The 56,423-nt window shown below is 71.5% G+C and carries 48 protein-coding genes (1 of these 48 cut by a window edge); 24 read left to right on the forward strand and 24 right to left on the reverse strand.

Going from position 1 to position 56,423, the window contains the following annotated elements; all coding sequences use genetic code 11:
- Window positions 1-25 precede the first annotated feature (25 nt).
- Window positions 26-991, forward strand: a complete 966-nt coding sequence (locus LZ198_RS24235) for a hypothetical protein (protein WP_253974400.1) — start codon at window positions 26-28, stop codon at window positions 989-991.
- Between the two features lie 268 nt (window positions 992-1,259).
- On the opposite strand, the gene LZ198_RS24240 is transcribed toward LZ198_RS24235, so the two are convergent.
- From LZ198_RS24240 to LZ198_RS24250, 3 genes are all read right to left on the reverse strand, one after another.
- On the reverse strand, window positions 1,260-2,585 hold the full coding sequence (locus LZ198_RS24240) for a choice-of-anchor X domain-containing protein (protein ID WP_253974401.1): 1,326 nt from the start codon (window positions 2,583-2,585) through the stop codon (window positions 1,260-1,262).
- Window positions 2,586-2,609: 24 nt separating this feature from the next.
- Window positions 2,610-3,494 (reverse strand): hypothetical protein, encoded by an 885-nt coding sequence (locus LZ198_RS24245; protein ID WP_253974402.1) that lies wholly within the window; start codon window positions 3,492-3,494, stop codon window positions 2,610-2,612.
- Between the two features lie 182 nt (window positions 3,495-3,676).
- On the reverse strand, window positions 3,677-4,807 hold the full coding sequence (locus LZ198_RS24250; RefSeq protein WP_253974403.1) for an aminotransferase class I/II-fold pyridoxal phosphate-dependent enzyme: 1,131 nt from the start codon (window positions 4,805-4,807) through the stop codon (window positions 3,677-3,679).
- A 164-nt stretch (window positions 4,808-4,971) separates the two neighbouring features.
- Between LZ198_RS24250 and LZ198_RS24255 the strand changes: the two genes are divergently transcribed.
- Complete coding sequence (locus LZ198_RS24255; RefSeq protein ID WP_253974404.1) at window positions 4,972-5,448, forward strand: TlpA disulfide reductase family protein; 477 nt, start codon at window positions 4,972-4,974, stop codon at window positions 5,446-5,448.
- A 32-nt stretch (window positions 5,449-5,480) separates the two neighbouring features.
- Entirely contained in the window at window positions 5,481-6,527 is a 1,047-nt protein-coding gene (locus LZ198_RS24260; RefSeq protein ID WP_253974405.1) for an SDR family NAD(P)-dependent oxidoreductase, read from the forward strand.
- A gap of 19 nt (window positions 6,528-6,546) precedes the next feature.
- On the opposite strand, the gene LZ198_RS24265 is transcribed toward LZ198_RS24260, so the two are convergent.
- Window positions 6,547-7,644 (reverse strand): MJ1255/VC2487 family glycosyltransferase, encoded by a 1,098-nt coding sequence (locus tag LZ198_RS24265; RefSeq protein WP_253974406.1) that lies wholly within the window; start codon window positions 7,642-7,644, stop codon window positions 6,547-6,549.
- 73 nt (window positions 7,645-7,717) lie between these two features.
- Between LZ198_RS24265 and LZ198_RS24270 the strand changes: the two genes are divergently transcribed.
- Window positions 7,718-8,014, forward strand: a complete 297-nt coding sequence (locus LZ198_RS24270; protein ID WP_253974407.1) for a hypothetical protein — start codon at window positions 7,718-7,720, stop codon at window positions 8,012-8,014.
- A 157-nt stretch (window positions 8,015-8,171) separates the two neighbouring features.
- Window positions 8,172-9,077 carry a LysR family transcriptional regulator gene (locus LZ198_RS24275; protein ID WP_253974408.1) on the forward strand — a complete coding sequence of 302 codons (906 nt, stop codon included), beginning with the start codon at window positions 8,172-8,174 and terminating at the stop codon, window positions 9,075-9,077.
- A gap of 31 nt (window positions 9,078-9,108) precedes the next feature.
- On the opposite strand, the gene rsmB is transcribed toward LZ198_RS24275, so the two are convergent.
- The 4 genes from rsmB to LZ198_RS24295 are packed head-to-tail and all read right to left on the reverse strand — an operon-like array spanning window position 9,109 to window position 12,937.
- Complete coding sequence (gene rsmB / locus LZ198_RS24280) at window positions 9,109-10,425, reverse strand: 16S rRNA (cytosine(967)-C(5))-methyltransferase RsmB (protein ID WP_253974409.1); 1,317 nt, start codon at window positions 10,423-10,425, stop codon at window positions 9,109-9,111.
- Window positions 10,422-11,354: a type II 3-dehydroquinate dehydratase gene (locus LZ198_RS24285; RefSeq protein WP_253974410.1), complete on the reverse strand. Its 933-nt coding sequence runs from the start codon at window positions 11,352-11,354 to the stop codon at window positions 10,422-10,424. The genes rsmB and LZ198_RS24285 overlap by 4 nt, the downstream gene beginning before the upstream one ends.
- A 36-nt stretch (window positions 11,355-11,390) precedes the next feature.
- Window positions 11,391-12,326: a methionyl-tRNA formyltransferase gene (gene fmt / locus LZ198_RS24290; RefSeq protein WP_253974411.1), complete on the reverse strand. Its 936-nt coding sequence runs from the start codon at window positions 12,324-12,326 to the stop codon at window positions 11,391-11,393.
- Window positions 12,327-12,355: 29 nt separating this feature from the next.
- Entirely contained in the window at window positions 12,356-12,937 is a 582-nt protein-coding gene (locus tag LZ198_RS24295) for a signal protein (protein ID WP_253974412.1), read from the reverse strand.
- 140 nt (window positions 12,938-13,077) lie between these two features.
- Between LZ198_RS24295 and LZ198_RS24300 the strand changes: the two genes are divergently transcribed.
- Window positions 13,078-14,637 carry a HEAT repeat domain-containing protein gene (locus LZ198_RS24300; RefSeq protein WP_323382854.1) on the forward strand — a complete coding sequence of 520 codons (1,560 nt, stop codon included), beginning with the start codon at window positions 13,078-13,080 and terminating at the stop codon, window positions 14,635-14,637.
- A 64-nt stretch (window positions 14,638-14,701) separates the two neighbouring features.
- Here LZ198_RS24300 and LZ198_RS24305 read toward each other — a convergent pair whose 3' ends face one another.
- The 4 genes from LZ198_RS24305 to LZ198_RS24320 all read right to left on the reverse strand — a co-directional run bounded on the left by LZ198_RS24305 (window position 14,702) and on the right by LZ198_RS24320 (window position 20,885).
- The gene (locus LZ198_RS24305) at window positions 14,702-16,819 is read right to left on the reverse strand and encodes an FUSC family protein (protein ID WP_253974414.1); all 2,118 of its coding nucleotides are present in this window, start codon (window positions 16,817-16,819) and stop codon (window positions 14,702-14,704) included.
- A gap of 21 nt (window positions 16,820-16,840) precedes the next feature.
- The gene (locus tag LZ198_RS24310; protein ID WP_253974415.1) at window positions 16,841-17,548 is read right to left on the reverse strand and encodes a dienelactone hydrolase family protein; all 708 of its coding nucleotides are present in this window, start codon (window positions 17,546-17,548) and stop codon (window positions 16,841-16,843) included.
- Between the two features lie 919 nt (window positions 17,549-18,467).
- Window positions 18,468-19,928: an LETM1 domain-containing protein gene (locus LZ198_RS24315; RefSeq protein WP_253974416.1), complete on the reverse strand. Its 1,461-nt coding sequence runs from the start codon at window positions 19,926-19,928 to the stop codon at window positions 18,468-18,470.
- A gap of 117 nt (window positions 19,929-20,045) precedes the next feature.
- On the reverse strand, window positions 20,046-20,885 hold the full coding sequence (locus LZ198_RS24320; protein ID WP_253974417.1) for a metal-dependent hydrolase: 840 nt from the start codon (window positions 20,883-20,885) through the stop codon (window positions 20,046-20,048).
- A 233-nt stretch (window positions 20,886-21,118) separates the two neighbouring features.
- Here LZ198_RS24320 and LZ198_RS24325 point away from each other — a divergent pair, with 233 nt between their 5' ends.
- Entirely contained in the window at window positions 21,119-22,987 is a 1,869-nt protein-coding gene (locus tag LZ198_RS24325) for an HSP90 family protein (RefSeq protein WP_253974418.1), read from the forward strand.
- A complete protein-coding gene (locus tag LZ198_RS24330) occupies window positions 22,987-24,105 on the forward strand; it encodes a hypothetical protein (protein ID WP_253974419.1) in 1,119 nt (372 codons plus the stop codon). Before LZ198_RS24325 ends, LZ198_RS24330 begins: the two co-directional genes overlap by 1 nt.
- 67 nt (window positions 24,106-24,172) lie before the next feature.
- Here the strand turns inward: LZ198_RS24330 and LZ198_RS24335 are convergent, their stop codons facing one another.
- From LZ198_RS24335 to LZ198_RS24355, 5 genes are all read right to left on the reverse strand, one after another.
- Window positions 24,173-26,587, reverse strand: a complete 2,415-nt coding sequence (locus LZ198_RS24335; protein ID WP_253974420.1) for a Tex family protein — start codon at window positions 26,585-26,587, stop codon at window positions 24,173-24,175.
- Window positions 26,588-26,633: 46 nt separating this feature from the next.
- Entirely contained in the window at window positions 26,634-27,167 is a 534-nt protein-coding gene (locus LZ198_RS24340; protein WP_253974421.1) for a GNAT family N-acetyltransferase, read from the reverse strand.
- A 129-nt stretch (window positions 27,168-27,296) separates the two neighbouring features.
- Window positions 27,297-29,453, reverse strand: coding sequence for an alkaline phosphatase D family protein (locus tag LZ198_RS24345; RefSeq protein ID WP_253974422.1), 2,157 nt, complete (start codon window positions 29,451-29,453; stop codon window positions 27,297-27,299).
- Between the two features lie 219 nt (window positions 29,454-29,672).
- Window positions 29,673-30,761, reverse strand: coding sequence for a recombinase RecA (gene recA, locus LZ198_RS24350; RefSeq protein WP_253974423.1), 1,089 nt, complete (start codon window positions 30,759-30,761; stop codon window positions 29,673-29,675).
- Between the two features lie 112 nt (window positions 30,762-30,873).
- Window positions 30,874-31,581, reverse strand: a complete 708-nt coding sequence (locus tag LZ198_RS24355) for a hypothetical protein (protein ID WP_253974424.1) — start codon at window positions 31,579-31,581, stop codon at window positions 30,874-30,876.
- Window positions 31,582-31,733: 152 nt separating this feature from the next.
- Between LZ198_RS24355 and LZ198_RS24360 the strand changes: the two genes are divergently transcribed.
- Genes LZ198_RS24360 through LZ198_RS24375 form a run of 4 tightly spaced genes read left to right on the forward strand, consistent with a single transcriptional unit; the run spans window position 31,734 to window position 33,731 of the window.
- The gene (locus tag LZ198_RS24360) at window positions 31,734-32,336 is read left to right on the forward strand and encodes an RNA polymerase sigma factor (RefSeq protein ID WP_253974425.1); all 603 of its coding nucleotides are present in this window, start codon (window positions 31,734-31,736) and stop codon (window positions 32,334-32,336) included.
- On the forward strand, window positions 32,333-32,812 hold the full coding sequence (locus LZ198_RS24365; protein ID WP_253974426.1) for an anti-sigma factor family protein: 480 nt from the start codon (window positions 32,333-32,335) through the stop codon (window positions 32,810-32,812). Before LZ198_RS24360 ends, LZ198_RS24365 begins: the two co-directional genes overlap by 4 nt.
- Window positions 32,809-33,303 (forward strand): DUF3106 domain-containing protein, encoded by a 495-nt coding sequence (locus tag LZ198_RS24370; RefSeq protein WP_253974427.1) that lies wholly within the window; start codon window positions 32,809-32,811, stop codon window positions 33,301-33,303. The genes LZ198_RS24365 and LZ198_RS24370 overlap by 4 nt, the downstream gene beginning before the upstream one ends.
- Entirely contained in the window at window positions 33,300-33,731 is a 432-nt protein-coding gene (locus LZ198_RS24375; RefSeq protein ID WP_253974428.1) for a hypothetical protein, read from the forward strand. The genes LZ198_RS24370 and LZ198_RS24375 overlap by 4 nt, the downstream gene beginning before the upstream one ends.
- An 88-nt stretch (window positions 33,732-33,819) precedes the next feature.
- Here the strand turns inward: LZ198_RS24375 and glmS are convergent, their stop codons facing one another.
- The 3 genes from glmS to LZ198_RS24390 form a co-directional block, all read right to left on the reverse strand.
- Complete coding sequence (gene glmS / locus LZ198_RS24380; protein WP_253974429.1) at window positions 33,820-35,655, reverse strand: glutamine--fructose-6-phosphate transaminase (isomerizing); 1,836 nt, start codon at window positions 35,653-35,655, stop codon at window positions 33,820-33,822.
- A 108-nt stretch (window positions 35,656-35,763) separates the two neighbouring features.
- Window positions 35,764-37,173, reverse strand: a complete 1,410-nt coding sequence (gene glmU, locus LZ198_RS24385) for a bifunctional UDP-N-acetylglucosamine diphosphorylase/glucosamine-1-phosphate N-acetyltransferase GlmU (protein ID WP_253974452.1) — start codon at window positions 37,171-37,173, stop codon at window positions 35,764-35,766.
- The gene (locus LZ198_RS24390) at window positions 37,173-37,379 is read right to left on the reverse strand and encodes a hypothetical protein (RefSeq protein WP_253974430.1); all 207 of its coding nucleotides are present in this window, start codon (window positions 37,377-37,379) and stop codon (window positions 37,173-37,175) included. Before LZ198_RS24390 ends, glmU begins: the two co-directional genes overlap by 1 nt.
- Before the next feature lie 338 nt (window positions 37,380-37,717).
- On the opposite strand from LZ198_RS24390, the gene ggt reads away from it, so the two are divergent.
- The 3 genes from ggt (at window position 37,718) to LZ198_RS24405 (ending at window position 42,445) form a co-directional block, all read left to right on the forward strand.
- Window positions 37,718-39,427: a gamma-glutamyltransferase gene (gene ggt / locus LZ198_RS24395; RefSeq protein WP_253974453.1), complete on the forward strand. Its 1,710-nt coding sequence runs from the start codon at window positions 37,718-37,720 to the stop codon at window positions 39,425-39,427.
- Window positions 39,428-39,432: 5 nt separating this feature from the next.
- Window positions 39,433-40,215 (forward strand): TatD family hydrolase, encoded by a 783-nt coding sequence (locus LZ198_RS24400; protein WP_253974431.1) that lies wholly within the window; start codon window positions 39,433-39,435, stop codon window positions 40,213-40,215.
- Window positions 40,216-40,405: 190 nt separating this feature from the next.
- Window positions 40,406-42,445 carry a M3 family metallopeptidase gene (locus tag LZ198_RS24405; protein WP_407667460.1) on the forward strand — a complete coding sequence of 680 codons (2,040 nt, stop codon included), beginning with the start codon at window positions 40,406-40,408 and terminating at the stop codon, window positions 42,443-42,445.
- 110 nt (window positions 42,446-42,555) lie between these two features.
- Here the strand turns inward: LZ198_RS24405 and LZ198_RS24410 are convergent, their stop codons facing one another.
- Complete coding sequence (locus LZ198_RS24410; RefSeq protein ID WP_253974432.1) at window positions 42,556-42,834, reverse strand: hypothetical protein; 279 nt, start codon at window positions 42,832-42,834, stop codon at window positions 42,556-42,558.
- Window positions 42,835-43,145: 311 nt separating this feature from the next.
- Between LZ198_RS24410 and LZ198_RS24415 the strand changes: the two genes are divergently transcribed.
- From LZ198_RS24415 to LZ198_RS24430, 4 genes are all read left to right on the forward strand, one after another.
- Entirely contained in the window at window positions 43,146-43,379 is a 234-nt protein-coding gene (locus tag LZ198_RS24415) for a hypothetical protein (RefSeq protein WP_253974433.1), read from the forward strand.
- Between the two features lie 167 nt (window positions 43,380-43,546).
- Complete coding sequence (locus tag LZ198_RS24420) at window positions 43,547-43,924, forward strand: response regulator (RefSeq protein WP_253974434.1); 378 nt, start codon at window positions 43,547-43,549, stop codon at window positions 43,922-43,924.
- Window positions 43,925-43,991: 67 nt separating this feature from the next.
- Window positions 43,992-44,810 carry an ABC transporter ATP-binding protein gene (locus LZ198_RS24425; RefSeq protein WP_253974435.1) on the forward strand — a complete coding sequence of 273 codons (819 nt, stop codon included), beginning with the start codon at window positions 43,992-43,994 and terminating at the stop codon, window positions 44,808-44,810.
- Window positions 44,807-46,462, forward strand: coding sequence for a hypothetical protein (locus tag LZ198_RS24430; protein WP_253974436.1), 1,656 nt, complete (start codon window positions 44,807-44,809; stop codon window positions 46,460-46,462). The genes LZ198_RS24425 and LZ198_RS24430 overlap by 4 nt, the downstream gene beginning before the upstream one ends.
- Before the next feature lie 63 nt (window positions 46,463-46,525).
- Here the strand turns inward: LZ198_RS24430 and LZ198_RS24435 are convergent, their stop codons facing one another.
- The gene (locus LZ198_RS24435) at window positions 46,526-47,755 is read right to left on the reverse strand and encodes a vWA domain-containing protein (RefSeq protein WP_253974437.1); all 1,230 of its coding nucleotides are present in this window, start codon (window positions 47,753-47,755) and stop codon (window positions 46,526-46,528) included.
- A 276-nt stretch (window positions 47,756-48,031) separates the two neighbouring features.
- On the opposite strand from LZ198_RS24435, the gene LZ198_RS24440 reads away from it, so the two are divergent.
- Window positions 48,032-48,736 carry a COG1470 family protein gene (locus LZ198_RS24440; RefSeq protein WP_253974438.1) on the forward strand — a complete coding sequence of 235 codons (705 nt, stop codon included), beginning with the start codon at window positions 48,032-48,034 and terminating at the stop codon, window positions 48,734-48,736.
- A 93-nt stretch (window positions 48,737-48,829) separates the two neighbouring features.
- Here LZ198_RS24440 and LZ198_RS24445 read toward each other — a convergent pair whose 3' ends face one another.
- Both LZ198_RS24445 and LZ198_RS24450 read right to left on the reverse strand, forming a co-directional pair.
- Window positions 48,830-49,525, reverse strand: coding sequence for a pirin family protein (locus LZ198_RS24445; RefSeq protein WP_253974439.1), 696 nt, complete (start codon window positions 49,523-49,525; stop codon window positions 48,830-48,832).
- A gap of 161 nt (window positions 49,526-49,686) precedes the next feature.
- Window positions 49,687-50,235, reverse strand: coding sequence for a YceI family protein (locus LZ198_RS24450; protein WP_253974440.1), 549 nt, complete (start codon window positions 50,233-50,235; stop codon window positions 49,687-49,689).
- Window positions 50,236-50,491: 256 nt separating this feature from the next.
- On the opposite strand from LZ198_RS24450, the gene LZ198_RS24455 reads away from it, so the two are divergent.
- From LZ198_RS24455 to LZ198_RS24470, 4 genes are all read left to right on the forward strand, one after another.
- Window positions 50,492-50,869 (forward strand): peptide chain release factor-like protein, encoded by a 378-nt coding sequence (locus LZ198_RS24455; protein WP_253974441.1) that lies wholly within the window; start codon window positions 50,492-50,494, stop codon window positions 50,867-50,869.
- Between the two features lie 211 nt (window positions 50,870-51,080).
- On the forward strand, window positions 51,081-55,313 hold the full coding sequence (locus LZ198_RS24460) for a pilus assembly protein (protein WP_253974442.1): 4,233 nt from the start codon (window positions 51,081-51,083) through the stop codon (window positions 55,311-55,313).
- Window positions 55,310-55,897: a type IV pilus modification PilV family protein gene (locus tag LZ198_RS24465; protein WP_253974443.1), complete on the forward strand. Its 588-nt coding sequence runs from the start codon at window positions 55,310-55,312 to the stop codon at window positions 55,895-55,897. Before LZ198_RS24460 ends, LZ198_RS24465 begins: the two co-directional genes overlap by 4 nt.
- On the forward strand, window positions 55,894-56,423 hold the 5' portion of the coding sequence (locus LZ198_RS24470) for a PilW family protein (RefSeq protein WP_253974444.1). 544 nt of this gene lie beyond the right edge of the window; 530 of the gene's 1,074 nt are visible here — the first part of the coding sequence; the start codon lies at window positions 55,894-55,896; its stop codon lies off the right edge, out of view. Before LZ198_RS24465 ends, LZ198_RS24470 begins: the two co-directional genes overlap by 4 nt.

The raw sequence follows: 56,423 nt of genomic DNA on the forward strand, positions 1-56,423 counted from the left end.
TGTGTCCGCCGCCCCGAGGTGACGCATGACGTCCATCCGCCGCCTGTCCTCGAGCATCCTGTCGTCGCTGCGCCGCACGTCGCTCGACGTGGACACGTCCGTGTCGCCCCTGACGAAGCAGGAGGCGCTCCAGCCGGTGACGAAGGTGCGGCGCGGCTTCGCGGACGAGAGCGACTTCCAGGCGGAAGGCACGGACGGAGCGGACGCGCTGCTCGCCTCGCTGGACACGGACGGGCTCGACGAGGCGAGCCCCCGGCGCGACCTGGAGCACGCGTCCCTGCGCGTGTTCTCCGGAGAGAGTTCCTTCGAGTCCGCCGCGCCCCGCTACGCGCAGCGGCTGGGCGCGCAGCTCCCCTCCTCGTCGAGCGCGCCCCGGGAGTCGGCGGGAGCCCTGACGGGCGCGGCCTCGCGGCGCGGCGCCAACGTGCCGGACGCGGGTGACATCCTCTCCGCGGACGACGCCGCCTGGGAGCTGCAGCGCCTGGACACATCTAACAGCGCCGCCGTCGACCCGGAGGATCTGCTGTCGATGCTGGGGGCGCCGAGCCCCTCGGGCCGGGCGGAGTCGGGGCTGGACCTGGACCGGGACTTCTTCGAGGACGGCGTGGAGTCGCTCTCCGCCCAGGGAGCGGACTGGCTCCCACCCGAGGTGCGCCCCGCGGGCCCCGAGGAGTTCCTGGCGGACACGAGCGACCTGGGCGACATGGTCCCGGAGGAGCCGGGACCGGCGGACGCGGCGTTCGCGGGCGTGCTCGGCTCGCTGGCGGCCAACCCCGTCGCGGCCAGCGTCCCCGCGGTCAGCGCGCTGTCGGCGCAAGGCGTGGACGTGGTGGCGCAGACGCGGCAGCCCCAGGACACATGGGCGCCCCAGGCGGATCCCCGCCGGCTCGCGGCGGCGCGGATGCTGGGCGGCCCCATCCTCGACGACGTCTCCCCGGCGTCCTCGGACGCACTTGCGTCCGAGCAGGACGCACGGGTGTTCGAGCGCTGAGCCTCGGCGGGGTCCTTCCGCACGGGAAGGTCACCCGGCACGAGGTGTCCACCTTGGGGCGAAACCGCCCGCGCGCCCGGAGAGGGGCGGCGCCTCCCGACACGTCAGGGAGGAGGCTTGCCGCCTCCCTCGCCCTGCCTCCCCGCGAGGAGCAGGTCGAGCGGAGGCCCGGCACCTCCGGACATGTCAGGGAGGAGGCTTACCGCCTCCCTCGCCCGGCCTCCCCGCGAGGAGCAGGTCGAGCAGAGGCCCGGCGCCTCCGGACACGTCAGGGAGGAGGCTTGCCGCCTCCCTCGCCCTGCCTCCCCGCGAGGAGCAGGTCGAGCTGCTGCTGGGCGTCGATGACGTCGCCGGTGTACTCGCCGATGTAGCGGCGGCGCACCTCGCTCTGCCACTCGTCGGGGGAGAACGACGACGCCGGGTACTCGTGCGTGGTGTGGACGTCGCCGCGCAGCGTGGCCATCAGCTCGCGGTCCGGGTCCCCCGACTCCTTGAGCAGGAAGCCCTCCACGTCGCGCAGCTTCAGCGGGAAGGCGGGCCCCTCGTCGTGGATGAGCTTGCCGAAGACGGTGAGCTTCACCTCCTGCGAGCCCTCCTTCAGCTCCTCGTTGAAGGAGATGTGCGCGAACGGCTCGCCGCCTTCCGCGTCCACGCGACCCGCCACCACGTACCGCCCCGCCTTGCGCACGTTGATGCCCAGGTAGAGCATCAGCGAACCGTCCGTGACCTCCTCGCGCACCTTGCCGGTGAAGGTCGCCGGCGGTGAGGGCGTATAGAGGATATCCATGAAGGCCGTGCCCTCCGCCCGGTCCGAGCGCACCACCACATCCACGCGCAGCGTGCCGGAGAACAGCGGGAAGCCCTGCTTCGCCGGCTGGAACCGCCCGGTGAACACGCCATCCCCGGCGAGCGCGTCACCGCCGATGCCGTCGTCCGTGAAGGTCACCGGCACCGCGGGCACCGCGCCCGCGCCATGGATGTACTCCGACTCGTGCGCGGAGGCGGACAGCACCTGGCAGGGCCGGGACTGCCGCTGGGCGTCCTCGCAGGACACGAAGAAGTGCACCACCTCCTCGCCCACCACGAACACCCGGTCCTGCTTGAGGCGCAGTTGCACGTCCGCGTGCTCGCGGCTGAGCGGACGCAGGCGCTCCGGCTCGGCCAGCGTCGTCTGGTCCGGGTGCTCCCGGATGGGCCGGGACTGCGGCGGATAGCGCGTGGCGGCGACGTAGGACTCCAACGTCCGCTTCGCGCGCTCCAACCGCTGGCGCCACAGGTCGATCTGCGCCTGCCGTTCCCGCTCCTTCTCCGAGGGCACCGGAGCGCCATCCGCCCCGGCCGGGTGTGGTGCCCCCATGGCGGAGGCACCCGCGGAGCCACTCCCACCCGCCGCCCTGGGCGAGACATCCACCGTCGTCGCGACCGGGACACCCGGGGCCGCGGAGGCGGGCTCCACCTCGGCGCCCTCCCGGGCGTCCCCGCCCCGTAGCCCCCACCATCCCACGGCCCCCAACACCACGAAGAGGGACAGGAGGACCCACCCGGCGCGACGCGCACGGGAGGCTGCGGAGGAGACGGGGCCAGTGGATGTCATGGTGCTTCAGCGCGAGCGACGGGCTCAGTAGGCGTACTTCACCACGTCCTCGCGGACCTTGGCGACGATGCCACCCCAGTTGCCGTTGGCGTAGTGGTTGAAGGCCTCGCCGTCGTCGCGCAGCGACACGGAGTGGAAGCTCCACTTCGCGCGACCGTCGCTCGTCTTCGACGTGCCGGTGGTGAGCGTCCCGCCGCAGAACCAGTCGCCCGGGTTGCACTGCGAGCTGCCGGAGCTGCCGGAGACACCGCCCGTCGAGTGGTAGGCCACCGCCTCGTCGTCCTGGCCCGGGAGGACCCCCGAGTAGAGCGTGCCCTTGGCGCCGGCGAACATGTAGAACCAGACGTTGCGGGTCGCGTTGTGGTCGTACATCGCGCGGGCCGTGGTGGTGACGAGGTCGCTCACCAGCGGCTCGTTCATCGCCCACTCACCGATGTCCGCCAGCTCGCTGCCGCCGCCCGCGCCCGACGCGACGTTCACCCACTTGATGTTCCAGCCCGTCTGGGTGGTGCCGTCGCTGTTGCCACAGACGCCGCTGGCGTTGGGCGTCGCGTTCTTCTTGTACCGCGCGCTCGTTCCGTACAGCGCCAGCGCGTAGCCGATCTGCAGGTCACCAGCGCTGTGCGCGGCGACGTAGCACCAGTTGTTGCCGGTGCAGAAGCAATCCAGCGCGTTGCGGATGCGCTCGTTCTGCCCGCCGACGCGCTCCTTGCCGTTCCAGTTCACCGCCTTCTTGTTCACACCCGCCGCGGTGCTGGCCGGACCCCAATAGCTGAAGTCGTCATAGTTGCCCGCCTTCGTGGTTCCACCGTTCCGCCCGTGGATCCACAGCGTGTAGTTGGTGGCGGCGGCCTCGGTGCCAACCATCAACGTCGCGGCGGCAATCGCCGTGCCGATCAGCTTCTTCATCTTTGAGCGCCTCCAGCTCGAGGTGGGGAGAGCCCCGCAGGGTAGGGGGACCAGACGGGGGAGCGCTCACTCTAGGGCGGCAGGGTGTAAAAGGTCGAGGACACGGAAACCGTGCGGCCAGGATGGACCTGACGCATCGCGTCGCCCTCTGTCGTGTGACGTCGCGGCAACGACGGCTCCCGTCACCCTCCCGAGCCGCGGGTGTCGGATACGAAACGTTCCAGTCGCACCAGGGCGTCCGGCAGGTTGGAGCGGCCCAGGCCCAGCCGGAAGTGATTGCCCGGGAAGTCGTAGACGTCACCGGGTAGCAACAGTACCCCCTCGCGTTCGACGAGCGCCTGGGCGAAGCGGGCCACGGGCTCGTCGCGCAGCAGGCGTGGGAAGGCGACGCTGCCGGCGCGGGGGCGCACCCACTGGAAGGTGTCCGCGTGGCGCGCGAAGAACGAATCCAACAGCGCGAGGTTCGCGGCGAGCAGCGCGCGGCTCCGCTCGAGCACGCGCGCCTTCGCGCGCAGGGCGATGAGGGCGAGCACCTCCGCGGGCGCGGCGTTGCAGATGGTCGTGTAGTCCTTGTAGGCCATGCACCGGCGCAGCACGTCCGCGTCGCGGCTGGCGAGCCAGCCCACGCGCAGGCCCGCGAGGCCGAAGGCCTTGGACATGACGCCCAGGCTGAAGGCGCGTGGCGACACCGACGCGGCGGGCGGCAGCGTGTCGCGCGCGTCGTGCTCCAGCAGGCGGTACACCTCGTCGGACAGCAGGTGGATGCCGCGCTCGTCGCACAGCGCGCACAGCGCCTCGAACGTGGCCCGGTCCGGCAGCGCGCCGGTGGGGTTGTGCGGGAAGTTCACCACCACCACGCGCGTGCGCGGCGTGAGCGCGCGGCGCAGGGCGTCCAGGTCCAGCGCCCAGCCGTCCTCCTCGCGCAGCGGCAGGAGCGTGACGTCCGCGCCCGTGGCGCGCGCCACCTCGTACAGGGACTGGTAGCCCGGCCAGGTGACGACCGCGTGGTCGCCCGCGCCCAGCAGCACGTTCATCAGCACGAAGACGGCCTCCTGCGCGCCGGCGAAGGTGAGCACGTCGTCGGGCGAGAGGCCGGGGTAGAGGGCGGCAATCTCCTCGCGCAGCGCGGGCAGGCCGGTGGACTCCGTGTAGCCGAGCGTCAGCGCGTCCCAGCGCGCCTGGCCATCCGGGTCGGCGAGCGCCAGCAGGTCCTTCATCCGCCAGCCCTCGATGTCCGAGGAGCACAGCAGGTAGGGCGCGGAGAACTCCCAGCGCGCGAAGTACCGCTCCAGCTTGAAGTCGGGGATGCGCATGGGGTGACTGTCTGCCCTCTCGCCGCCCGGGCGTCCAGCGCCCCGGCGACTCCCCCACGTCCCACCGGGCGGGCGGCCGGGACGCCCCCGGACGTCCGGAGCGCGGCGGGGGATGCATAGCTTCTGAGGCGACCTCTGAAGCCGACCCACGCGAGGAAGCCCGCATGCCCACGCACGACCTCCCCCTCACGCTGCTCGACCCGGATGGCGGGTGGATCAACGCCCCCGTCCATGTCTCGGAGTTGGACGAGCTGCCCGTGCTGCTCCACTTCTTCTCCATGGCCACGGACGCCAAGGCCAGCGACTTCGACGCGCTCGAGCGCTACCGCCAGGAGTTCGGCCCGCGCGGGCTGCGCGTCATCGGCGTGGACGTCACCCACTCCGCCCGGGAGCTGCGCGACACCAACGCGGTGGAGGCCTTCGCGCGCAAGCACGGCCTGGACTACCCCATCGCCGTGGACGACGGCTCCATGGCGCAGGCGTACGGCGTGAAGGAGACGCCCGCCTGGCTCCTCTTCGACGCGGACGGCCGGCTGCGCCACCACTTCCAGGGCCAGGACGCCGCGCGGCGGGTGCGGCCCGCGCTGGAGCGCTTCACCCAGTACGACACCTCCGCGGCGGCCCCGGCCCCCGCGCACTGACCGCCCGCCTCCGGCGGGACGAAGGAGCCCCCATGGCCGACAGGCGCAAGGACAGACAGGCGCGGCGCTTCTCCCCGGGCACGCTGGTGGCGGCCGGCATCGGCGCGGCGCTGGGACTGGGCCGCGCGCTGCGCTCCCGCTACTCGTTCCGGGACCGCACCGTGCTCATCACCGGCGGCTCCCGCGGCCTGGGGCTGGTGCTCGCGCGCCAGCTCTCGAGGCAGGGCGCGCGGGTGGCCCTGTGCGGCCGCGAGGAGGCGTCGCTCGAGCGCGCCCGCGAGGAGCTGGAGCGCGAGGGCGGCGAGGTGCTCGCCCTGCCCTGCGACGTGCGCGACGAGGTGCAGGTGGAGGCCGTGGTGTCCGCCCTCCACGAGCGCTGGGGCGGCGTGGACGTGCTCGTCAACAACGCGGGCGTCATCCAGGTGGGGCCGCTGGAGTCGATGACGCTGGAGGACTTCCGCGACGCGGTGGACACGCACCTGTGGGGCGCGCTGTACACCACGCTCGCGGTGCTGCCGGAGATGAAGCGGCGGGGCGAGGGCCGCATCGTCAACATCGCCTCCGTGGGCGGGCGCGTGAGCGTGCCGCACCTGGTGCCCTACTCCGCGAGCAAGTTCGCGCTGGTGGGCCTGTCGGACGGCTTGCGCGCGGAGCTGCGCCAGGACGGCATCCGGGTGACGACGGTGTGCCCGGGGCTGATGCGCACCGGCAGCCCGCTCAACGCGCGCTTCAAGGGGAGCCACGAGGGCGAGTACGCGTGGTTCTCCGTGAGCGACTCGCTGCCGGGCCTGTCCGTGAGCGCCGAGCGCGCCGCGCGCCTCGTCCTGGCCGCCGTGCGGCGGGGTGACGCGGAGGTGCTGGTGGGGTTGCCCACGCGGCTGGCGGTGTGGGGCCGGGCGCTGGCGCCGGAGCTCACCGCGGCGGTGCTGGCGTGGGCGAACCGGCGCCTGCCCCAGGGCAGCGGCCAGGACCGCTTCGCGGGCGCCGACAGCCAGACGCCCCTCACCCGCTCCTGGCTCACGGAGCTGTCCCGGCGCGCCGCCGAGCGCAACAACGAGACGGACGTGCCGCTGCACTGACGCCGCGGCGCGCGCGAACTCAGTCCTGGGCCATCTCCATGGCCCAGTGGCCGCGGTGCTCGTACGCCAGGGCCAGCTGCTCGCGCAGCGCGGAGAGCATGCGCGTGTTGCCGTCCTGCTCGTAGCCCTTCAGCGCCTCCTGGCAGCGGGGCACGCGCGTCAGGAACTCCTTCAGCGCGTCCACCGTGAGCGTCTTCACGAACATGCCGTAGCCCAGCTTCTCCAGGTACAGCGCGTTGACGACCTGCTCGAACTGGCCCTCCAGGGGGATGCTGAGCATGGGCTTGCGCAGGTACACCGCCTCGCTCATCAGCGTGTAGCCACCGCTGGCCACCACGCCGCGCGCGGTGCGCAGGTCGTCGATGAAGCCCTTCTCGCTGAAGGGCCGGTACGTCAGGTTGCCGTCGACGAGGTCCTCGGTGAGGTCGCGGCGCAGCCCGTACACCCGGCAGGGGATGCCCGCGGCCTTGAGGATGTCCGGCAGCGCCGTGTTGGTGGTGGACGTCTGGTACACCAGCAGGTGCTCGCCCGGCTCGGACTTCGCCTCCAGGATTTCGGGCCGGAGGATGGACGGCGCCAGCGTGGTGCGGCGCTTGCGCAAGGGCGGGTAGAAGAACGAGGTGACCAGGTAGTGGAAGGCCCCGGGCAGCTTCGCCTTCACGATGGCGCGCGAGGTCTCGAAGCTGTCCTCGTACCCGGCCAGCAGCGCCGGGTCGTGCTGGCAGCGGTTGATGACCTGCATGTTGTCCACGCTGATGACCGGCAACCGGTGGGCGCGGGCGAACAGGTAGCTGAACGTCTCGAAGTCGCTCACCACCACGTCCGGCTTGAACTCGTCGACCAGGTCGAAGTAGCGCCGCACGTTCTGCGGCCAGCCCGTCACCGCGCCGGTGAGGTTCTGCAGCACCGTCTGCCACTTCTTCACCGAGTTGCCCTCGTACGCGAGGGTCAACCCCCAGATGCCGTGCACGTTCTGGAACCGCTTCGCCAGGTAGTCCTGGGCGCGGCCGGAGACGACGATGTGGACCTCGTGCTCCTGCGTCAGCGCCTCGAGCAGCACGCGCGAGCGCGTCGCATGGCCCATGCCTTCGCCGACGACCCCGTAGAGGATTCGCATGTCCCCGAGCATACGCGCCCGCCCGCCGCCCGTTGAGCCCGCCCGCCTCCCGCGGCTATAGCGTCTGCTGCCCATGTCCACGCCGCCCGAGCCACCACGCAAGCCTTCCCTGCCCCGCGCGGCGGCCGTCGGCCTCTGCGCCGGACTGGTGCTGGGGGGCCTGTACCTGCTCGGCACCGGGCTGCACGGCCTGTTCGGCGCCCCGGACTGCGCGGACCTCACCGGCCCCCAGTGCGACCTGCTCCGGCAGACCCACCGGGAGCTGGGCCGCGTCCAGACGGGCTTCGGCGCCGGGCTCGTCTCGCTCGGCGCCGCGCTGTTCGTCCTCCTACGCCGCCATGCGTCATCCCCGCCCGCGGGCGGCCCCTGACTGCTCACCCGTCCACGCTCGGCGCGGCGCTCGGGGCCCCCTCCCCCCCGACGCCCTTCGACCAGTCAACCCGCCGGGTTAGAAGCATTGGCGGCGCGGCGTAGCCCGGCTAATTAGTTGTGGCCTGAGCATTAGGTTTAGGAGTAGGGAGCGGCCCATGCAGCTCGAGTCCCTGAAGATGTTCTGCGACGTGGTGGAGACCGGCTCGTTCTCGCGCGCGGCCCAGCTCAACCACGTGACGCAATCCGCGGTCAGCCAGCAGATTCGCGCGCTGGAGAACCGCTATGAGCAGAAGCTCCTGTCGCGCAGCGCCCGGCAGGTGACGCCGACGCCGGCGGGCGAGCGGCTGTTCCGGGGGTGCAAGGAGATCCTCGCCCGCTTCTCCGAGGTGGAGCAGGAGATTCGCGAGCAGGCGACGGAGGTCGCCGGCACCACGACGGTGTCCACCATCTACTCGGTGGGGCTGCACGAGCTGAACGCGGTGCAGAAGCAGCTGCTCAAGTCGCACCCCAAGGTGAACATGCGCCTGAACTACCGGCGCAACGACCAGGTGTACGACGACGTCATCCTGGGCGCGGCGGAGATTGGCATCGTCGCCTACCCGCAGCCGCGCGCGGGCGTGGACATCCTCCCGTTCCGCGACGACAAGCTCGCGGTGGTCTGCGCGCCCGGCCACGCCTTCGCCACCAAGCAGAAGGTGACCCTCACCGCGCTGACCGGCGTGCCCTTCATCGCGTTCGACCGGGAGGCCCCCACGCGCAAGGCGCTGGACCGGCTGTTCCGCGAGAAGAACATCGACATCACCCCGGTGATGGAGATGGACAACGTGGAGACCATCAAGCGGGCGGTGGAGATGGGCCTGGGCGTGGCCATCCTCCCCATGGCCACCGCGCTGGGCGAGGTGAAGGGCGGCTCGCTGGTGGCCAAGCCCATCGCCGAGGGGCCCGTGTCGCGGCCCATCGGCCTGCTCATCCGCAAGGGCAAGTACCTGGACCGCGCCTCCGCCGCCGTGCTGGAGGCCTTCAAGGCCGCGGCCAACCTGCCTCCCACCGACGACGCCTGAGTCCGCGTCGTCGGCGGTGACGTGGCCCGCCTCAGTAGAGCTTGCGCAGGCGGGCCGCGAAGAAGCCGTCGTACCCCTCCGGCCCGGGCAGCGTGCGCAGGTACGCCTGCGTCAACGGCAGCTTGAGGCCGGGCAGCACGGGCGGCTCCGCCGTCCACTCGGGATGGCTGCGCAGGAACATCTCCACCTGGTCCTGCCCCTCCTGCGGCTCCGCCGTGCACACCGCGTACACCAGCAGCCCGCCGGGGGGCACCGCCTCCTGGCAGTTCTCCAGGATGCGCCGCTGGAGCGCCGCCAGCCGGGAGATGTCCTCCTCCTTGCGGCGGTAGCGCAGCTCCGGGTGCCGGCGCAGCGTGCCCAGCCCCGAGCACGGCGCGTCCACCATGAACGCGTGGAACTCGCCCCACGCCTCCGGGAACGGCTCCGCCGCGTCGTGCGCGAAGGACTTCAGCCGCGGGGTGAGGCCCAGGCGCTTCGCCTCGCCTTCGATCTTCCGGAGCTTGTGCGCGTGCAGGTCCACCGCCACCACGTCGTGGGACTGGGCCAGGTGACACGCCTTCCCGCCGGGCGCAGCGCACGCGTCGAGCACGCGCGCCGACTCCGGGATGGCGCCGTAGACGCCCACCAGCTGGGCGGCCTCGTCCTGCACCTGCCACAGGCCCTCCGCGTAGCCATAGACGTCCTCCACGCGGCCCACCGGCGGCAGGACGATGCCCAGCGGGGAGAGCGTCGCCGCCTTCGCGTCCACCCCCACCTCTTGCAACTGGGCGAGCAGCGCGTCGCGCGTCACCTTCGCGGTGTTGGCGCGGATGACCACCGGCGGGGACTGGTTGTCCGCCACCAGCATGGCCTCCGCGCGCTCGCGGCCGAACTGGCGCAGCCAGCGCTCCACCAGCCACTGGGGATGGCTCTCGCGCACGGACAGGTGGTGGGCCACCTCCGACGCGGGCGGCAGCGGCGGGCCGGGCAGGCCCGCCAGCTTGCGCAGGATGGCGTTGACGAAGCCGGTCGCGCGGGTGAGGCCCACCTCCTTCAGCGCCTGCACCGTCTCCGCGACGGCGGCGCGCGCGGGCACGCGGGTGTGGAACAACTGGTACGCGCCGATGCGCAGGGCCGCGAGCACGCGGTCCTCCATGGCGTCCAGCTTGCGGTCCGCGAAGCGGGTGATGGCGTAGTCCAGCGCGAGCTGCCGGCGCGTGGAGCCGTACGCCAGCTCCGTGACGAGCCCCGCGTCGCGAGGGTCCTTCAGCGGTGACTCGGACAGCATCGTGTCCAGCACCACGTTGAGGTAGGCGTCCGTCGCGCGGACGCGCGCCAGCACGAGGATGGCGAGTGCGCGGGGATTCATCCTTCGTCGAGCCGGGTCATCAGGTCCACGAGCTGCTCATCCGACAGCCGCGTCGCGGGAAGGTGGGACAGGGTGAGGCGCAACAGGCTTTCCTCCAGGAGTTCGCGCTGGCCCTGCTCCGCCGGGGCTCCGCGCTGGACGGCCTCGTAGCGCGTGCGCGCCCAGGCCGCCAGGGCCTCGTCGCCGAGCGTGCCCGACAGCCGCTCGGACACCTTCTGCCGCACCAGCGCGCGGGTGAGCAGGTCGGACGTCGTCGCGGCGCCGCCCCTCGCGCCCCGCCCCAGCGTCTTCGTCGGCCGAGGCTCCGCGTCCGCCTTCTCCGGCGGGGGCGCCACGCGGCCCAGCGTCTTCACGGACGCGCCCGGCCCCTTGGCCGGCGCCTTCGACGGCACCAGCGCGAGCGGGGCCTTCTCCGTGGACTTCGCCGGGGCCCTGCCCAGGGACTTGCCGGCCCCCTTCGCCGGGGCGGGCGCCACGACGGGCGCCTTCTTGCGCCCCAACGTCTTCGACGGCCCGGGCGTGAAGAGGCCGCTGGCGAACGTCTCCAGGGCCTGGAGGTAGGGGTCGAAGCCGCCCGTGGCGCCGTGGACCTGGAGGACGCAGGCCTCCGCCACCACGGACTCGCGGGCGGGCGGGCGCAGCATCACCTCGATGGCGGGCAGCCCCACCGCCTCCAGCGCCTCCTTGAGCGCGTACGAGCCGAAGAGGCCCGCGGGGTTGACGATGACGCCGTCCACCGCCTCGCGCTGCTCGGCCAGCGTGTCCAGCAGGACGCCCTCGTGGTTGGACTGGAGCACCTCCAGCTCCACGCCCAGCTCCCGCGCCCGCGCCCTCAGCGCGGCATCCAGGTCCGACAACGTCCCTCCGGGCACGCCGTCGCGCACGCCCAGCAGTGGGAGGTTCGGCCCATGCAACACCAGCAGTCTCATGCCCATCCGCCTGTACTCGAAGAACCCATCCCGTCGCTAGACACCGAACGGCTGGCTGCCGGACGCGACCCTGTTGCCCGAGAGGAACTCCACCGCCTTCATGACCCGCTTGCCCTCCGGCTGGATCTCCAGGAGCACGAGCGAGCCCTCCGCGCACGCCACCTCGATGCCCTCCGGGCCCGCCGACAGCACCGTGCCCGGCGCGCCCTGGCCCTCGGCCACCCGCACACGGTGCACCTTGAGCAGCTTGCCGCCCAGGGTGGTGAAGGCGCCGGGCCACGGCGTGAAGGCGCGCAGGCGCCGCTCCAGCGCCACGGCGGAGCGGGTGAAGTCCAGCCGCCCCTCGTCCTTCTCGATGATGGGCGCCAGCACCATGCCCTCCGACGGCTGCGCCACGGGCTCCAGCTCGCCCCGCAGGTACGCGGGCAGGGACTCGCGCAGGAGGTCTCCGCCCAGCGCGGCCAGCTTCGGGTAGAGCGACGCGCTCGTCTCGTCCGGGGCGATGGGCAGCCGCTTCATCGCCAGCACCGGCCCGGTGTCGAGCCCCTCGTCCATCACCATCAGCGACACGCCCGTCTCCGCGTCGCCATGCGCGATGGACCACTGGATGGGCGCGGCGCCCCGGAAGCGCGGCAGGAGCGAGCCGTGAACGTTGACGCAGCCCTTCGCGGGCAGGTCCAGGATGTCCTTGGGGAGGATGCGCCCGTAGGCCGTCACCACGCAGATGTCGGGCGCGAACGGGCGCAGCGCCTCGACGAAGGGCGGCGTGCGCAGCTTCGCGGGCTGGAGGACGGGCACGCCGCGCGACAGCGCCAGCTCCTTCACCGGCGGCGCCGTCACGGTGTTGCCCCGGCCCTTGGGCTTGTCCGGCTGCGTGACGACGGCCACCACGTCGCCGATGTCGAAGCACGCCTCGAGCGAGGACACGGCGAAGTCGGGGGTGCCCATGAAGATGATGCGGGGTCTGCTCATGTTCCTGCGGTTCTCCTGTGGCGCTCGACTCAGGCCACGGACTTGAAGGTGCTACCTGTCGGATTGTCCACTGCCTGACGCTTGCGGGCGTGCAGCGCCGACAGCGTTTCCAATGCCTCGCGCGCCTCCGGCGTCGTGGCCACCGGCTTCAGCGCGGCCAGGGCGGACTCCAGGGCGTGCGCCTCGTCCGCCTCGCGCTGGCGGATGCGATCCACCGCCTCGCTGAAGCGGTCGAAGAAGCGCTTCAGCTCGTCCTTGCGCCGCAGCGGGCGCAGCCGGGGATAGCGCCCCGCGGCGAGCGCCGCGACATAAAGACTCATGACGTGGACGGGCCCCGCCACCCGGTGCGTGAAGAGCAGCCCGAAGAGGCCCAGCAACACCGCGAGCCCCAGCGCCCCCACCCCCGTCAGCCACAGCAGGGATGCCCCTCCCTCCACGCCCGCACGCACCGCGGACAGGTGGAGCTGGTACGCCAGCCCGCCGAACACGCCCACGCTGACCGCGCCGATACCGGCCAGCAGAAGGATGTACTTGAGCTGGAATTCGCGGTCGAGGAGGTACGTCCGGCGGGTGTACCCCGGACGCGACGGCCTTTGAATGTCGTCGGACATGTCGTTGACCAGCGTACCCCAGGTGACCCGGGTGGTTTGATTCCTTCGTGACAGGAGGTTTACGACGCCAGACAGGACAACCCCGCAGACGCATTGGAGACTGCATGAGCCGCTCTCTCGCAGCGTGGTGTGCAGCTGTCGTGTTCATCTGTCTGGCAGGCTGCAAAGGCGACTCCGCCACCCCCGACTACTGGGAAGCGAACCTCCAACAAGCCCGGCGCGCGGAGGACCGCGTCCGCCTCATCGAGGCGATGCGGAAGTCCGGGAAGGTGAACGAGACCTTCCTGCCCATGCTGCACGAGCAGCTTGCGAGCGAGCGCAAGCCGGAGGTGAAGGCGGCGCTGGCGCGGACGCTGGAGGACCTGCACCACGTCTCCTCGGTGGAGCCCTTGAAGGCGGCGCTGGACCCGGCCGCGGCGGACATGTCCTCGCAACTGGCGAACAAGGCGATGGTGACGGCGCTGGGCACCATCGGTGACGCGCGCGCGGTCCCGGCGCTGGTGCCGCTCCTGCGCTCGAAGGACAACTACACGCGCATCGAGGCCATCCGCGTACTCGGGACGATGCGGGCGAAGGAGGCGGTGGACTCGCTCATCGCCCTCGCCGCCGACGACAGCGTGGAGCCCTTCCTCAACAAGAAGGCCATCGAGGCGCTGGGGCACATCGGCGACGCGAAGGCCGCGCCCACGCTCATCCGCATGCTGACGAAGGAGCGCAAGGGCAAGTCCTTCTATGTGGAGAGCAGCTTCGCGCTGTTCCAACTGGGCCAGCCCGCGGCGGACGCGCTGCTGCCCGCGCTGGAGGGGCGCGACCCGGAGCTGCTCGACTGGGCGAAGAAGAACGGCGTCAACCCGGCCAGCTATCCGATGAAGGCCGCGACGGTGCTGGGCGACCTGCGCGAGAAGCGCGCCGTGGAGCCGCTGCTCAAGCTGCTGGCGTTCCAGCACCCGGAGGCGCAGATCCAGGCGCTGGTGCGGATGCAGGCGGCGGACGCGCTGGGGCGGATGCGGGTGACGGAGGCCATCAAGCCGCTCAGCGCGCTGGTGGCGGAGACGGACACCACGGTGCGCGACGCGTATGTCCGCGCGCTGGTGCGCCTGGGCGGCCGCGACGCGCTGCCCGCGCTGGAGAAGGCGGCGGCGACGGGTGACTGGTATTCGCGCGAGGTGGCGGTGAAGGGCCTGGTCATGCTGGGTGACGCGCGCGAGCAGCCGCTGCTCCAGAAGCTGGCCGCCTCCGAACCCGCGCGCACCGCGGCCGACTGCAAGGCGACGGGCGAGGAGGGCTGCGACGACGTGGCCGCGTTGGGCAAGAAGCGCGCGGAGACCATCACCCAGCACGCCGCGCTGCTGGAGGCCGGACAGAGCTGCGCGGGCAACGCGAGCTGCTGGGCCCAACGGATGGACAAGGCGAGCAAGCCCCTGCTGGAGCGGGCCGCGCTCGAAATCGGTCGCACGGGCAGCGCCGAGCACATGCCCGCGCTGACCTCGCGCCTGGGCGAGCGGGACACGGACGTGCGGCTGGCCTTCATCCTCGGCACGGGCTGGCTCCTGGACGGCTCGCAGGACGCGGTGAAGAAGCTGAAGGAGACGGCGCTGCCGTCGCTGCGCAAGCAGCTCCTGGACGAGCAGGGCGTCACCCAGCTCGTCACCGTCAACGAGGACCTGCGGCGGCTGCTGGCCCGGCTCGAGAGCACCTGAGCCACGCGGCGCCCTTCCACGGCTTCGTCGCGCGCGCCGAGGACCCCACGGCGCGCGCCGTGCCTCAGGATGCCAGGTGGGGCGCCACGCGCTCCGTGGCGTTGTGGAGCACGGTGAGCTGGCGGAGCAACCGGTCCATCTGGGCGTGGGAGAGCGGATCCCCCACGCTCGGCGTCTTCGTGGGCGGCAGCGGCGTGGGCTTGCGCCGGTGCTCCACCGCCAGCGCCAGGTCCTCCAGCGCGCTCCCCGCGTAGCTGACCACGCCCGACAGGTCCTGCGTCTCGTGCCACCGGCGGCTGGCGGCCAGCGCCGTCACCGCGGCGCCGAAGCGGCGCGCGTAGGCGAGCAGCGCCATCACCGGCTCCAGTTGCCGCGACGGGCCACGCCACTCGGTGAGCAGGCGCTGGAAGGACGCCTCCGCCGACAGCAGCTCCAACCCCAGCTTCCGCCGCGCCTCGCGCACCTCCGGCTCCGAGTCCGAGCGGGCCCTCGCCACGCTCAGCAGGTACTCGCGGTCGGCCCGCAGCGCGCTGGCCACCTGCTCGGGGAAGCGCAGGTGTTCGGGGCTGGGCCACAGGAGCCGCGCCCCCACGAGCGCCAGCACCCCACCCAGCAGCGTGTTCGCGATGCGCACCCCCGCCAGCTCCCAGTCGCCCGACTGGATTTCGGCCAGCAGCACCACCGCGGGCGCGAGCAGCACCTGGAACGCGGAGAGGCTCAACGGCTTCACGCTGATGGCGACGGCGAAGAACAGCATGATGGCGCCCAGGATGACGGCCGGGTCGCGCACCAGCACCACCAGCCCCGCCGCCAGCGCGCCGCCCAACAACGTGCCCGCCGCGCGCTGCAGGCCCCGCTCGAAGGTCATCCCCGAATAGGGCTGGAGCACCACGACGACGGTGATGATGACCCAGTAGCCATGGTCCAGCTTCAGCCCGCCCACGAGCGCCGTCGCGAGCGCCGCGATGAAGCCCAGCCGCATCGCGTGGCGGAAGATGACGGAGCTGGGGCTCAGGTTGTCGCGCAGCGGCTCCAGCAACGGGCGCCCCTGGAGCGACGCGGGGTGGGGCCCCACGGGGAGGTCGGACTCCACGGGCCGCCCGTCCTCCAGTCGCTCCGCGACGTCGAGCAACGCGCGCGAGTACTCCCGCATGCGCCCCACCAGCACCTCCGCGTGGGAGTACGCGGCGCGCGCCGCGTCCGACATGCCGCCTTCCGCCACCTGCGCCTCCAGCGCCCTGCGAACGCGTTCGGCGCTCCACTTGGAGGGCTCCGCTTCGCTGGTGTCGCGCTCCAGGGCGCGGGCGATGGCGCGGATGTCCGCCGCCAGCGAGGCCAGCGCGCGCTGCACCTCGGCGCGCAGCGCGTGGTAGCGCGCCTCGCGGGGCGCGACCTCCAGCGTCTCCGGCAGGGCCACCAGCAACGCCAGCAGCGCGTCCACGCCCTCGATGAGGACCAGCAGGTGCTCGCCCCGCCCACTCTCGCCCGCCCTGCCGCGACGCGTGGAGGCCAGCACCGACCGCGCGTCCTCCAGGCACTGCCGCGCGCGCGACTCCCAGTCCACGGTGTCCACCAGCAGCGTGGCGGGCAGCGGTCCCTCGAGGGGCCAGCTCGACACCTCCTCCGCCCGGTCCGACAGCGAGCGGTAGCACCGGGCGATGGCGAAGCGCGCCGGGCGATAGGGCCGCAGCGGCCAGAGCAGGAGCGACAGGAGCATGGACCACGCCCCGCCCAGGATGAACAGGCCGGAGCGGGTCAGCGCGGCGGAGAGGTCCGCGGCGGGCAACGCGAGCGACACCACGGTGTAGTTCGCGAGCACCACGCCCATGAGCCCGGGCGTGTCCCCGTAGGAGCGCGCGAAGCCACACGCCGTCACCCAGACGAGCGTGAGGAGGACGACACCCCAGGTCGGCAGGTGCAGCGCGGAGACGAGCCCCATCGCCGCGCCCAGCACCGTCATCGCCCCCATGGAGAGCGCCCGGTCGCGGTAGGGCCCGCCCCGGTCCACCAGCGTGACGAACAGCGCCGCCAGGCCCACCCACGTCGCGGCGGGCAGGTGTCGCGTGGCGGCGATGACCATGGGGACTCCCACGGCGAGCGCGGCGCGCAGTCCCGCGCCCAGGGCGGGACGGCCGGGCTCCACGCGGAAGAAGGACTCGAAGTGACGCTTGAGGTCGTTCATGGAGCCCGCGGGCCCATCCTTTCAGCCAAGGCCGCCGGGCTCCCCGGTCCACTCCAGCACCCCGGGGCCCGCCGCGGCGCGGAAGCAGTCGCGGAACCACGCCACCGCGAGCCTCGCGGCGGTGGCCCACGCCTCGGGCTCCGGGAAGTTGCGCGTGGCCCCGTCGACGAGCTGGAGCGCCGCCCGGGTGCCAGGGGATAGCGCGTCCCTCACGCGCCGGACGAGCGCCACGCGGTCCTCGTCGTCACCGGCGCCCAGCAGCAGCGTGGGCACGCGGACGTCGGAGACGAGCGCCCCCGCGAGGTCCGGACGCCCCCCGAGCGCGACGACGGCCTGCACGCCCTGGGGCTGATGCGCCGCGGCCACCAGTACGGCGGCCGAGCCCAGGCCCGTGCCGAGGTACCCGACTGGCAGCAGGCTCGAGGACACGTCGCGCTGGAGCCAGTCGCGCGCGACCTCCAGCCGGTGGGCCACGAGTTCGACCTGGGAGCCCGGACGCAGCGTCCAGTCCTCGGCCAGGGACTCGTCCGCGGTGCGCAGCTCCAACCAGAGCGACCCGAGCCCCGCGGCGTGGAGGGCCTCACGGATGAAGCGAGTCCGCCCATCCCTCGTGGACAGGTCGCCTCCCGTCAGCAGCACCAGGCCCGCCACCCGCTCGGGCACCGCGAGCCGCCCAGCAAGCAGCCGCCCGCCCACGCCGACCTCCACGTCCCGCTCGCGCACACGCATCACCACACCTCCAGGAGAGGGCACACCCCACCTGGCAAAGCTGGTGTCCGTGCGCGCCGCCGTCCGCGCCCTCTCGCCTGGATGCAGAGGGGGCCACCGACCAGCCGCCTCGCAAGCACGGGCCACACGCCGCCCATCCACCTCCACGCCCGGATACACCCGCGCCTCCTCGACCCGTACGCCACGCGGTCGCCACGCATGACGTCCGGGAGGTATCCCGCACACGCGCGACTCGCGACGAAATCGCAATCACCTCGTGCGCCGCTGCTTCTGGGCGGAATGAGCCCCACACAGCCGCATCACTTCTGTTCGTGGATGGAGCACACGGGAGGTGCGCCATGAACCGACTCGCCACCGTCCTCGCCCGCTGGGTGCGTGCGCCGGGGCGACGGACCCACCGGTGCACCAGGGACCGAGTCGTCACCGTCGCCGCGCTCTGGATGTGTCGCGCCGGGGCGACGGACCCACCGGTGCACCAGAGACCGAGTCGTCACCGTCGCCGCGCTCTGGATGTGTCGCGCCGGGGCGATGGACCCACCGGTGCACCAGGGACCGAGTCGTCACCGTCGCCGCGCTCTGGATGTGTCGCGCCGGGGCGACGGACTCACCGGTGCACCAGGGACCGAGTCGTCACCGTCGCCGCGCTCTGGATGTGTCGCGCCGGGGCGACAGGCTCACCGGCGCGCCACGTAACGAGTCGTCACTGGCATCGCGCTGTTGCCGGGAGTGCAGAGGCTTCGCCGCGCTCCTCGACGCCGCGTCCCCGAAATGGACGTCCCTGCCAGCGCGACCTCCGCCCCCGAGCGCGAACACGGAGGGCCGCTGCATGAACGTGCCGTGCGTCCGCGTCCGCCGCGACGTCGACCGCGCTCCTGGGCTACCACCGGAGTCCACCTGCGCGGCTCCGAGCCGTGGGCCCCTACCCGACCTCGCGCTCGGGGATGTAGTCCTCGTCCGTGCTCTCGATGTCGTCCTGCTCGGGCGTGGGCGCTTCGTCCTGGAACGAGCTGGGCAGCAGGCTGAAGGGCAGCACCTTGGCGAGCGCCGCGAGCAGCAGGATGCCGCCCGGCGCGGCGAAGATGGCGAGCGCGGGAATCGCCTTCGCCACGTCGATGAGCTGCGCGCGCATGCGCTTGCGCTCATCCGAGGTGAGCGTCTGCCCCCGCGCGGCCTTCGTCAGCAGCACCGCCAGGTCCCCCGTCTCCCGGACCTCCTGCATGAGCCGGTGGAAGTTCTTCTCCAGCGTCTCCTGCATGGTGGCGACCATGTCGTCGCCCATGGCGCTGGCCGCGTCGGACACCGTGAAGACGTCCACCACGGAGCGGTGCCGCGTGTAGAACTCCGCCATCTCCAGCTCGAGCCGGTGCAGCTCCTGCTTCGACACGCTCAGCGCGTCCGCCAGCTCGTCGATGAAGGCCCGCTCGCGCCGCGTGCGCCGCCCGTCCACCAGCGCCGCCAGCAGCGTCTGCTCCAGCAGGAAGTGCCGCATGTCCTGGCCACGCACCCGCCGCACCACGTCCCGCACGCTGCGTCGCCGCTCGAAGGACTGCTTCACCGCCGCCTTCAAGCCGGACGCCATCGCCGCAGGCAGCCGCAGGTCCTCCACCTGCTTGAGGATGGCCCGGCGCGCCAGCGTCCCCGGCTGCCGGTCCACGCACGCCAGCCCCGTCAGCACATCCACCAGCAGCGCCTTCTGCCGCGCCGCGAACTCCAACCGCCGTCGCGCGTGCGCCTCGACGAAGCGCCCGGTGACGAAGAGGTCGATGGCCTGCCGACAGAACAACTGCGCGTCCGCGTACTGCGCGCCGTTGTGCAGCACCAGGCCATACACCGGGTCCCCCGCCAGCGTCGGCTCGCGCTTGCGCAGCGCCGCCTCCACCTTCCCCACCTGCCGCTTCGTCACGGCCTTGCCGTCCGCCAGTCGCTTCGCCAGCGACCCGGCCAGCTCCAGCTCCCCACCCAGCACGGCGAAGAGGACGAGCAGCTGCTCGACGCGCGCGCCCTCGGGCAGGCCCACCTGCCGCGCCAGCTCCAGCGCCAGCGACGCCAACGTGCGCACCACCGCGTGGAACAGCTCGTCCTCCAGCGCCCGGGCCTGCACCGCCGTCGTGGGCGCGGACTCCAATGACGAGGGAGGGTCCGCGGGCGTCCCGTACAGGAGCCCGCTGGCGCGCAGCGTGCGACGCAGGTACGCGCGCGCCCGGGCCCGGCCGGAGCGCAGGGGGGTGACCAACGCCTCCGGAGCGACGGCGCCCACATGGGCCGCCACCGCGTCGTTCAACAGCGGGGTCAGCCACCCCGCCTTGGAGAAGTCCACCACCGAGATACCCCCGGACCCGCCGCCGGCACCTCCGTGGCAGTCCGGTCGGATGTAACCCACCGGCCCCCGGGTTTCCACCCGGCCTACGGGCAGGTGTCGGTCCGGAGTCAGCGACGGCAGAAACGCGGCTTCTACCCGACGTCCATGCTGTCGCCGCCGACCCCGGGGGAGCCGCGACTACAGCGCCGTGGCCTTGCCCGGCTCCAGGTCCACGACCTTCGTGGCGTTCTTGAGCTTCTTCAGCTCGCCGCGCAGCGCGTCGGGCGTGCCCTGGAGCAGCGGGAAGGTGCCGTAGTGGATGGGGACGATGCTCTTGACCTTCAGCAGCCGCGCCGCCTGGGCCGCCTCCGCCGGGCCCATGGTGAAGTGACCGCCAATGGGCAGCATGGCGATGGAGGGCTTGAACTGCGTCGCGATGAGGGCCATGGACTCGAAGGCGCCGGTGTCCCCCGCGTGGTACACGGTGGGCCCCTTCTCGATTTCAATCACGTAGCCCAGCGGCGCGCCGGCGTACTGGGCCGCGACCTTGGGGTCCGCCTGGTAGCTGCTGGAGTGCACCGCCTCCACCAGGTGGATGGTGGCGTCCTTCACCTGGAAGGTGCCGCCCGGGTTGGCGCCCACCGCCTGCGCCTCCGGCAGCCCGAGCAGGTTCACCAGCTCGAAGGAGCCGAACACCTTCGCCCCCGTCTTCTGCGCCAGCGCCTTCGCCTCACCGACGTGGTCGAAGTGACCGTGGGTGATGAGGATGGCGTCCAGCGCCTCCGGCTGCGGGATGTCCTTGGGGGCCTTGGGGTTGGTCAGCCACGGGTCGATGGCGATGACCGCGCCACCCGGGGTGCGCAGCACGATGGCCGCGTGCCCCCACCACGTCGCCTCCGCCTTGCCGGCCGCCGCCTTGGCACCGGCCGCCTTGGCGCCCGCCTCCGGCTTCGGCGGGGTGGCCGCGTCCTGGGCCATCGCCGTGCCGCCCAACGTCATCACCGCACCCACAGCGACTGCCACGAGCTTGTTCCGCATGGTCGTCCTCCCTCGGGTCGAGAATCTCCGCACGCGCCAGAGGGCCCCGTCCGGACCCTCCGACTGAACCGCCCTTCACCTCCCGGGCGGCCTGCCAGGGGCATGCGTCCCCCGCCTGCCCCGGGGCCGACAGATGCACCGCCGGGCGCCCGGCCGCAATCCCCAATCGAAGTGAGGAACACCAAGGTTCCTTCCCCGCCCGGGGGGCTCCCTGGGCTAACGTCGGGGGAGCCGTGGACCACCGATTCCAAGTCAGCCTTCGCGGGGTCATCGACCTCCTGTCCCACCACCTGTACAGCTCGCCTGGGGTCTACATCCGGGAGCTGCTCCAGAACGCCACCGACGCCATCCGCGCCCGCCAACACCTGGAGCCGGAGCACCTGGGCACCGTGCGGCTGGAGCTGGTGGAGAAGCAGGACGAGGGGCGCGCCACGCTCGTCTTCAGCGACGACGGAGTCGGCCTGACGGAGGAGGAGATCCACCGCTTCCTGGCGACCATCGGCGAGTCCTCCAAGCGCGAGGCCCTGGAGGCGCGGCGCAAGGACTTCATCGGCCAGTTCGGCATCGGCCTCCTGTCGTGCTTCATGGTGTGCGACGAGCTCCTGCTGGTGACGCGCTCGGCGCGCGGCGACGGGCGCACGCTGGAGTGGCGCGGGCGGCATGACGGCACCTACGCCGTGCGGGCCTCCGAGCACCCGCTGCCCCGCCCGGGCACCCAGGTGTTCCTCGTGGCGCGCGCGGACATGGCGGAGTGGTTCACCCCGGAGCGGGTGCGGCAGCTCGCGCGACACTACGGGGGCCTACTCCCGTTCCCCATCCACCTGACGGTGGGCGGCGAGCAGGAGCGGCTCGACTCGGATGGTCCGCCCTGGCGCCGCCAGTACGGCAGCGCGACGGAGCGCCGCAAGGCGATGCTGGACTACGGGCGCGAGGTGTTCGACACGGACTTCATCGACTGCATCCCGCTGCGCTCGCAGGCCGGTGACGTGGACGGCGTGGCCTTCGTGCTGCCGGCCTCGCCCCACTTCAACTCGAAGCAGAAGCACCGCGTGTACCTGAAGCACATGCTCCTGTCGGAGAGCGCGGAGAACCTGCTGCCGGAGTGGGCGTTCTTCGTGAAGTGCGTGGTCAACGCCAACGCGCTGCGCCCCACCGCCAGCCGCGAGGCGTTCTACGAGGACGGCGCGCTGGGCCAGGCCCGCGACGCGCTGGGCGCCGGGCTGCGCAAGTACCTCATGGACCTGGCGCACGACGACCCGCGCTCGCTCCAGCGGTTGATCGGCCTGCACGGGCTGAGCATCAAGGCGCTGGCCCTGGACGACGACGACTTCTACAAGCTGGTCATCGGCTGGCTGCCCTTCGAGACGTCCCTGGGGGTCTCCACGCTGGCGGACTACCGGCGCGCGTACCCGGTGGTGCGCTACACCGCGACGCTGGAGGGCTTCCGCCAGATTTCGCGCGTGGCCGCGGCGCAGGGGCTGTGCATCATCAACGCGGCGTACACGCACGACGCGGCGCTCCTGGAGAAGCTGCCGCACGTGTTCCCGGAGGCGCAGGTGGAGCCGTTCTCCGCGGCGGACCTGCCGCAGAACTTCGAGGAGCTGACGATGGACGAGCGCGACGCCGTCTTCCCGCTCCTGCGCACGGCGGAGCAGGTGCTCGCGCCGTTCCACTGCGGCGCGACGGTGAAGAAGTTCTTCCCGGCGGAGGTGCCCACGCTCTACAGCTCCGACGAGGACGGCTCCTTCCGCCGCGACGCGGAGCGGGCACGCGACGAGTCCGACGACCTGTACGCCAGCGTGCTGGAGAACGTGATGGAGGCGGCGGGCTCCGACCAGGCGCAGTTGTGCTTCAACCTGCACAACCCCGTGGTGCGGCGGCTGGCGGCCGTGTCGGACCGCGCGATGATGAAGCTGTCGGTGGAGATGCTCTACGTGCAGGCGCTGCTGCTGGGACACCATCCGTTGAACGCGCAGGAGATGACGCTCCTGAACCAGGGCCTGCTGGGGCTCATCTCGGCGCAGCTCGGCGCGGGCGGAGGCGGAGGCCCTGGCGGAGACGGCGAGGACGAAGGCGGTCCGGGCTCCCGGGGGTTCCACTGATGGCTGGCGACTGGCGCGAGGAGGCCCAGGCCCTCTGGGACCGGGCGACGCGGCAGAAGTCCAGTGAGAGCAAGGTGCGGCTGCTGGAGGAGGCCGTGCGGATGGCGGACGCGCACGGCGACGTGGACCTGGGCTACCAGCTGCGCGACGACCTCATCGACGCGGCGACGTTCGGCGGCTACCCGGACAAGGCGCTCGTCGCCTTCGCGTGGTGCCGGGGCCAGCAGAAGAAGGACCCGGAGCGCTTCGACCCGGAGGGCCTGCTGTGGAAGCAGAAGTGGGTGGTGGGCCGCATCAAGGAGTTCCCGCACATCACCCGCAAGCAGATCTCCGACGCGCTGGACGACATCGAGCAGTGCTTCGCCAAGGTGGACGCGGGCAAGCGCTCGGTGCTGAAGCTGCGCTACCAGACGCTGCGGGACATGGGTGACGACCCGGCGGAGGTGGACCGGCTGTGGAGCGCGTGGCTCGCCGCGCCCCGGGACCACCTGACGGACTGCCGCGCGTGCGAGCTGGACGACGAGCTGGACCACCACATCGAGAAGGGCGAATGGGAGGCGGCGCTGCGCAAGGCGCGCCCCATCGTGGAGGGGCGCGTGAAGTGCGCGGAGATTCCGCACCTGACGCTCGGCACCCTGCTCTACCCCGCCTTCAAGCTGGGCGACCTGGAGCGCGCGGCGGAGTTCCACCGGCGCGGCTACGGCCTGGTGGCGAAGAACCGCGACTTCCTGGCCACGGTGGGCAACCACATCGAGTTCCTCGCCCTCACCGGCAATCACGCGCGGGGCCTCGCGCTGATGGAGAAGCACCTGGAGTGGACGCTCGACCACGGCAGCTTCAACGACCGCTTCCTCTTCCTCGTCGCCGCCGCGTTCCTGCTGGAGCGGCTGATGGCCACGGCTGAGCGGGACGTCGTCAACCTGCGCCTGTCCAAGGCCTTCCCCGAGCACCGCGCGGACGGCGGCTACGAGGTGAAGGCCCTGCACGCGTGGATGCTCCAGCAGGCCCGGGGCATCGCCACGAAGTTCGACACGCGCAACGGCACCAGCCGCTACGGGCGGTGGATCGAACGCAACCAGCGGCTCGCGCAAGAGGTCGTGGCGTTCCCGCTGGACTGAGGTCCAACCGGCGCGGGCGCCACGCGGGGGCGAGCCCCCACGCCCGCCCCCTGCCCTGCCCAGGACTTCAGCGCTTCAAGTTGCGGAACGGGTTGTTGAAGGGCTCCGGCCCCTTCTTGTCACCCGAGCCGGAAGCATTGGACCCACCGGACGACGGGCGCTGCCCGCTCGACGACGCGCTGGAGCCCGCGCCCTGCTGACGCGGCGCCGGGCCCCCCCGTCCCCCCGAGCCGCCCTGGGGACGCGTGCCCGCGCCGCCGCCGCGGTCCGTCATGCGGCCCGCGCCCGTCGCGCCCCCCACGGAGGGACGCCCCGAGGGCTGCGCCGCGGAGCCCTCCTGCACCGCGCGCACGGACAGGGCCAGGCGCTTACGCGCCAGGTCCACGGTGAGCACGCGCACCGACAGCCGGTCCCCGACCTTCACCACCTCCGACGGGTCCTTCACGAACTTCGTGGACAACTGCGACACGTGGACGAGGCCGTCCTGGTGCACGCCCACGTCGACGAACGCGCCGAACGCGGTGACGTTCGTCACCACGCCCTGGAGCACCATGCCCTCCTTCACGTCCTCCAGCGTGCGCAGGTCGTCGCGCAGCACCGGCGCCGTGAAGTCACCGCGCGGGTCGCGGCTGGGCTTCTCCAGCTCCGCGAGGATGTCCTGGAGCGTCAGCTCACCCAGGTCCGGGCCCAGGTAGCGCTTCGGGTCGATGCGCCGCACCAGTCCACTGTTGCCCACGAGCGCGCCCACCTCCACGCCCAGGTCCTTCGCCATCCGCTCGACGACGTCGTAGCGCTCCGGGTGCACCGCGCTCGCGTCCAGCGGGTGCGGCCCGTGCACGCGCAGGAAGCCCGCGGCCTGCTCGAACGTCTTGGGCCCCAGGCCGCTGACCTTCAAGAGCTCGCGGCGCGTGGTGAAGCGCCCCTTCGACGCGCGGTGCGCCACCAGCTTCTTCGCCAGCGACGGCCCCACGCCGGAGACGTGCTCCAACAACTGCGGCGACGCGGTGTTCACGTCCACGCCCACCGCGTTCACGCAACTGTCCACCACCTCGCCCAGCTTCTTCTTGAGCAGCCCCTGGTCCACGTCGTGCTGGTACTGCCCCACGCCGATGCTCTTGGGGTCGATCTTCACCAGCTCCGCCAGCGGGTCCTGGAGGCGGCGGCCAATCGACACCGCGCCGCGCAGGCTGACGTCCATCTCCGGGAACTCGTCGCGCGCGACCTCGGACGCCGAGTACACGGACGCGCCCTGCTCGCTCACCGACACCACGGGCACGTTGGCCCCCAGCGCCTTGAGCGTGTCGCGCACGAAGCCCTCCGCCTCGCGGCTGCCGGTGCCGTTGCCCACCGCGATGAGCTCCGGCTTGTGCTTCTGCACCACCGCGGACAGCAGCTTCGCCGCGCGCGCCCGCTCGTCCGCGCTGCGCTCCGAGTAGAGCGTCAGCGTCTCCACCACCGTGCCCGTGTTGTCGAGCATCGCCAGCTTGATGCCGGTGCGCAGGCCCGGGTCCAGCGCGAGCACCGCGCGGGCGCCCGCGGGCGGCGTGAGCAGCAGGTGGCGCAGGTTCTCCCCGAACACGCCGATGGCGCCCTTGTCCGCGCGCTCCTTCAGCTCCGCGCGCAGCTCCGACTCCAGCGACGGCCCCATCAGCCGCTCCCAGCCGTCCTCCACCGCCGCGCGCAGCTCCTGCGAGAACAGCGACTGCGGCTTCGTCACCACGCGCGAGGCGAGCAGCGCCGTCACCTCGTCGTCCGGCATGGCGAGCTTCACCTTCAGCACGCCCTCCTCCTCGCCGCGCAGGAGCGCCAGCACGCGGTGCGAGGGCGCCTGGGACAGCGGCTCCTCGTGGCCGTAGTAGTTCTCGAACTTGGTGGGCTCGCCCTTCTTCGCCGGCACCACGTCCGAGCGCAGCGCGCCGCGCTTCGTGCACACGTCGCGCGCCTCGCGGCGCAGCCCCGCGTCCTCGGCCACCCGCTCCGCGCAGATGTCGCGCGCGCCCGCCAGCGCCGCCGCCAGGTCCGGGACCTCCTTCTCCGCGTCCACGAACGGGCGCACGCGCGCGTCCGCGTCCTCGCCCTTGCGCCCCTCCTGCTTCCACAACAGGTCCGCCAGGGGCTCCAGCCCGCGCTCCCGGGCAATGGCCGCGCGGGTGCGGCGCTTGGGCCGGTAGGGCAGGTACAGGTCCTCCAGCTCCGTGCGCGTACGGGCCGCCTTCAGCGCCTTCTCCAGCGCCGGCGTGAGCTTCCCCTGCTCCTCGATGGAGCGGAGGATGGTCTCGCGGCGCGCGTCCAGCTCCTCGCGCTCCGTGGTCCGGTCGAGGATGGTTTGGATCTGGACCTCGTCCAGCCCTCCGGTGGCTTCCTTGCGGTAGCGCGCGATGAAGGGAACGGTGGCGCCCTCGGCGTTCAGCGCGAGGACGCGGTCCACCTGCTCGGGCCGGAGGCCCAGCTCTCGAGACAGCTCAGCGGCGTAGGAGTGCATGGCGAGCGTTTCTATAACCCGGTCCCCACGCCGCTCCCAGCCCACGTCACCCGCCCCGCCGCGCCTCCCATGTCCGGCGCGACAGGCCCCAGAATTGCTGGTCCTTGCGTTCACCATGGAGCACGCAATGCGCGTGCATCGTGCCCTCCAGGGTGAAGCCCACGTTGCGCGCCACGCCCTGCGACGCCAGGTTCTCCGACAGCGTCGTCAGCCACAGCCGCTGGAGGAAGGGCAGCTGGAAGACCTCCTCCAGCATCATCGCCACCGCGCGCGAGCCCAACCCCCGCCCGTGGTACGCCTGGGACAGCATGTAGCCCACCTGGGCCCGGCCGTGCTCGCGCGACACGTCCCGCGTGGACACGGTGCCCACGAGCGCGCCGCCGTACTCGACGAACCAGCGGAAGCCCTTCACCCGGGGCGCGCCCAGCGGCCCCGCCTCCAGCACGCGCCGCACCAGCGCCTCGCGCGAGTCGTCCTCGGTGTCCACGAAGCGCCGGGCCGCGGGCTCCGCGCGCAGCGCCATCCAGAAGTCGACATGCTCCACGCGCGCCGGGACGAGGCGGAGGTCGGAGGGGCTCATGGACCGCTCCCCTTACGCCCGGAAGACGGAGGGCCGCCACCGGAAAAAGGGGCGGCCCCTCGCGGCTCCCTCTCCCGGCGCGGCCCTCGTCACCCCGCCCGGCTGGCGAGGTGTTCCACGACGCCCGGACTACAGGCGCGTGATGTCCTCGTTGGCGATGCGGAAGTCCACGCGCGTGAACTTCGACGCCAGCTCCTCGCCGTCGCGCTTCGAGTAGTCCTTGGCCACCTCCGTGCTGGGGATGAGGTGGAAGGACGCCTGCGCCTGGGCGCCCTTGAGCTCCACCACCACGAAGCCGTGCGCGTCGCCGTTGGCGTAGCGCATGCCCGGGTTGGCCGCCATGAGCGACTCGTTGAGCTGCGCGACGATGTACTTGTACACCGCGCTGCCCTGCGCGTAGCCCGCGCCCAGCAGCGCCATGCCCGCCAGCTCCTTGATGGAGCCGGAGGTGATGGCCGGGGCCGTCAGCGTGGGCACGCCGCCGGGCACGGTCGCGTCATGCGACTCCACGGACGCGAAGGACGCGTGGATGTCGCCGGAGATGAACATCGCGTTCTTGATGTTGTTGGAGCGGATGTAGCCCAGCAGCTCCTTCTTCTTCGTGGGGAAGCCGTCCCACTGGTCCACGCTGAAGTAGAAGGCCTGGCGCAGCGTCTCGTCCGGGATGTCCGTCTTCTGCGACAGGTCGAACACCATGGACGACAGCGACACGGAGCTGACGACGATCTTCCACGTGTTCGTCGCCTGAAGCTGCGTCTGGAGCCACGTCTGCTGCTCGGTGCCCAGCGCGTTCTCGCTCGCCCCCTGCGTCGCGCCGTAGCGGATCTGCGCGTACAGGTCGAAGAGGGGCTTCACGACGATGTAGCGCGAGCCCTGGATGTTGAAGAGGGAGCTCTTGCCCATGTGCGCGTAGGCCACGCCGCGCTTCGCGCCGTTCGGGTCGAACTTCGGGATGGGCTGCGCGCCCGCCGCCACCCGCGCCTTGTTGACCGCGTCCAGCACCTGGTTGACGTAGAAGAGCGCCTGCGGCCCCTTCACCCAGACGGCCACCTTTTCCGTGGCCTCCGCCTGCGTGAGGCCCGCGGCCATGGCGCCCTGCACGTACGCGCCCTGGAGCGCCGCCTTCTGCGCCGCGTGCTCCGCCGCGTCGATGTCCACGTAGGCGAACGTGGCGGACTGGAACAGCGGCAGCGCGCCGACGACCGCCAGTACCTCCTGCGCGAGCACCACCGAACCCGGATACGCGTCCTCCGGGATGAGGTGGTCCGGACGGTACGTGCGGTAGTCGGCCACCATCAGCTTCAGGTTCTTGCCGAACTCGAAGTCGCGGTAGATGCGCGTGTTGGGGAACACCGGCGCCGCGCCCACGTCGATGGCGCCCTCGCCCGCCCCGGTGTTGTCCAGGGGGATGAACTCGAAGAAGGCCCGCTCCGCGTTCTGCTTGCGCTCCAGTTGCTCCTCGGGGGCGCGCCCGTCCAGGTACGTGGCGTTGGCGCCCCAGGCGTCGTCGGAGAACTCGTGGTCGTCCCAGGTGACGATGAACGGATAGCGCTCGTGCACCTGCTGGATGAGCTTGTCCGAGCGGACCGCCTTGTACAGGTCGCGGTAGTTGGACAGCGAGTTGGCCGCATAGAACGCCGCCAGGCCGGTGCCCTGTCGAAGCGCCTTCTCCGGCTCGCTGAACACCACCGTGCGCTGGCCGTTGGCGGACTGGAAGGACGTGTCGCCCGTCGTCTCGTACACGTAGTCGCCGAGGAACACGACGAAGTCCAGGTCCTCGTCGAGCTGCAGCAGCCGCTGCCAGGCGTTGTAGTAGCGGCCGATGTAGTCCTGGCAGCTCGCGAACGCGAAGCGCACCGCCACGTCGTCACCCGCCGCGGGCGCCGTGCGGGTGCGCCCCGTGGCCGACGTGTACTTCGTGCCGCCCACCTCCAGGGTGAAGCGGTAGTAGTACGTGGTGCGCGGCGACAGGTTCGTCACCTTCACCTTCAGTGCATGGTCGTGCTCCGCCAGCGCCGTGAAGCTCCGGTCCAACACCAGGCTGGTGAACTCCGCCGTGGTGGCCACCTCCAGCCGCACCGGCGCGTTGGCGCTCGCGTTGTCGGGGTCCACCGCGCGGACCCACAGCACCACGCTGTCCGGACGCGGGTCCCCCGACGCCACCGACTGAGGGAAGTACGACGAGCCATCCGCGGACGGCTTGTCGTCCGAGCACCCGAACGTGGTGCTGGCCGCGACGGCCACCACGGCCTGCAGGAAGGTGCGGCGAGTCTGTCTGTCGAACAAGGCGGGACCCCAGGGGTTTGAGCACGGCCTCAAGAAGCCGCGCGCGCGGAGTCTAAGGCGCCCATCCGTCCGCCCGGCAACATCCCCGCCACGCCCAAGCCACAACGCGACGTGTCAGGCATTGGCGCCTGTCGAAACACGTCGAAAAGAAACAGGGGCCGCCCTGCCCGCATGGGAGGACGACCCCAGGTCCTGGACGCCGGAGGAGGGCGTCGCCGGCTACTTCACGGCCTTCACGCGCTGGCGCTTCTCGCTCGCGCCCTCTGCGGGGGCCTCCTCGGCGGCGGGCGCCGCGGCGGCCTGGCCCTTCGCGATGCCGTACTTCTCCAGCACGCGCGACTCGATGTCGCGAGCCACCTCCGGGTGCTCCTTGAGGTAGTCCTTCGCGTTCTCCCGGCCCTGGCCGATGCGCTCCCCGTTGAAGGAGAACCAACTGCCGCTCTTCTCCACGATGTTGTCGTTGGAGGCCAGGTCGATGAGGTCGCCCTCACGGGAGATGCCCGTGCCGTACATGATGTCGAACTCCACCTCCTTGAAGGGAGGCGCGACCTTGTTCTTCACCACCTTCACGCGGGTGCGGCTGCCCACCACATTCTCGCCGTTCTTGATGGCGCCGATGCGGCGGATGTCCAGGCGCTGCGACGCGTAGAACTTCAGCGCGTTACCGCCCGTCGTCGTCTCCGGGTTGCCGAACATCACGCCGATCTTCATGCGGATCTGGTTGATGAAGATGACGCACGTCTGGCTCTTGGCGATGGTGCCGGTCAGCTTGCGCAACGCCTGGCTCATCAGGCGGGCCTGCACGCCCATGTGCGCGTCGCCCATCTCGCCCTCGAGCTCCGCCTTGGGGACGAGCGCCGCCACGGAGTCGACCACCAGCACGTCGATGGCGCCCGAGCGGACCAGCATCTCGGCGATCTCCAGCGCCTGCTCACCGGTGTCCGGCTGGCTCAGGAGCAGGTCGTCCGTGCGCACGCCCAGCTTGCGCGCGTAGCCCACGTCCAGCGCGTGCTCGGCGTCCACGTACCCGCAGATGCCGCCGCGCTTCTGGGCCTCCGCGACGATGTGGAGGCAGAGCGTCGTCTTGCCGGAGGACTCCGGGCCGAAGATCTCGATGATGCGGCCCTTGGGGACGCCACCCACGCCCAGCGCGATGTCCAGCGAGATGGACCCCGTCGAAATGGCCTGAACGTCCCGCATCAGCGGCTCGTCGTTGCCGAGCCGCATGATGGACCCCTTGCCGAACTGGCGCTCCACCGCGGACATCGCCAGCTCGATCGCCTTTTCCTTCTCCTGATTCACGGCCATTTCTCTCGGCTCCTTGTATTGGCGAGCCACCCCGGCTCACCTGAACGCGCTTTTAGTACGCGATGGGTAGACCCTAGTCCACCCCTCTGACATCCTTGTTGCGTCCTGCCGGTCAGCCCTTGCGCAGAGCAGCCAGGAGGGCGGCCACCATGGCGGCTACACCCACCCACACGCCCCCCGAAATCCCGGTGGACCCCAGGGCCAGCAGCAGCCCGCAGCCGGCCACCAGGGCCAGCAGGCTGAAGCCCACCCGGTACACGGGAGTCCCCGGTGGGGCAAGCCACAAGGCCAGCATGGCGAGCGCGGACAAGCCCACCTGCACGGTCACCCCATCCTCCACCGGCCCCTTGCGCAGCACCTCCTCCACGACCTGGGCGACGACGCCCGCGCCGAAGACGATGGCGGGCACCCCGCGGCCGATGTCGAGCGCCATCCGGGGGCCGGAGGAGTGCATCGCCTTGTTGGCGCGCAGGTGCTTGAGGTCGTCGGGCTCCACCTCCAGGGCGTAGGGGAACCCCAGGCAGAGCAGCGCCTCCACGGCGACCGCGCGGCACGAGCGGCCCTGCGCGTCCACCAGCCCCTCCAGCCGGCCTCCGCCCAGCAGTTGGTGGAGGGTGTCCGCCACCTGCCGTCCCCCGTCGCCGGTCGCCATCCGCGCCAGGACCTCGTTCAGGCGGGTGGCGGCCTCGGCGCGCTCCGGCTCCGGGGCCCGGAGGGCCTGCTCCACGTGGACGAGGACGGGCAGCGGCAGCTCCACCCGGGGTGTGGAGATGGGAGGTGGCTCGGTGACGGCGGGGGCCCAGGCGGCCAGGTCGGTCACGCGCTCCTCGTCCGGAGCGCCGTCCGGGAGGGGCCTGGGAGGGTGGGTGCGAGAGGCGTCCGACACGGGGAGACTGTACCCACGGCCCCGGTCGCGATTCAAAGCGAAGGGCGGCGCGCAACTTCTGGCGGGCTCCCGGGTTGAAGGACACCGTGGACGAGGATTCGGACGCACAGGCGATGCTGAAGGTGGCCGCGGGGGACCGCCGGGCGTTCGCCTGGCTGTTCGACCGCTACCATGCGAGCGTGGCGCGCTTCGCCTTCCGCTTCGTGGGGGACCGGGAGCGCGCGGAGGAGCTGACGCAGGACATCTTCGTGAAGCTCTACCGCAACGCGAAGGCGTACCAGCCCACCGCGCGCTTCAAGACGTTCCTGTTCCGGGTCGCCACCAACCACTGCCTCAACGAGGTCCGGCGCGGAGAGTACCGGGTGGCCCACACGTCCATGGAGACCCCGGAGGGGGATGAGGCCGGCGCGGTGGAGATGGCGGGCCCGGACGGGGACAGGCCGGACCAGGCGCTGGCGGGGCGGGAGCTGGAGCGGGTGGTGGGCGAGGCGCTGCGGGACCTGAGTGCCCGGGAGCGCGCGGCCTTCACCATGTGCCGCTTCGAGGGCATGGCGTACCGGGACATCGCGGAGGTGCTGGAGGCGAGCGAGTCCGCGGTGAAGAGCCTCATCCACCGCGCGACGCTGGCGGTGGCGCGAAGGATTGAAGAGCTGCAGGCGGGCGCGGTCCCCGCGAGGAGCAGGGCATGAGCTGTCATTTCGAGGAAGACCTCACCGCCTACGTGGACGAGGAGCTGCCCGCCGCCCGGCGCGCGCAGGTGGAGGCCCACCTGGGCACCTGCGCCGGCTGCCGCGCGACGGAGGGCCTCCTGCGGCACGCGGTGGCGCGGCTGGCGGAGCTGCCGGACTTCGCGCCGTCGGCGGACACGCGGCGCGCGGTGCTGGCGAGGCTGGACGCGCTGCCCGTCCCCTGGTGGGAGCGGCTGAAGGCGTGGTGGCGTCCGGCGGTGCTGGTGCCCTCGGCGGGGCTGGCCGCGGCGGTGGGGCTGGCGCTGGTGGTGGGGGGGCCGGCGCGGGAGGCGCTGCCGGAGGAGTTGGAGGACGCGACGGAGATGGAGCTGGTGGCGAACCTGGAGCTGGTCGAGGACTACGAGCTCGTCGGGCTCGACGACGCGGACGACCTGGAGGTCGTGGCGAGCCTCCACGAGCTGGAGGTGGCGCAATGAACGCGCGGGCATGGGTGACGCTGGGGTTGGGAGTGGCGCTGCTGACGGGCGCGACGGCGCGCGCGGAGACGGAGCGCCCGCTGACGGCGGCCGAGCGCTTCGAGAAGATGACGCCGGAGCAGAAGGACGCGCTGCGCGCGAAGCTGCGTGAGTTCAAGGCGCTGCCCCGCGACGAGCAGGTCCGCATCCGCGGCAACATGGAGCGCTGGCGCAAGCTGCCTCCCGAGGAGCGCGAGCGCCTGCGGGCCAACCAGCGCGAGCTGCGCAAGCTCAGCCCCGCCGAGCGGAAGGTGTTGCGCGAGCAGGCCCGCGAGCTGCGGCAGATGGACCCGGAGCGGCGCACGGCGATGCGCGAGCGGATGCGCGCCTGGATGCGGGAGAACCCGGACAAGCGCGAGCAGATGATGGAGAACATGCGCCGCTGGCGGCAGATGACGCCGGAGCAGCGGCAGGAGCTGCGCGAGCGCGTGCGCGAGAGGCGCCGCCGGTGAGCCGCGCCGCCTGGATGTGGCTGCTCGTCGCGGTCGCCGGAGCCATGCCGGCGTCCGCACGGGCAGCGGCGGTGGGCGACGGGAGCCTGTCTCCAAGACGGGACGCCCTCGCCACACCGCCTGTGCCCGGCCTCTCCGAGCCGGGACGGCCGGACCTCGCCGCATCGTCCAGGTCCAGCCTCCGCGAGCCGGCACGGAGGGACCTCACCGCGCCGTCCGTGCTCGCGCAGCAGCAGGCGCGCCCCGGCTCCGACACACCGCCCCCACCGCCGCTCCCCGCCAAGCCGCCGGCCCGCGGCGAATCCCACCGCCCCGCGCCCCAACTGTCCGAGGAGGACCGCGAGGTGGTGGAGGAGCTGGAGCTCCTGGAGAGCATGGACGCGGCCGAGGACCTGGAGGTGCTCCTCGAGCTGTCCGCCCAGGACTGACGCCGGTCCGCGGGAACGACGAAGCCCGGGTCCCTCGGAGGAGGTGCCCGGGCTTCGGTGCTTCACCCCGCGTCGCGGGTCGGGCGCGCTACTCCACCGTCACGCTCTTGGCGAGGTTGCGCGGCTGGTCCACGTCGTTCCCGCGCATCTCCGCCACGTGGTACGCGAGCAACTGCAGCGGGATGGTGGCCACCACCGGCGCCAGCAGCGCGCACGCGGCCGGAATCCGGATGACGTGGTCGGCCAGCCCGCCCACCTGCGCGTCGTCCTCGTCGATGACGGCGATGACCTTGCCGCCCCGCGCGCGGACCTCCTCGATGTTGCCGATGATCTTCTCGTAGGCCACGTGCGGCTGCTTCGGCGCGATGACCACGACGGGCATCTTCTCGTCGATGAGCGCGATGGGGCCGTGCTTCATCTCGCCACCCGCGTAACCCTCCGCGTGGATGTAGGAGATCTCCTTCAGCTTGAGCGCGCCCTCCAGCGCCACCGGGTGCATGGGGCCGCGGCCCAGGAAGAGGAAGTCCTGCGCGTTCATGAACTCACGCGCCACGCGCTTGACGGTCGGCTCGCACTTGAGCACGTCCTCGATCATCTTCGGAATCTCGGTCAGGTGCGTCAGGTGCTCCTGCGCCGCCTTCACGGAGAGGGTGCCGCGCATGCGGCCCAGCTTGACCGCCAGCAGGTACAGCGCGACCAGTTGCGTGGTGAACGCCTTGGTGGACGCCACGCCGATCTCCGGCCCCGCGTTCGTCAGGACGGAGAACTCCGCCTCGCGCGTCATCGCGCTGCCGATGACGTTGCAGATGGCCATCGCCGAGGCCCCGCGCGACTTGGCCTCCTTGAACGCCGCCAGCGTGTCCGCCGTCTCGCCGGACTGGCTGATGGCGATGGCCAGGTGCGACGCGTCCACGATGGGGTCGCGGTAGCGGAACTCGCTCGCCAACTCCACCTCCACCGGCAGGCGCGCCAGCGTTTCGATCATGTGCTTGCCGGCGATGCCCGAGTGCCACGACGTGCCGCACGCGAGCAGGGTGATCTTGCTCAGCGAGCGCACCTTCTCCGGCGTCAGGTTCCAGCCCTCGAAGTGGACGTCACCCTCGGTCAGGAGCATCCGGCCGCGCAGCGTGTCCGCGACCGCGCGGGGCTGCTCCCAGATCTCCTTGTGCATGAAGTGCTTGTGGCCGCCCTTCTCCGCCATCATCGGCGTCCAGTCGATGCGGCGGGTGGGCCGGTTCACCTGCTGGCCCTGGCGGTTGTAGATGTCCACGCGGGAGGCGCTGACGATGGCCAGGTCGCCCTCCTCCATGTAGACGAAGTCGCGCGTGTGCTCGAGCACCGCCGGCACGTCGCTGGCGATGAAGTTCTGCCCCTCACCCAGGCCCAGCACCATGGGCGACGCGTTCTTCGTGCACACGATGCGGTTGGGGTCCGCCGCCGTCACCACCGCCAGCGCGTACGTGCCCTTCACCTGCTCGATGGCGCCGCGCACCGCGTCCGGCAGGTCCTTGCCCTGCTCCAACTGGTCGGAGATGAGGTGCGCGAACACCTCCGTGTCCGTCTCCGACGAGAAGACGTGGCCCCGGGCGCGAAGCTGCTCCTTGAGCGCCAGGTGGTTCTCGATGATGCCGTTGTGCACCACCGCGACGTTCTTGTACGTGTGAGGATGCGCGTTCTCGTCGGAGGGACGGCCGTGCGTCGCCCAGCGCGTGTGGCCGATGCCGATGGTGCCCTGCGGCTGGTCCGCCACCACCCGGTTCTCGAGGTTGCGCAGCTTGCCCGTCGCGCGCACCACGTTGAGCTGGTTGCGGCTCACCACCGCCACACCCGCCGAGTCATATCCCCGGTACTCGAGCTTCTTCAGGCCCGAAACGAGGATGGGAGCAGACTCCTTGTCACCGACGTAACCAACGATCCCGCACATATTCAGACCTCTCTCTCACGCCCGCGCCCGCCGGAGCAAACCGAGGGATACCCATACTTCTCCGGAGACGGCTGTCAGGCCGTCCCCCAAGCAAGAGCCACGCCGCGCTCAACCACCCTTCGCCGCGCGACGCGCCTTCTTCGCCGCCACCCAGCCTTCCTTCGTCACCTGTGGCGCGCGTGACACAGCGAGGCTTCCCGGCGGCACATTCTTCGTCACCGTGGTCCCCGCCCCCACGTACGCCCCATCCCCCACCGTCACCGGCGCCACCAGCTGGGTGTCGGAGCCGATGAAGACCCCATCGCCCAGCTCGGTCAGGCTCTTGTTCACCCCGTCATAGTTACAGGTGATGGTGCCCGCGCCGATGTTGCAGCCAGCCCCCACCTTGGCGTCCCCCAGATAAGTCAGGTGGTTGGCCTTGGACCCCTTGCCGATCTGCGCCTTCTTCGTCTCCACGAAGTTGCCCAGATGCACATCCTCTGCCAGCTCCGTTCCGGGACGCAGGCGGGAGAACGGGCCGATGATGTTCCGCTCGCCCACGCGCGCCTCCTCCAGCACGGAGTAGGGCTTGAGTGTCGTGCCGTCCGCCACCGTGGAGGCCGTCACCACGCACCCCGGTCCGATGACGACGTTGCGACCCACCACCGTCCCCGTGGACAGCACCACGCCGGGACCCACCTCGGTGTCGGCGCCGACCACCACGTCCTCGTCGATGAACGTCGTGTCCGGGTCCACCAGCGTCACGCCGGCGCGCATGTGCGCCTGGTTGATGCGCCGCTGGAGCACCTTGGCGCGCGCGGCCAGCTCGACGCGATCATTCACGCCCGCCGTCTCCGTGGCGTCCCCCTCCACCGTGCCCACCGGCCCCTCGCGGGCCGCCAGCTCCACCAGGTCCGTCAGGTAGTACTCACCCTGGGCGTTGTTCGGCTTTATCTGCGCCAGGGCCTTCCACAGGAAGTCGGCGTCGACGGAGTAGATGCCCGCGTTGCACTCGCGGATGGCGCGCTGCTCCGGCGTGGCGTCCTTCTGCTCCACCACCCGGACCACCTTGCCGCCCTCGCGCAGGATGCGGCCGTAGCCGGTGGGGTCCTCGAGCACCGTGGACACCAACGCCAGCTTGCCTCCCGCCCGGTCGTGCGCGGCCAGCAGCGCCTCCAGCGTCTCGCGCCGCAAGAGCGGCACGTCGCCGTAGAGGATGAGCACCCGCCCGGAGAACCCCTTCAGGGACTCCTCGGCCGCGCGGACCGCGTCGGCCGTGCCCCGTTGCTCCTTCTGGAGCGCGAAGCGCAGGGGCGCTCCGGGGAAGTGTCCCCGGACCGACTTCTCGACACTTTCAGCCTGGTGCCCCACCACCGGCACCACCAGGGAGGCGCCGAGCTCGAGGGCTCGCTTCAGGGGATACGCACACAGGGGCTTGCCGAGAATCGCGTGAAGGACCTTCGCCTTCTCCGACTTCATCCGCGTGCCCTTGCCCGCACACAGCACCACCGCCGACAGAGCTGTCATGCGGCGGAGGATTAGGGACAGCGAATCGAGTCGTCAACCGCGCGGGGCTCCGAAGCCTCGGAGGTGTTCTCGGGTTGCGGCTTCGCGCTGACCGCCACACACAACGCATTGCTCTTCACGGTGATGCCGAAGCTGGGCTTGAGGAAGAGCGTGACCCGCCCGGAGGGTGGGACCGACCCGGGTCGCGGCGTCTTCTCGCGCGTGGCCGACGTGCTCATGGGCTCCCCCAGACTCGCTTCATGATGGGGGAAGGATGCACCCTCTCGAAAAACAATCCAAGAGGAAAAATTCTGCCGAGTTGAAATCATGGCCCGGTGCGGACAGTTCGTGCATACCGGGAGAGGTGTAGTCGGTGAGGCGCCCCCGAGTCCCGGCCCTGAGGTGTGGGTAAGTGTCCGCCGGGTAACACACCCGCCACGCGGAAAGCCAGTGACAAGGTATTGATTGCGGCCCGAGGAGGGCTGGATTCGTGAACGACACGAGCGTCGAGAAGCACGTCCCTGGCGTGAGGCGGACGGGGGTGGCGGTTCGGGTGCTGGCCGTGGCGGTGGTGCTGATGGCGTGCGTGGCGCACGCGGCGCGGCCCTACCGGGGCGGCGCGGTGGCCACGGCGTATCCGGCGGCGAGCGAGGCCGCGCTGAAGATGCTGGACAAGGGCGGCAACGCGGTGGACGCCGCGGTGGCGGCGGCGTTCGTGGCGGCGGTGGTGGGTCCGTACCACTCCGGCGTGGGTGGCGGCGGCTTCGCCCTGGTGCACGACGGGAAGGGCGGCCAGACGCGGGTGCTGGACTTCCGCGAGGTGGCGCCCAGGGCGGCCACGCGGGACATGTATCTCCGGGACGGCAAGGTGGTGCCGGGCCTGTCCACGGACGGCGCGCTGAGCGTGGCGGTGCCGGGGGCGGTGGCCGGCTACCTGGAGCTGCTCGAGAAGCACGGCAAGCTGCCGCGCGCCGTGGTGCTGGCGCCGGCCATCGAGGCGGCGCGCAAGGGGCTGTGGGTGACGCCGCGCTACCGCGCCATGGCCACCGGGCGGTTGGAGTGCCTGCGCAAGGACCCGGAGGCCTCGCGGCTGTTCCTGGTGAAGAACGCGCAGGGCGAGCCGGACGTGCCGCCGGTGGGCCACCTCGTGAAGCAGCCGGAGCTGGCGCGCACGCTGACGACGCTCTCCCAGCGCGGCGCCAAGGGCTTCTATTCGGGCGCGGTGGCCCAGGCCGTCGTCGACACGGTGAAGGCGGGCGGCGGCCTGCTGACGCTGGAGGACCTGGCGACGTACAAGACGCGCCCGCGCGAGGCGCTGGAGGGCCACTACCGCGGCCACCGCATCCTCACCATGCCCCCGCCCAGCGCGGGCGGCGTGGCGGTGCTCCAGGTGCTGGGCGCGCTGGAGCAGCTGCGGCCCCAGGGCTTCGCCTTCCGCGACCCGGAGGCGCTGCACCTCTACGTGGAGGCGGTGCGGCGCGCGTACGTGGACCGCGCCAAGTACCTGGGCGACCCGGACTTCTCGGACGTGCCCACCGCGCGGCTGGTGTCGCCGGGCCACATCGCGGACCTGGCGGGCTCCATCGACCCGAAGAAGGCCACGCCCAGCCTGTCGCTGCTGCCGCAGGCCAACGCGGGCCAGGGCTCCACGCTGCGCGAGGCGCCGGGTCCGTTGACGCCGGAGCCGGAGCGCAAGAACACCACGCACATCTCCGTCGTGGACAAGGACGGCAACGCGGTGGCGATGACGACGACCATCAACTACAGCTTCGGCTCGTGCGTCGTCGCCAAGGGCACCGGCGTGCTGCTCAACGACGAGATGGACGACTTCGCCGCGCAGCCGGGCGTGCCCAACGCGTACGGGCTCGTCACGGGCGAGCCCAACGCCGTCCACCCGGGCAAGGTGCCCCAGTCCTCCATGTCCCCCACGCTGGTGTTCAGCAAGGAGGACCCCAAGAAGGTCCTGCTCGCGGTGGGCAGCCCGGGCGGCTCCACCATCCCCACCACCGTCATCCAGGTCATCAGCAACGTCGTGGACGGCGGCATGGACGTGGCGCGCGCGGTGAACGAGGGCCGCGTGCACCACCAGTACCTCCCCGACGAGCTGTGGGTGGACAGGTTCGGACTGGAGCCGGCCACGCTGACCACGCTGCAGACCAAGGGGCACCAGGTGCGACGCGTGGAGCAGTGGGGGGACGCGGAGGCGGTGTACGTGGACCCGACGACGGGCCTGCGCTTCTCCGCGAGCGACCCTCGCAACGAGGGCATGGCCCTGGGACAGGACTGAGCGCCGTGGCCGAGCCCCTCCCCATCTTCGACGCGCACCTGCACCCCGAGGGCCTGAGCGACCAGGACCTGGAGTCGATGCGCTTCTTCGGGGTGGAGCGGGCGCTCGTCGTCGCGCACCACTTCCCGGAGCCCACGTCCAAGGCGCTGCTGCGCCACTTCGACGACCTGGTGGAGCGCCAGTTGCCCCGCCTGGAGCGCGTGGGCATCCGCGCCTGGGCGGCCCTGGGCGTCCACCCGCGCTGCATCCCCCGGCGCGGCCTGTCCGAGGTCCTCTCCGCCCTGCCCGACTACTTCCAGGGCGGCCGCGTCGTGGCGCTGGGCGAGACGGGCCTGCACGCGGGCGGCGAGGAGGAGGAGGAGGCGTTCCTGGAGCAGTTGGCCCTGGCCCGGCGCCTGAAGCTGCGCGTCATCGTCCACACGCCGCTGACCGACAAGGAGCGCCACACCCGCCGCATCCTCACGCTGCTCAAGCAGTCCGGCGTCGTGCCCTCGCGCGTGCTCGTGGACCACGCCAGCGCGCGCACCGTGCGCACCATCCTCGAGGTGGGCCACTGGGCCGGCCTCACCCTGCACCCGGAGGCGCTCGCGGCCGAGCGCGCCGTGGCCCTGGTGCGCCGGCTCGGCAGCGAGCGGCTGGTGCTCGACTCCGACGCGGGAGACGGCGCCGGCGACATCCTCGGCCTGGCCCGCGTGGCCAACCTCCTGGCCAAGGCCAACCTCTCCGAGCGCATCGTCCGCCGCGTCGCCCGCGACAACGCCTCCCGCTTCTTCCAGGTGGCGGCCTGAGCCGTCCGGACACCCATTGACTCCGCCCGCACCGCCCGCCTCCCCGCGAGAGCGTGTCTGGACGGCAGTTTTCAACTAGAACGAAATATTGCAACAAAACAAGCCCCTGTCCGTCATTCCTGCCGGAAGCGCGTACGGGAAATCCCCTGGGGGGCCGTCGTCGCTTCGTCACCCCGTATCGGGAGGGCCCTTGCGTTCCACGCTCGTCATCGCCGTCGTCGTCCTGTTCACGGGGTGCGCCCGCCCTTCGGCGCGGCTGCCCGCCGGGAGGGGGCAGACGGAGGCGCTCTCCCCGGACGCGGGGCAGTTGCTCAGCGCCACGCCGGAGCACTTCTCGGAGGTCTGCCGGCGGGACCTGGAGCGGGCGCGGGAGGCGGTGACGCGGCTGACGCGGCCCGCCGCCGCGCTGCCCACGGTGGAGGCGTTGACGCTGTACGACGACGCCATCGCGTTGCTGGATGACGCGGTGGGCCGCTCGGGCACCGGGGCCAGCGTGCACCCGGACGCGGGCTTCCGCGCGGCGGCGGAGGAGTGCGAGCTGGAGGCGGAGCGCGCGCGCACGGACTTCTCGCTGGACCGCCGCGTCTACGACGCGCTGGCGGCGCTGCCGCTGGAGGGCCAGGACGCGGCCACGCGGCACTGGGTGGAGCGGGTGCTGCGCGGGTTCCGCCGCGCGGGCGTGAACCGGGACGAGGCGACGCGGGAGCGGGTGCGCGCGCTCCAGGAGCGCCTCATCCTGCTGGGGCAGGAGTTCAGCCGGCACATCATCGAGGACGTGCGCCAGTTGGAGGTCGCCCCGGACGCGCTGGAGGGGCTGCCGGACGACTACGTGCGCGCCCATCCGCCTGGACCGGACGGCCTGGTGCGCGTGGGCACGAACACCGCGGACTACGGGCCCTTCATGACGTACGCCAGGGACACGCGCACGCGCGAGGCGCTGTGGCGGCTGTCGCGCCGCCGGGGCCACCCGAGCAACGTGGACACGCTGACGCACATGCTGGAGACGCGGCACGAGCTGGCCTCCGTCCTGGGCTACCCCAGTTGGGCGGCCTACGCCGCCGAGGACAAGATGGTGCGCAGCCAGGCGGCGGCCTCGGCCTTCATCGAGAAGCTGGCCTCGACGGTGTCCGGGCGCATGCGCGACGAGTACGCGGCGCTGCTGGAGCGCAAGCGGCGCGACGAGCCGGGCGCCGAGCGCGTGGAGCCGTGGGAGCAGTCGTGGCTGGAGGACCGGGTGCGCGCGGAGCGCTTCCAGCTCGACTCGCGCGCGCTGCGCCCCTACTTCGAATACACGCGCGTGAAGCACGGCGTGCTGGACATCACCGCGCGGCTGTTCGGGCTCACCTACCGCCGCGTGCGGGACGTGCCCGTCTGGCACCCGGACGTGGAGGTCTACGACGTCTACGAGGGGGACGTGCTGCGCGGGCGCTTCTACCTGGACATGCACCCGCGCCCCAACAAGTACACCCACGCGGCGCAGTGGGACCTCGCGGTGGGCCGCGCCGGCCGCTCCCTGCCGGAGGCCGTGCTGACGTGCAACTTCCCCCGGCCCGGCGCGAGGCCCGCGCTGCTGCAGCACTCGGAGGTCCGCACCTTCTTCCACGAGTTCGGCCACCTGCTGCACCACCTGCTCGGCGGTCGCACGCGCTGGGCGGGCGTGTCCGGCTCGCGCACGGAGGTGGACTTCATCGAGGCGCCCGCCCAGTTGATGGAGGAGTGGGCCTGGCGCGCGGAGTCGCTCCAGCGCTTCGCGCGCCACATCGACACCGGGGCGGTGCTGCCCGCGGACACCATCGTCCGGATGCGCCGCGCGGACGCCTTCGGCAAGGCCCTGTGGGTGCGCCAGCAGCTCTTCTACGCCGCCGTCAGCCTCCAGCTCCACGACGGCACCGCGCCGGAGGGGCCTCAGACGGCCTCGCGCGTGCGCGCGCTCCAGGAGCGCTTCCTGCCCTTCCGGGCCGTGGACGACACGTACGTCCACCTCTCCTTCACCCAGCTCGACGGCGACTACTCGGCGCTCTACTACACGTACCTCTGGTCGCTCGTCATCGCGAAGGACCTGTTCACGCCCTTCCAGGCCCACGGCGTCATGGACACCTCCACGGCGCGCCGCTACCGCGACACGGTGCTGGCCCCCGGCGGCTCGCGCGACGCCGCGGATCTGGTCCACGACTTCCTCCAGCGCGACTACGCCTTCGACGCCTATACCCGCTGGGTGGAGGGGCGCTGAGCGGGCCGCCCGCCCTGTAAATGGAAGGGGCCCCGCGATGTGAATCGCGAGGCCCCAGATGTTGTGAATCCGTCAAACCGGCTCCGCGACGTTCACGCGGAGTGCTTGACTCAGTGCAACGCGGGGACGCTCGGAGCGGCCTCGGGCTGCAGGGTGATGCCCTGCGTCTCCGGATCCAGCCGGACCTGCACGGGCACGCCCTGGAAGCGGTACTGGGCCAGGGAGCCCGCCGCGTCGTCGAGGAGGCGCTGGTAACGCTCCTCCAGCTCCACCGCGATGAGCAGCATCGTCTCGCCGGCATCCGCGACGCCCGGGCGGTACACCTGGCACCGCTGGAACCGCGCCCAGCGACCGTTCTCCATCTTCACCAGCTCGCCGTCGTAAGCCATGCGCAGCTCCTCTGCAGCAAATCGAACACGCTCAATGTAGGGACGAATTAACTTCATGTCATCCCCCCTCTTGAAAATTCGTCAATCTCCAGTGATTCCAGTGAGTTGAGAGGCTCTCTCGGCGCGTGGGACGGGTGGGTCCGGCGTGAATGCTCAAAAATGTAAATTTGCCAGTCGGTCAACCGCGTTAACGGGGGCCGGGGAGGCCCGGGCGACCCCGGGGGACAGGGGCGAGGTGGGTGCTCCGGGGACGGGGCGGGCGCGGGGCTGGGTGGTGGCGTCCGCCAATGGCGTCCCCTAGATTGATCAGGATGAAGTTGCCAGGGCTGTTCCGCCGAGAGCGGACCACCATCGCCACCGCCGACGCGCAGGACCACGCGGAGAAGCTCCTCGCGGAGTCGCTGCGCCTGCTCGGCCAGGTGTGCACGAAGGTCGCGGACGCCATCGAGTCCCAGCGACTGTCGCGGCAGGGCTATCCGCACAACACGTACCTGCGGCGCGCGGACAAGGAGAACGAGCCGGAGGCGGAGAAGAAGCCGTCCTGAGCCGCTCCGCCCAGGCGCCCGCGCTCGGCCGCCCCGGCCGTATCGACGGGGAGGTTGGCTGTTGAAAAGTGGCGCGCCCCCTTCCGCAATGGCGCAGCCGTTCCCATCTTCCGGCCCATAGAATTCCGCGGTCCGAGACGCCGCAGCTCCCCTTCAGAGGCCCTGCCATGTCCCACATCCTGGTCGTCGATGACGACGCGAGTCACCGCACGCTCATCTGCGATGCCCTCGAGGAGATGGGCTACCGCACCGTGCAGGCCGCCAACGGCCGCGAGGCGCTGGACCACCTGGAAGGCGACATGCCCGCCGCGGTGCTGCTGGACCTGCGCATGCCCATCATGAGCGGCTGGGGCCTGCTGGACGCGCTCAAGCGGATTCCGCGCGCGCGGGGCCTGCCCATCATCATCATCTCCGGCTACGGCTTCGAGTGGGAGGCGGAGCTGGTGGGCGCCGCCGGCTACATCTCCAAGCCGGTGGACCTGGACAAGGTGCGGCTGACGGTGCAGCAGATCGTCGGCCCGCCGGAGATGGCGCTCGTCCACTGAGCGTCCCACCATCCGACGGAGTGAGGATTGTCCCGGAAGTCCGGCTCGGGTGAGATGGCGCCCCTTCATGACGCCCTCCCCTTCCGATGAACTGGCCGTCGACGCACGCGGGCTCGTCAAGCGCTTCGGTGGCTTCACCGCCCTCAACGGGCTGGACCTGCGAATCCCCCGGGGCGCGTTCTACGCGTACCTGGGCCCCAACGGCGCCGGCAAGTCCACCAGCATCGCGCTGCTGACGGGCGTGTACGGCCCGGACGCGGGCTCCATCCGCATGCTGGGCGTGGACGCGGTGGCGCGCCCCATGGAGGTGAAGCGGCGCGTGGGCGTGGTGCCGGAGGAGCTGAGCCTCTTCGAGCGGCTCACCGGGCGCCAGTACCTCACCTTCTGCGCGCGCATGTACGGGCTGGACGGCGACGAAGCGGCGGCGCGCACCACGGAGCTGCTGGAGCTGACGGAGCTCACCTACAAGGCCGGCGCGCTCGTGGCGGAGTACTCCAAGGGCATGCGGCGGCGGCTGGCCATCGCCGCGGCGTTGATCCACGCGCCGGAGCTGGTGCTGCTGGACGAGCCCTTCGAGGGCATCGACGTGCTGGCGGCGGGCGTCATCCGCGAGCTCCTGCGGGAGCTGAGCCGGCGCGGGGTGACGCTGCTGCTCACCACGCACGTGCTGGAGATCGCCGAGCGGCTGGCCACGCACGCGGGCATCATCCAGGGTGGGCGGATGCTGGACCAGGGGACGGTGTCGTCGCTGCTGGAGCGCTACGACCGGCCTTCGCTGGAGTCGGTGTTCGAGAAGCTCATCGCCGTGCCGGCCTCGCGCAACGCGCGCCTGTCCTTCTACGGGGAGGCGCCCGCGCCGGTCGTCCCGCTGCGGGAGTCGGCATGAACCGCCCCGCCGTGCCGGGCTTCTTCCGCCACCTGTGGCTGCTGTGGGGGCTGCGCTTCGACATCGGCCTGAACCGGGGCCCGGGCAAGAGCCGCCTGCTCGCGGTGGGCGCGTTCCTCGCGTCGAGCGCGCCGGGCGCCCTCTTCGGCCTGTTCTTCTACTCGCTGATGCGAATCGGCCCCATCGCGCGCAGCGACGTGTGGCCGTACTTCATCCTCAACCTGCTGTGCTTCGTCACCTTCTCCGTCTGGGTGACGTGGCCGCTGTTGTCGGCGGGCGTGGACGACCACTCCGAGCTGAGCCGCTACGCGGCCTTCCCCATCTCCCCGTTCCGGCTGCTCATCGCATCCACGGTGGCCAGCCTCTTCGAGCCTCGCGCGCTCGTGTTCTACGCGCCGCTCACCGGCGCCGCGCTGGGGTTCGCCTCCGTCAATCCGCTGTGGTCGCCGTGGATCGCCGTGGTGCTGTACGTGATGTTCGCCCTCCTGTGCGCGGCGTGGAGCCGGGTGGCGCTCTATGCGGTCATCAACGTGCTCCGGGAGAAGCACAGCGCCGAAATCATGGGCGGAGGGCTCGTGCTGTTCCTCGTCGCCGCGTCGTTCATCCCGCCCATCGACACCTCGTGGCTGACGGCGGTGGGCGAGGCGGGCGTGGACGCGCTGGACATGACGCTCATCATCAACGCCGCGGTGGCCCTGGGGCGCGTGCCGCCGGGCTTCTTCGGTGACGGCCTGGGGCAGTTGGCGTGGTTCCGCCCGCGCGTGGCCATGGCGGAGGCGGTGGGGCTGGGGTTCTTCGCGGCCATGGGCATGGCGGTGGCCTACGCGCTGCTCATGCGCTTCCACCGGCAGGCGGGCCGGGCCGGCCCGCAGATGAAGGACTCCGGGGACCGCAACCCGTTCGCCCGCACGCGCACGCGCTTCGCCACCCTGGTGACGCGCGAGGCGCTGGACCTGTGGCGCAACCCGCGCGCGAGGCTGCTCGCGTCCGTGCCGTTCATCCTGGCCATCCTCCTGAAGCTGCTGTCCGGCCGGGACCTCTTCGTGTTCCTGCTGGGCCGGTCCGCGGACGCGTGGCTGATGGGCGGCCTGTGCATCTACGGCGCGGTGGTCATCGCGTCGACGTTCTCCCAGAACACGTTCGCCTATGACGGCCAGGGCTTCGCCGCGTTCCTGGCGGCGCCGCTCGACCTGGGGGACGTGCTGCGCGCGAAGAACCAGGTGCAGGCGCTCGGCGCCGTCGGCATGGCGGTGCTGGTGGCCCTCTTCTACCGGGTGTACTTCGGCTTCGGGACCGCGGTGGACGTGGCGTGCGCCCTGGCCTCCGTGCTGGGCGTGGTGCCCATGCTCCTGGCGGCGGGCAACTTCCTGTCGCTCTACTTCCCGGTGAAGTTCCACGCGAGCCTCAAGCGGCGGGACAAGGTGCCGCTGACGGCGTCGATGCTGGGAATCCTCGCGGCGAGCGCGGGCTGCATGCCCTTCGGCTGGGCGCTGCGGCTGGCCGGGAAGGAGGGGCCCACGTGGACGACGGCCGCGCTCATCGGTGGGGCCGCGGTCCTCAACCTCGTCCTCTACCGGCTCGTGCTGCCCCTGGCGCTGCGGCTGTTGGAGCAGCGCAAGGAAGTGGTGCTCAAGGCGGTGACGCGCGAGTAGCACGCGTGAAGGCCGCGGCCCCTCGACGACTGGGACCGCGGCCCGGTGCGAAAGCGGAGGGGCTCAGTACGTCACGCCGTGCTTGAGGGCCTGGGCCTTGACGCCCTTCATCACGTTGGCGTCGAAGGCGTCCTCCTTCTCCGTGCCGTTCTTCGACAGCCACGCCTCACGCTCGCCGGCGAGCTTCGCGGCCTTGGCCTCCAGCGCCTTCTTCTCGTCCGACAGTTGCTTCACCTTCTCCACGCGCGCCTCCTTGCTCAGGCCCTGGAGTTCGGTGGGCAGCTCGTCGTCACGGACCCCGGCGAGCGCGCTGGGAGACTCGAGCAGGTCCACCGCGCCGCCCACGGCCTTGGGCGCGCTGCTGGGGGCGGCCGCGCCGGCGCCGGCGGTGCTGCCCCGCGTCTTCTTCATGTAGCTGATGCGCTCGGCGGCGGCCTCGGGCGCCAGGCTGGCCACGGCATCCGCCCGGGCGCGGTTCTCCGCCTGGGCCTCCGCGCGGCCGGCGTACAGCGTGCGAGACGCCAGCGCCGCGTTCACCTTCGCCAGCTCCGCGTCGTAGGGCGTGGCCACCGCCACCATGCCTCCTCGCTGGTCGATGGTGTCGAAGGTGCCGTCCGTGAGCTTGGCCACGAACTGCCACGCCTTCGCCGTCTCGTCGTCCCCGCCGCAGCGCACCGTGTTCACCACGATGTGCTGCTCGCGCGCCCGGCGCGCCCAGTGCTTGAAGTTCCAGTCGTCGTTGCGCTCGGCCGGGGGCGCGTCGCCCACCAGGAAGATGGCCTTCATCACCGCGCGGTCCTTGCTCCACGACAGCTTGGACACGGCCTCTCCCAGGCCCCGCCCCACGTGCTCGGGGGTGTCACCACCACCGCCGGCCTCGAAGCGGCGCAGGTTCGCGAACACGGTGTCCAGGTCGTCGGTCAGGTCGAAGCGCCTGGTCACGTAGTCGTCGCCCACGTCCCGGTAGGCCACCAGCCCCACCTTCAGGTGCGGCGTGGGTCGCCCCTGGGCGATGCGCGAGGCGATGGAGAAGATCTTCTGCTTCGCCCCCGCGAGCAGGCCCCCCATCGAGCCCGTGGTGTCGAGCACGAAGACCACCTCGATTTCAGGGCGGGCCGCCTGCGCCTGGCCGTCCTGCGTGGGCGCGGGCTTCTTCTGGGCCGCGGGCAGGCTCCGCGCGGCGGGGGCGGTCGCCGCGACGGGGGCGGGCGACTCCGCCAACGCGGGAGCCGAGCACAGGGTGGTGGCGAGCGCGGCCGACACGACGGCCCGCGACAGGGACGAGAGGTCCATGACGTTCTCCGGGAAGAGGGTGCTGCGAGGACTGAGGAAGGGGTGGCGCGCGCTCGTTCGGATGAACGAACCCGGTGGCGAAAAGGTCTAAGGCCTCACCTGGCCTCCTGGAATGAGCGCCCGAGGTGGGTGTTGGTCGGGCATTCCGTCCCCCTACCCCACCCACGGGGCACCGGCCGAACCCCCGGGTGTTCCACCCCGTACGCCCACACCCGCGGCGTCTTGCCCGGGTCGTCGAGGTGGACCCATGCTGAGCCCCTCCAGGAGATTCCGAACATGACCCACGCCCTCCGCCGAAGCCTCTTCCTCCTCGGCTGCCTGCTCGCGGCCGCTGGCTGCAGCGACTCGCCGTACTACCGGGTCGAGGTCACCACGCCGGACACCATCACCCTGCTGCCGGGCGAGTCCTCCACGTTCGACATCACCGTCGCGCGCGTGGGAGAGGTCCCTGGTCAGGTCACCCTCTCGCTGGAGAACGCCCCGGAGGGCGTCACGCTGACACCGGAGGTCGTGCTGCCCTCGGGACAGGACAGCGTGACGGTGCCGGTGACGCTCTCGGCGGACGCGAACGTCCCGTTCCGGGGCATGGAGGACCTGCTGCTGCTCGCCCGGGACACCGGCAAGGAGTACGCCTCCGGGTACACCCTCTTCGCCGTCGTCCACGACCCGCCCACCGCGCAGCCGGACTTCTCCATCTCCGTGGAGCCGCGCCAGGTCGACGTCTACGCCGGCGGCGAGGGCGCCACCGTCGTCACGGTGACGCGCGCGGAGGGCTTCGCCGGACCGCTGACGTTCTCCATCGAGTCGCCCACCAAGCGCATCACCGCGGAGCCCGTGACGATGCTCGCGGACCGGACCACCCGGCAGTTCCTCATCAACACCGACCGGAGCGCCACGCGCCTGCCCGCCGCCGTCCGCGTCATCGCCACGACCGAGGACGGGCGGACGGCCACGACGGGGCTCACCGTCAACGTGCGCTGACGCGACAGCGCCTGGAACGCGCGAGGGCCGGGAGCGGAGCCACGTGGCTCCACCTCCGGCCCTCTTCGCGTCGCGAGGCGCGTCAGCGCGCGCTCACGCCATGTCGAACAGCAGCGCCTCCACCGGCGTCTCCGCGGTGAGGACCACCTTGTCCTCGGCGGAGACCGCCACGCCGTCACCCGCCTTCACCGGCACCCCGTTCAGCGTGCCGGAGCCCCTCGCCACCTGCACCCATGCGTGCCGCCCCGGCGCGAGCACATGCTCCGCGGACTCGCCCTTGCCCAGCAGCGTGCCGTGCAGCAGCAGGTCCTGGTGCACCGTCAGCGAACCGTCCCGCCCGTCCGGCGACGCCACCACCCGGAAGCGGCCCTGCCGCTCCTGCTCCGCGAACGCCTTCTGCTCGTAGCCCGGCTGCAGCCCCTGCTTGTTCGGCAGGATCCAGATCTGCAGCATGTGCAGCGGCTCGCTGAAGTTGTTCATCTCGCTGTGCACCACGCCCGTCCCCGCGCTCATGCGCTGCACATCACCCGGCTTGATGACCGCCTGGGTGCCCATGCTGTCGCGGTGCTCCACCTTGCCGCCCAGCACGTAGGTGATGATTTCCATGTCCCGGTGCGGGTGCATCCCGAAGCCCCGGTTGGGCGCCACGGTGTCCTCGTTGATGACGCGCAGCGTGCGGAACCCCATGAAGTCCGGGTCGTAGTAGTCCGCGAACGAGAACGTGTGATGGGTGTCCAACCAACCGTGGTTGGCATGGCCTCTTTCCGCTGCATTCCGAACGTAGATCATCGCCTGCCTCCCTTTCCTTCCGATTTGCAACTCAGATGCATCATCCCCGCCCCGCGTTGCGGGGCGAGCCAGGAGCCCGCCGGTGGCGAGCCCCGTGGCGCCGACGACCAGCCCGCCCGTCACGGACCTGCGACTGAGCGGGCCTGAGGGCGCCAGCTTCCTCACGCCGCCTTCTCCGCGGCGGCGGCCACCGCCTGGACATCGATGGAGATATCCACGCGGTCACCCACGAGCAGCCCACCGGCCTCCAGCGCCTGGTTCCACGTGAGCCCGAACTCCTTGCGGTCGATGTGCGTGCTCGCCTGGAAGGCCAGGCGGTCGTTGCCCCACGGGTCCTTCAGCTTCCCGAGCAGCTCCGCCTCCAGCACCACCTCGCGCGTCACGTCGCGGACCGTCAGGTCGCCCACCACGCGGTAGCGCCCCTTGCCCTCGTCCTGCACGCGCTTGCTGCGGAAGATGAGCTTGGGGAAGGCCGCCACGTCGAAGAAGTCCGGCGAGCGCAGGTGGTTGTCACGCTGCTCCACGCCCGTGTCGATGCTTCCCGCCTCGATCTTCACCTCCACCGAACCCTGCGCGAGGTCGTCTCCGTTCACCACCACCTTGCCCTCGAACTTCGTGAACCGGCCGTGCACCTTCGCCACCACCATGTGGCGGACCATGAAGCCCACCGTCGAGTGCGTCGTGTCCAGGTTCCAGGTCTTGAGGCTCATGTTCGTCTCTCCTGTGGTTACCGCGTCTGGCCACCCATAGAGCAACCGCCGGGCCACAACCCAAGCCATTGAATTCACTCGAAATACCCCTTCGCACCGCCCGATATCATTTCAAAATGAGAGTCTCACCCACTCATCTGGAGAGGCTCTGGAGCGCGGGGGGCGCGGGGGGACTGGCGGGGAGGCGCGTGGGTGGCGGCACGGAGCGGTCAGACGGTGCGTTCCGGTGTCGTCGGGGGCTACCTTGAGAAACGCCATGACCATCTCCCCCACACGCCGACAAGCCGCCCTGGACGCGCTCGCGCTCGACGACGAGGCCCTGCTCAAGACGTGCGAGGTGGACTACTTCATCGCCTCCGGTCCTGGCGGGCAGCACCGCAACACCACCGCCAGCGGTGTACGGCTCACGCACGCCGCGACGGAGCTGTCCGTCACCGCCACCGAGCGCCGCAGCCAGGTGCAGAACAAGGGCGCCGCGCTGGAGCGACTCCGCGAGGGGCTGCGCGTGCTGACGTTCGTTCCCAAGGTACGCCGGGCCACCCGCCCCACCGCCGGCTCCAAGCGCCGACGCCTCGAGGGCAAGCGCCGCACGTCGGAGAAGAAGTCCCAGCGCGGCGGCAAGGGAGACTGGTGAGTCGCGCCTCGCGCGGCTGAGGAGCGCCGCCGCTACGCAAGCCCTTGCGGACTTGCAAAGTTTGCGTGGCACCTCGCCTGGGAGTCATCCGGAGAGAGCGGGGGATTCCGCGTTGGAGCCTGGGATTCCGGCCTCGGCGTGAAGGGCACATGGCGTGCAGAGAGCGGTCGCGCTGACCCGTTCTCCGCCCCCCCTCCAGCCGGAGCCCTTCATGACTCCTCGGCCGCCCTCTTCTTCGATTCGTCGCACCTTGCTCGCGGTGGCGCTGCTGGCCGCACTCCCCGCCTCGGCGACGGACCTCGTCACCTTCAGTCGCGGCTCACTCATCATCCCGGAGCAGGCGACGTTCCAGCAGGGATGTGGCTCGCTCTCCGCCTATGGATTGGTGTGGCGACTGCTCCAGGCGAACCAACCCGGCGGGATGAACGCCGACCGGCCGGTGACGGTGTACCTGGCCATCAACGACGTGAAGGAGTCCCCCAACCGGTGCGTGCCCACCAACCGGCACACGCCGCCGGCGCCCACGACCGACACGAAGTGGAACGACGGGTGTGACTTCACCATCACCAACACCGCGGAGCAGCCGGTCGTCCCGGTCAACTTCGGCACGGCGTTCCCCACGACGGGCGTCTATCCCTACGGGACCATCGAGAACTTCTCCACGACCTCCACGGTGGCGCGCCCGTACTTCACCTCCACCACGCTGACCAACACCGTCACCAACCCGCGCTTCTCCACGGTGCGCTACATGGGTGGCGCGTTCATCATCGACGCGGCGGACGCCAAGCGCGCCATCGACTTCATCCGCTCCGGCTCGGGCGACCTGTCCCCGGAGAAGTTCCGCACCTCGTGCACCTGCACCACGTTCAGGAACGGCAGCGGCTGCCACTACGTGCGCATGCACCAGTCGACCATCGAGTTCACCGCCCCCATCGCCCGCCGCATCAACAGCACCCCGCCGAAGATCGCCCTGCTCGACCTGTCCGACGGCTTCAACAGCGACGGCGACCCGCTGGTGAAGGGCGGAATGCTCGACGCCTACCTGGACAACGCGGGCCTCGACTTCGCGGGCGCGGGCGGCTGCCCGGAGGGCACCACGTCCGGCTGCACGCTCAACAACAAGAAGCCCGGCCTCATCTACGACGCGCTCCACGCCAACGCGGACCTCGTCTCCACCGCCACGTTCCCCAAGGGCCTGCTCAACGCGGTGGACGCCTCCACGGGCAAGCCCCGCTACAAGGTGTTCTGGGCGCCGCACTGGGAGATCGGCAACATCTCCCGCAGGGAGTACGTGCCCAACGGCGACGGCTCCACGACCCAGCGCGAGAACGTGCTGAACAACGTGGAGTACTTCACCAACCAGCGCGGCAACGGCCTGTTCGCCGAGTGCGCGAGCATCTGGTCGTACGAGACGACGGTCCGGCCCAACAACACCCCGGTGCTCACCTCGCGCTTCCAGGGCGATGGCAACTTCACCAAGAACTCGCTCAGCGGCGGCAGCACCTGGGACGGGCGCAACTGCACCGACCCGGACTACCTGGCCCAGTCCACGTCCAACCGCGGCCAGTGCGTCCTGTACCCCAACCCGGGAGACCCCTTCTCCCAGATGGGTGACTTCCGCTTCAACAACACCGTCGGCCACACGGAGAACTACCGCGCCACCTACAAGACGGGCGTGCGACGGCTGGCGGTGAGCTGGTTCGGCTACGCCAGCGGGGAGCGCTTCGACAACACGACCGACGTGGCGAAGAACGCCCGCCGTGGCCACGACTTCTTCACCTTCAACCAGAAGGACAACGACCCGAAGAAGGCGACCATCGTCTACCTCGCGGGCCATGACTTCAAGTCGAGCGTCCCCGGCACGCGCATCGTGCTCAACACGCTGCTCAACCTGGGCTCGGAGCCCGTGGGCAGCGAGCGCGCCATCTCCGCGCCGGTGGCCTTCGACGACACCAACGGCAGCGACGCCAACGGCTCGCGCGCCCTGGTGCTCGCGGCCACCTACGACGCCGTGTCCGGCTACCCGCCCGGCGTGGACACCTACGTGCCCACCCAGGGCTCGCAGTGGGTGTTCCCCTACTTCCCCGGCCACCTGCGCGCGCACTCGCTCATCGGCGGCTCCTCGCTGGGCACCGGCGAGAGCGCGCTGGACGCGGCCACGCTCTGGGACGCGGACGCGGCCCTGCCCGCCCCGGGCGAGCGCAACGTCTTCACGTACTTCGGCGGCGAGGTGAAGGAGAACCCTTCGCTCGGGGCCGGGCTGAGCGCGCCGCGCAACGTGCTCCAGGTGGGCTGGAAGCCGCAGAACGTGGCCGGCACCGCCATCAACAACAGCTACGGCGGCGGGCCCAACTCCGGCTGCGTGGACGTGCTGAAGCTGGGCAAGGTCACCGACCCCGACGGCACCAACCGCTTCGACTTCGTCACCACCGCCGCGGGCGACGGCGTGTGCGACCTGCAGCAGGCGGTCCAGTTCTCCACGCAGCTGGCGGGCACGGACTTCGGGGTGAGCATGCAGGCCGTGAACAAGGCGGCGCTCGCGGCGGACTTCAACGCGGTGGCGCAGATGCTCCAGCGCGTGCGCGGCTTCTGCTTCGCCACGTCCACCGGCGCCGACGGCAGCGGCACGCCCGTCCTCACGCCCGCCGACAACCAGTGCAACAACCCGGACGCGGACAACCGCGCGCACCTGGGCGGCTTCGTGCACTCGTCGCCCGCGGTGGTGAAGGCCAGCCCCTACATCCCCGACCGCGGCGCGCCCCGTCCCACGGTCGCCTACGCGGCGGGCCTGGATGGCCAGTTGCACGCCTTCTACGTGTCGGGCGGCGCGCGGTACGACGGCCCGGCGGAGACGCTGGCCTACCCCAACACCAGCGCCGAGTCCGCCTTCGTCACGGACTGGGCGGCGCGCTTCCGCAACAGCACCACGCCGGCGGCCGGCACGGAGCTGTGGAGCTTCCTGCCCGCCACGCAGCTGCCGTGGCTGCGCAGCAACAACGCCCGCGTCAACAGCGCGCCGGTGGTGCTGGACGTGTTCGCGGACTTCGTGGGCAGCGGCAAGCGTGAGTGGCACACCGTGCTGCTCGCCAACGTGGGGCAGACGGGGCGGGACCTGTTCGCCCTGGACGTCACGAACCCGCTGCGCCCGGTGCTGCTGTGGCACCTGGTGGGGAGCCACGCCCAGACGGGCACCTTCCCGCCGCACGCCCCCGTGGCGCTGGCGAACCGGAGCACCGGCGGCACGCAGTGGGCCGCGAAGTGGCGCGAGGCGGACGCCCACTTCGTCATGGCGCCCGCGACGGACCCGGGGCGCGACGCGACCGGCCTCTACGACTACAAGGACCTGGGCGGCACGCGCGGCCTGTCCGTGGGCATCGTGCGACAGGGCCTGGAGCCCACGTACACCGTCTTCGTCGCCTCCAGCAGCTCCGGCGCCACCGGCACGCCCGCCAAGGGCATCCAGGTCTTCGCGCTCGACGTGGCCACCGGCCAGAAGCTGTGGCAGTGGCAGCAGGCCTATACCCAGGCCTGGGTGGACAACACCACGCCCACCGCGCCCACCGTGCTGACGGACACCGGCGGCGCCGCGCGGGTGTACGTGGGCGACATGGAGGGCCGGCTGTGGGAGCTGGACGGCGCCACGGGACAGAACGTCAACGTGGTGAAGCTCGGCCCCGCGTGCTCACCGACCTCGCCGTGCAAGTACGCGGCGCTCGACACCGGCTCCACCGCCACCCAGCCCCAACCCATCACCACCAACGTGGCGCTGGCGCGCCTGCCGCAGACCATCACCACCGGCACCGCGCTCAAGGACTACGCGGGCGAGCTGGTGGCCATGGTGGGCACCGGCGGCGCCAACTGGGTGCCCGCCACGTCACCGGGCCAGCTCCACCTGGCGCTGCTCGAGCGCCAGCGGCGCCTGCCCCTGGGCGTGGACGGCACGAAGCTCAACGGCTCGCCCATCACCGCCTCCGCGGCGAACACGCTGGCCGAGGACCAGGGCGTCCTCCAGGAGCCCACGCCCTTCCCGCTGACGTTCGCCGCGCCCCGGCACCTGTACGGCACCATCAGCGTCGCGGGGCGCACCGCGTACTTCAGCACCGCCAACGGCCCCGTCAACGACCTGATGGCGCTCGACGGCCTCACCGCGGGCGCCACCTACGCGCTGGACCTGGGCAACACCGCCACGTCGGCGGGCAGCGCGGCCACGCCCCTGCCCGGCCTGGCGCTGGCCAACTACGGCGGCGTGGCCGTGTACCACCGCGACAACGGGGGCGCGTCCACCGACTACGTGGTGGGCCTGGAGGTGAGCCGCATCACCAACACCCGCATCGAGAACACGTCGGGCAAGGGCCCCTCCAGCCCGGACGACACCCTGCGGGTCAACGGCCAGGGCGGCCTGCTCTTCCGGCTGCTCAACTGGAGCCAGAGGTTCTTCGAATGAACGCGCCCCCGCGGAGCCGTCTCCCTCGCGGCGCCACGCTGGTCGAGGTGCTCGTGTCCATGGTCATCCTCGCGCTGGCCGCCGCCGGCGCGGTGGCCGGCATGGTGTTCGCCTCGCGCGACGTGCACGACGGCCAGTTGCTCCAGGTCAAGCGCCTGCTGCTCGAGGCGAGCACGCAGCGGCTGTGGCTGGCCGGCAAGGCCCCGCTCCTGGCCGAGGCCGTGGTCCGCCCCAACACCTTCCCCACGGACCTGGCGCCGGGCACCGCGCCCTGGCGCGTGGACCCCAGCCCCGCGGTGGGCGGGGACATCGGCTCCGGGGCCTACTTCAAGCTGTCCGCGTCCGGCCAGGTGGAGCCCCTCACCGGCATCTCCGCCGGCACCGCGTGCAACGCCCCGACGCTGCCGGAGGGCACGTATTGCCGCGAGGTGCTGGTCACCGTGGGGCTGCCCCGCGACGTGCCCACGGCCGCCAGCGCGCTCCTCCCCGCGGGCGCCCGGCCGATGACGGTCTGGATGCGCGTCGTCCGCAAGGGCGACAACGCGGCCCGCGCCCAGTCCCACAGCGAGGTGTTCGTCCAATGAGCACGCCCCGAGGCATGACGCTGCTGGAGACGATGATCGCCCTGGCCATCACCTCCGTCATCATCGCCGCCGCCGCCACGCTGATGCTGGCGGGCAGCCGGTTCATCCACAACACGGAGCACTCGGCCGACAGCCACGACGCCTCGCGGATGGCGGGCGAGGCGCTGATGAACGCCGTGCGCCAGGCCGGCGCGGGCGCGCCCGGGGGCCTCTGGGTCCGCCTGGGCGGCACGCCCGTGCGCATCAACACGGTGTTCGGGCGCGACGGCACCACCGGCACGGGCACCGCCGGCAACGTCGCCACCGCCGACGGTTCGGACGACCTGTGGCTGGTGCTGCCGGACCGCAACTACCTGGGAGAGCCGTGCGTCGCGCAGGGCGCCGCCGCGTCCGTGGTGAGCCCCGGCACGGGCGCGCTCCAGGTCAACTGCACGCAGGGCCTGAGGGCGGGCGGGCTGCACATGGCCAGCAACATGACGACCGGCGCGCTGCTCAGCAACGTCGTCCTCACGCCGGCGGGCCCCAC

Source organism: Myxococcus dinghuensis (genome assembly GCF_024198235.1).
In the GTDB taxonomy this organism is placed as follows: domain Bacteria; phylum Myxococcota; class Myxococcia; order Myxococcales; family Myxococcaceae; genus Myxococcus; species Myxococcus dinghuensis.

Bases quoted from the DNA above. Each gene is read 5' to 3' on its own strand.
- LZ198_RS24235 (WP_253974400.1), top strand. From the start codon at position 26: ATGACGTCCATCCGCCGCCTGTCCTCGAGCATCCTGTCGTCGCTGCGC.
- LZ198_RS24240 (WP_253974401.1), bottom strand. From the start codon at position 2,585: ATGACATCCACTGGCCCCGTCTCCTCCGCAGCCTCCCGTGCGCGTCGC.
- LZ198_RS24245 (WP_253974402.1), bottom strand. From the start codon at position 3,494: ATGAAGAAGCTGATCGGCACGGCGATTGCCGCCGCGACGTTGATGGTT.
- LZ198_RS24250 (WP_253974403.1), bottom strand. From the start codon at position 4,807: ATGCGCATCCCCGACTTCAAGCTGGAGCGGTACTTCGCGCGCTGGGAG.
- LZ198_RS24255 (WP_253974404.1), top strand. From the start codon at position 4,972: ATGCCCACGCACGACCTCCCCCTCACGCTGCTCGACCCGGATGGCGGG.
- LZ198_RS24260 (WP_253974405.1), top strand. From the start codon at position 5,481: ATGGCCGACAGGCGCAAGGACAGACAGGCGCGGCGCTTCTCCCCGGGC.
- LZ198_RS24265 (WP_253974406.1), bottom strand. From the start codon at position 7,644: ATGCGAATCCTCTACGGGGTCGTCGGCGAAGGCATGGGCCATGCGACG.
- LZ198_RS24270 (WP_253974407.1), top strand. From the start codon at position 7,718: ATGTCCACGCCGCCCGAGCCACCACGCAAGCCTTCCCTGCCCCGCGCG.
- LZ198_RS24275 (WP_253974408.1), top strand. From the start codon at position 8,172: ATGCAGCTCGAGTCCCTGAAGATGTTCTGCGACGTGGTGGAGACCGGC.
- rsmB (WP_253974409.1), bottom strand. From the start codon at position 10,425: ATGAATCCCCGCGCACTCGCCATCCTCGTGCTGGCGCGCGTCCGCGCG.
- LZ198_RS24285 (WP_253974410.1), bottom strand. From the start codon at position 11,354: ATGAGACTGCTGGTGTTGCATGGGCCGAACCTCCCACTGCTGGGCGTG.
- fmt (WP_253974411.1), bottom strand. From the start codon at position 12,326: ATGAGCAGACCCCGCATCATCTTCATGGGCACCCCCGACTTCGCCGTG.
- LZ198_RS24295 (WP_253974412.1), bottom strand. From the start codon at position 12,937: ATGTCCGACGACATTCAAAGGCCGTCGCGTCCGGGGTACACCCGCCGG.
- LZ198_RS24305 (WP_253974414.1), bottom strand. From the start codon at position 16,819: ATGAACGACCTCAAGCGTCACTTCGAGTCCTTCTTCCGCGTGGAGCCC.
- LZ198_RS24310 (WP_253974415.1), bottom strand. From the start codon at position 17,548: ATGCGTGTGCGCGAGCGGGACGTGGAGGTCGGCGTGGGCGGGCGGCTG.
- LZ198_RS24320 (WP_253974417.1), bottom strand. From the start codon at position 20,885: ATGCGGAACAAGCTCGTGGCAGTCGCTGTGGGTGCGGTGATGACGTTG.
- LZ198_RS24330 (WP_253974419.1), top strand. From the start codon at position 22,987: ATGGCTGGCGACTGGCGCGAGGAGGCCCAGGCCCTCTGGGACCGGGCG.
- LZ198_RS24335 (WP_253974420.1), bottom strand. From the start codon at position 26,587: ATGCACTCCTACGCCGCTGAGCTGTCTCGAGAGCTGGGCCTCCGGCCC.
- LZ198_RS24340 (WP_253974421.1), bottom strand. From the start codon at position 27,167: ATGAGCCCCTCCGACCTCCGCCTCGTCCCGGCGCGCGTGGAGCATGTC.
- recA (WP_253974423.1), bottom strand. From the start codon at position 30,761: ATGGCCGTGAATCAGGAGAAGGAAAAGGCGATCGAGCTGGCGATGTCC.
- LZ198_RS24365 (WP_253974426.1), top strand. From the start codon at position 32,333: ATGAGCTGTCATTTCGAGGAAGACCTCACCGCCTACGTGGACGAGGAG.
- LZ198_RS24370 (WP_253974427.1), top strand. From the start codon at position 32,809: ATGAACGCGCGGGCATGGGTGACGCTGGGGTTGGGAGTGGCGCTGCTG.
- glmS (WP_253974429.1), bottom strand. From the start codon at position 35,655: ATGTGCGGGATCGTTGGTTACGTCGGTGACAAGGAGTCTGCTCCCATC.
- LZ198_RS24390 (WP_253974430.1), bottom strand. From the start codon at position 37,379: ATGAGCACGTCGGCCACGCGCGAGAAGACGCCGCGACCCGGGTCGGTC.
- ggt (WP_253974453.1), top strand. From the start codon at position 37,718: ATGGCGTGCGTGGCGCACGCGGCGCGGCCCTACCGGGGCGGCGCGGTG.
- LZ198_RS24410 (WP_253974432.1), bottom strand. From the start codon at position 42,834: ATGGCTTACGACGGCGAGCTGGTGAAGATGGAGAACGGTCGCTGGGCG.
- LZ198_RS24415 (WP_253974433.1), top strand. From the start codon at position 43,146: ATGAAGTTGCCAGGGCTGTTCCGCCGAGAGCGGACCACCATCGCCACC.
- LZ198_RS24420 (WP_253974434.1), top strand. From the start codon at position 43,547: ATGTCCCACATCCTGGTCGTCGATGACGACGCGAGTCACCGCACGCTC.
- LZ198_RS24425 (WP_253974435.1), top strand. From the start codon at position 43,992: ATGACGCCCTCCCCTTCCGATGAACTGGCCGTCGACGCACGCGGGCTC.
- LZ198_RS24430 (WP_253974436.1), top strand. From the start codon at position 44,807: ATGAACCGCCCCGCCGTGCCGGGCTTCTTCCGCCACCTGTGGCTGCTG.
- LZ198_RS24435 (WP_253974437.1), bottom strand. From the start codon at position 47,755: ATGGACCTCTCGTCCCTGTCGCGGGCCGTCGTGTCGGCCGCGCTCGCC.
- LZ198_RS24440 (WP_253974438.1), top strand. From the start codon at position 48,032: ATGACCCACGCCCTCCGCCGAAGCCTCTTCCTCCTCGGCTGCCTGCTC.
- LZ198_RS24445 (WP_253974439.1), bottom strand. From the start codon at position 49,525: ATGATCTACGTTCGGAATGCAGCGGAAAGAGGCCATGCCAACCACGGT.
- LZ198_RS24450 (WP_253974440.1), bottom strand. From the start codon at position 50,235: ATGAGCCTCAAGACCTGGAACCTGGACACGACGCACTCGACGGTGGGC.
- LZ198_RS24455 (WP_253974441.1), top strand. From the start codon at position 50,492: ATGACCATCTCCCCCACACGCCGACAAGCCGCCCTGGACGCGCTCGCG.
- LZ198_RS24460 (WP_253974442.1), top strand. From the start codon at position 51,081: ATGACTCCTCGGCCGCCCTCTTCTTCGATTCGTCGCACCTTGCTCGCG.
- LZ198_RS24465 (WP_253974443.1), top strand. From the start codon at position 55,310: ATGAACGCGCCCCCGCGGAGCCGTCTCCCTCGCGGCGCCACGCTGGTC.